This window comes from Streptomyces sp. NPDC048825, from assembly GCF_043198355.1.
Classification (GTDB): domain Bacteria; phylum Actinomycetota; class Actinomycetes; order Streptomycetales; family Streptomycetaceae; genus Streptomyces; species Streptomyces xiangluensis.
The window spans coordinates 454,880-507,271 of record NZ_JBICUR010000005.1; the positions used below are offsets into that span (position 1 = coordinate 454,880).

General features: G+C 70.4%; 52 protein-coding genes and 1 riboswitch (1 of these 53 running past the window's edge). Of the genes, 32 read left to right on the forward strand and 20 right to left on the reverse strand.

The window, feature by feature from the left end; all coding sequences use genetic code 11:
* The 4 genes from ACGFNK_RS16040 to ACGFNK_RS16055 all read left to right on the forward strand — a co-directional run.
* Positions 1 to 1,234, forward strand: partial view of a hypothetical protein gene (locus ACGFNK_RS16040; RefSeq protein WP_393416162.1) — the 3' portion only. It extends 530 nt beyond the left edge of the window; 1,234 of the gene's 1,764 nt are visible here — the last part of the coding sequence; its start codon lies off the left edge, out of view; its stop codon occupies positions 1,232 to 1,234.
* Positions 1,231 to 1,620: a hypothetical protein gene (locus tag ACGFNK_RS16045; protein WP_388678833.1), complete on the forward strand. Its 390-nt coding sequence runs from the start codon at positions 1,231 to 1,233 to the stop codon at positions 1,618 to 1,620. The genes ACGFNK_RS16040 and ACGFNK_RS16045 overlap by 4 nt, the downstream gene beginning before the upstream one ends.
* A gap of 49 nt (positions 1,621 to 1,669) precedes the next feature.
* Positions 1,670 to 2,473: a hypothetical protein gene (locus ACGFNK_RS16050; protein ID WP_393416164.1), complete on the forward strand. Its 804-nt coding sequence runs from the start codon at positions 1,670 to 1,672 to the stop codon at positions 2,471 to 2,473.
* A 103-nt stretch (positions 2,474 to 2,576) separates the two neighbouring features.
* Positions 2,577 to 2,912, forward strand: a complete 336-nt coding sequence (locus ACGFNK_RS16055; protein WP_393416166.1) for a hypothetical protein — start codon at positions 2,577 to 2,579, stop codon at positions 2,910 to 2,912.
* Between the two features lie 34 nt (positions 2,913 to 2,946).
* Here ACGFNK_RS16055 and ACGFNK_RS16060 read toward each other — a convergent pair whose 3' ends face one another.
* On the reverse strand, positions 2,947 to 3,840 hold the full coding sequence (locus ACGFNK_RS16060) for a GNAT family N-acetyltransferase (RefSeq protein ID WP_393416168.1): 894 nt from the start codon (positions 3,838 to 3,840) through the stop codon (positions 2,947 to 2,949).
* 102 nt (positions 3,841 to 3,942) lie between these two features.
* On the opposite strand from ACGFNK_RS16060, the gene ACGFNK_RS16065 reads away from it, so the two are divergent.
* From ACGFNK_RS16065 to ACGFNK_RS16090, 6 genes are all read left to right on the forward strand, one after another.
* A complete protein-coding gene (locus ACGFNK_RS16065) occupies positions 3,943 to 5,046 on the forward strand; it encodes a DUF5954 family protein (RefSeq protein ID WP_393416170.1) in 1,104 nt (367 codons plus the stop codon).
* A 185-nt stretch (positions 5,047 to 5,231) separates the two neighbouring features.
* Entirely contained in the window at positions 5,232 to 6,752 is a 1,521-nt protein-coding gene (locus ACGFNK_RS16070; protein WP_393416172.1) for an aldehyde dehydrogenase family protein, read from the forward strand.
* A 135-nt stretch (positions 6,753 to 6,887) separates the two neighbouring features.
* A complete protein-coding gene (locus ACGFNK_RS16075; RefSeq protein ID WP_393416174.1) occupies positions 6,888 to 8,429 on the forward strand; it encodes a GMC family oxidoreductase in 1,542 nt (513 codons plus the stop codon).
* Positions 8,429 to 9,523: a glycine betaine/L-proline ABC transporter ATP-binding protein gene (locus ACGFNK_RS16080; protein ID WP_393416176.1), complete on the forward strand. Its 1,095-nt coding sequence runs from the start codon at positions 8,429 to 8,431 to the stop codon at positions 9,521 to 9,523. Before ACGFNK_RS16075 ends, ACGFNK_RS16080 begins: the two co-directional genes overlap by 1 nt.
* Positions 9,523 to 11,475, forward strand: coding sequence for an ABC transporter permease (locus ACGFNK_RS16085; RefSeq protein ID WP_393416178.1), 1,953 nt, complete (start codon positions 9,523 to 9,525; stop codon positions 11,473 to 11,475). The genes ACGFNK_RS16080 and ACGFNK_RS16085 overlap by 1 nt, the downstream gene beginning before the upstream one ends.
* A 1-nt stretch (position 11,476) precedes the next feature.
* The gene (locus ACGFNK_RS16090; RefSeq protein WP_393416180.1) at positions 11,477 to 12,436 is read left to right on the forward strand and encodes an ABC transporter substrate-binding protein; all 960 of its coding nucleotides are present in this window, start codon (positions 11,477 to 11,479) and stop codon (positions 12,434 to 12,436) included.
* 3 nt (positions 12,437 to 12,439) lie between these two features.
* Here the strand turns inward: ACGFNK_RS16090 and ACGFNK_RS16095 are convergent, their stop codons facing one another.
* Genes ACGFNK_RS16095 through ACGFNK_RS16105 form a run of 3 tightly spaced genes read right to left on the reverse strand, consistent with a single transcriptional unit; the run spans position 12,440 to position 14,189 of the window.
* A complete protein-coding gene (locus tag ACGFNK_RS16095; RefSeq protein ID WP_393416182.1) occupies positions 12,440 to 13,234 on the reverse strand; it encodes an isocitrate lyase/phosphoenolpyruvate mutase family protein in 795 nt (264 codons plus the stop codon).
* Positions 13,228 to 13,674 (reverse strand): carboxymuconolactone decarboxylase family protein, encoded by a 447-nt coding sequence (locus ACGFNK_RS16100; RefSeq protein WP_393416184.1) that lies wholly within the window; start codon positions 13,672 to 13,674, stop codon positions 13,228 to 13,230. Before ACGFNK_RS16100 ends, ACGFNK_RS16095 begins: the two co-directional genes overlap by 7 nt.
* Positions 13,671 to 14,189 (reverse strand): carboxymuconolactone decarboxylase family protein, encoded by a 519-nt coding sequence (locus ACGFNK_RS16105; RefSeq protein ID WP_393416186.1) that lies wholly within the window; start codon positions 14,187 to 14,189, stop codon positions 13,671 to 13,673. The genes ACGFNK_RS16100 and ACGFNK_RS16105 overlap by 4 nt, the downstream gene beginning before the upstream one ends.
* Positions 14,190 to 14,236: 47 nt before the next feature.
* On the opposite strand from ACGFNK_RS16105, the gene ACGFNK_RS16110 reads away from it, so the two are divergent.
* The 3 genes from ACGFNK_RS16110 (at position 14,237) to ACGFNK_RS16120 (ending at position 17,469) form a co-directional block, all read left to right on the forward strand.
* On the forward strand, positions 14,237 to 15,640 hold the full coding sequence (locus ACGFNK_RS16110; protein WP_393416188.1) for a PLP-dependent aminotransferase family protein: 1,404 nt from the start codon (positions 14,237 to 14,239) through the stop codon (positions 15,638 to 15,640).
* 246 nt (positions 15,641 to 15,886) lie between these two features.
* A complete protein-coding gene (locus tag ACGFNK_RS16115; protein ID WP_393416189.1) occupies positions 15,887 to 16,252 on the forward strand; it encodes a hypothetical protein in 366 nt (121 codons plus the stop codon).
* Positions 16,253 to 16,284: 32 nt separating this feature from the next.
* Positions 16,285 to 17,469: a glutathionylspermidine synthase family protein gene (locus tag ACGFNK_RS16120; RefSeq protein ID WP_393416191.1), complete on the forward strand. Its 1,185-nt coding sequence runs from the start codon at positions 16,285 to 16,287 to the stop codon at positions 17,467 to 17,469.
* A gap of 24 nt (positions 17,470 to 17,493) precedes the next feature.
* Here ACGFNK_RS16120 and rocD read toward each other — a convergent pair whose 3' ends face one another.
* Positions 17,494 to 18,762: an ornithine--oxo-acid transaminase gene (gene rocD / locus ACGFNK_RS16125; protein WP_393416193.1), complete on the reverse strand. Its 1,269-nt coding sequence runs from the start codon at positions 18,760 to 18,762 to the stop codon at positions 17,494 to 17,496.
* A 79-nt stretch (positions 18,763 to 18,841) separates the two neighbouring features.
* Positions 18,842 to 18,930, forward strand: a riboswitch (ZMP/ZTP riboswitch).
* Positions 18,931 to 18,962: 32 nt separating this feature from the next.
* On the opposite strand from rocD, the gene ACGFNK_RS16130 reads away from it, so the two are divergent.
* The gene (locus ACGFNK_RS16130) at positions 18,963 to 20,417 is read left to right on the forward strand and encodes a glycine hydroxymethyltransferase (protein ID WP_393416195.1); all 1,455 of its coding nucleotides are present in this window, start codon (positions 18,963 to 18,965) and stop codon (positions 20,415 to 20,417) included.
* A 62-nt stretch (positions 20,418 to 20,479) separates the two neighbouring features.
* Here ACGFNK_RS16130 and ACGFNK_RS16135 read toward each other — a convergent pair whose 3' ends face one another.
* The 3 genes from ACGFNK_RS16135 to ACGFNK_RS16145 form a co-directional block, all read right to left on the reverse strand.
* Positions 20,480 to 21,226: a hypothetical protein gene (locus tag ACGFNK_RS16135; protein ID WP_393416197.1), complete on the reverse strand. Its 747-nt coding sequence runs from the start codon at positions 21,224 to 21,226 to the stop codon at positions 20,480 to 20,482.
* 164 nt (positions 21,227 to 21,390) lie between these two features.
* Positions 21,391 to 22,248, reverse strand: a complete 858-nt coding sequence (locus ACGFNK_RS16140; RefSeq protein WP_393416199.1) for a hypothetical protein — start codon at positions 22,246 to 22,248, stop codon at positions 21,391 to 21,393.
* Positions 22,241 to 22,843: an RNA polymerase sigma factor gene (locus ACGFNK_RS16145; protein ID WP_393416201.1), complete on the reverse strand. Its 603-nt coding sequence runs from the start codon at positions 22,841 to 22,843 to the stop codon at positions 22,241 to 22,243. The genes ACGFNK_RS16140 and ACGFNK_RS16145 overlap by 8 nt, the downstream gene beginning before the upstream one ends.
* Before the next feature lie 145 nt (positions 22,844 to 22,988).
* Here ACGFNK_RS16145 and trpS point away from each other — a divergent pair, with 145 nt between their 5' ends.
* Together trpS and ACGFNK_RS16155 are read left to right on the forward strand one after the other, a co-directional pair.
* A complete protein-coding gene (trpS, locus tag ACGFNK_RS16150; RefSeq protein WP_386351201.1) occupies positions 22,989 to 23,999 on the forward strand; it encodes a tryptophan--tRNA ligase in 1,011 nt (336 codons plus the stop codon).
* A 194-nt stretch (positions 24,000 to 24,193) separates the two neighbouring features.
* Positions 24,194 to 24,778, forward strand: coding sequence for a 2'-5' RNA ligase family protein (locus ACGFNK_RS16155; RefSeq protein ID WP_393416203.1), 585 nt, complete (start codon positions 24,194 to 24,196; stop codon positions 24,776 to 24,778).
* A 33-nt stretch (positions 24,779 to 24,811) separates the two neighbouring features.
* Here the strand turns inward: ACGFNK_RS16155 and ACGFNK_RS16160 are convergent, their stop codons facing one another.
* Both ACGFNK_RS16160 and ACGFNK_RS16165 read right to left on the reverse strand, forming a co-directional pair.
* Entirely contained in the window at positions 24,812 to 25,567 is a 756-nt protein-coding gene (locus ACGFNK_RS16160) for a decaprenylphospho-beta-D-erythro-pentofuranosid-2-ulose 2-reductase (RefSeq protein ID WP_393416205.1), read from the reverse strand.
* 52 nt (positions 25,568 to 25,619) lie between these two features.
* Entirely contained in the window at positions 25,620 to 26,999 is a 1,380-nt protein-coding gene (locus ACGFNK_RS16165; protein ID WP_393416207.1) for an FAD-binding protein, read from the reverse strand.
* A 142-nt stretch (positions 27,000 to 27,141) separates the two neighbouring features.
* Between ACGFNK_RS16165 and ACGFNK_RS16170 the strand changes: the two genes are divergently transcribed.
* The 3 genes from ACGFNK_RS16170 (at position 27,142) to ACGFNK_RS16180 (ending at position 29,757) form a co-directional block, all read left to right on the forward strand.
* Positions 27,142 to 27,672, forward strand: coding sequence for a phosphatase PAP2 family protein (locus ACGFNK_RS16170; RefSeq protein WP_393416209.1), 531 nt, complete (start codon positions 27,142 to 27,144; stop codon positions 27,670 to 27,672).
* Positions 27,669 to 28,607, forward strand: a complete 939-nt coding sequence (locus tag ACGFNK_RS16175) for a decaprenyl-phosphate phosphoribosyltransferase (RefSeq protein ID WP_393416211.1) — start codon at positions 27,669 to 27,671, stop codon at positions 28,605 to 28,607. Before ACGFNK_RS16170 ends, ACGFNK_RS16175 begins: the two co-directional genes overlap by 4 nt.
* 145 nt (positions 28,608 to 28,752) lie before the next feature.
* Positions 28,753 to 29,757 carry a YihY/virulence factor BrkB family protein gene (locus ACGFNK_RS16180; RefSeq protein WP_393416213.1) on the forward strand — a complete coding sequence of 335 codons (1,005 nt, stop codon included), beginning with the start codon at positions 28,753 to 28,755 and terminating at the stop codon, positions 29,755 to 29,757.
* Here ACGFNK_RS16180 and ACGFNK_RS16185 read toward each other — a convergent pair.
* Positions 29,705 to 31,024 (reverse strand): D-alanyl-D-alanine carboxypeptidase family protein, encoded by a 1,320-nt coding sequence (locus ACGFNK_RS16185; RefSeq protein WP_393416215.1) that lies wholly within the window; start codon positions 31,022 to 31,024, stop codon positions 29,705 to 29,707. The genes ACGFNK_RS16180 and ACGFNK_RS16185 overlap by 53 nt on opposite strands.
* 136 nt (positions 31,025 to 31,160) lie before the next feature.
* On the opposite strand from ACGFNK_RS16185, the gene ACGFNK_RS16190 reads away from it, so the two are divergent.
* The gene (locus tag ACGFNK_RS16190) at positions 31,161 to 31,403 is read left to right on the forward strand and encodes an SCO4848 family membrane protein (RefSeq protein WP_033325322.1); all 243 of its coding nucleotides are present in this window, start codon (positions 31,161 to 31,163) and stop codon (positions 31,401 to 31,403) included.
* Positions 31,404 to 31,416: 13 nt separating this feature from the next.
* Positions 31,417 to 32,772, forward strand: a complete 1,356-nt coding sequence (locus ACGFNK_RS16195; RefSeq protein WP_393416217.1) for a metallophosphoesterase — start codon at positions 31,417 to 31,419, stop codon at positions 32,770 to 32,772.
* A 57-nt stretch (positions 32,773 to 32,829) separates the two neighbouring features.
* On the opposite strand, the gene ACGFNK_RS16200 is transcribed toward ACGFNK_RS16195, so the two are convergent.
* Complete coding sequence (locus tag ACGFNK_RS16200; RefSeq protein WP_393416219.1) at positions 32,830 to 34,290, reverse strand: ATP-binding protein; 1,461 nt, start codon at positions 34,288 to 34,290, stop codon at positions 32,830 to 32,832.
* On the reverse strand, positions 34,287 to 34,976 hold the full coding sequence (locus ACGFNK_RS16205) for a response regulator transcription factor (protein ID WP_344388392.1): 690 nt from the start codon (positions 34,974 to 34,976) through the stop codon (positions 34,287 to 34,289). The genes ACGFNK_RS16200 and ACGFNK_RS16205 overlap by 4 nt, the downstream gene beginning before the upstream one ends.
* A gap of 206 nt (positions 34,977 to 35,182) precedes the next feature.
* Between ACGFNK_RS16205 and ACGFNK_RS16210 the strand changes: the two genes are divergently transcribed.
* Positions 35,183 to 37,633 carry an MMPL family transporter gene (locus tag ACGFNK_RS16210; protein ID WP_393416298.1) on the forward strand — a complete coding sequence of 817 codons (2,451 nt, stop codon included), beginning with the start codon at positions 35,183 to 35,185 and terminating at the stop codon, positions 37,631 to 37,633.
* Positions 37,634 to 37,681: 48 nt separating this feature from the next.
* On the opposite strand, the gene ACGFNK_RS16215 is transcribed toward ACGFNK_RS16210, so the two are convergent.
* Both ACGFNK_RS16215 and ACGFNK_RS16220 read right to left on the reverse strand, forming a co-directional pair.
* Positions 37,682 to 38,467: a TetR/AcrR family transcriptional regulator gene (locus ACGFNK_RS16215; RefSeq protein ID WP_393416300.1), complete on the reverse strand. Its 786-nt coding sequence runs from the start codon at positions 38,465 to 38,467 to the stop codon at positions 37,682 to 37,684.
* Between the two features lie 96 nt (positions 38,468 to 38,563).
* A complete protein-coding gene (locus ACGFNK_RS16220; RefSeq protein ID WP_393416221.1) occupies positions 38,564 to 39,352 on the reverse strand; it encodes a hypothetical protein in 789 nt (262 codons plus the stop codon).
* Positions 39,353 to 39,581: 229 nt separating this feature from the next.
* Here ACGFNK_RS16220 and ACGFNK_RS16225 point away from each other — a divergent pair, with 229 nt between their 5' ends.
* From ACGFNK_RS16225 to ACGFNK_RS16235, 3 genes are all read left to right on the forward strand, one after another.
* The gene (locus tag ACGFNK_RS16225; RefSeq protein ID WP_393416223.1) at positions 39,582 to 40,043 is read left to right on the forward strand and encodes a TM2 domain-containing protein; all 462 of its coding nucleotides are present in this window, start codon (positions 39,582 to 39,584) and stop codon (positions 40,041 to 40,043) included.
* A complete protein-coding gene (locus ACGFNK_RS16230) occupies positions 40,033 to 40,443 on the forward strand; it encodes a DUF2752 domain-containing protein (protein ID WP_393416225.1) in 411 nt (136 codons plus the stop codon). Before ACGFNK_RS16225 ends, ACGFNK_RS16230 begins: the two co-directional genes overlap by 11 nt.
* Positions 40,444 to 40,768: 325 nt before the next feature.
* On the forward strand, positions 40,769 to 41,038 hold the full coding sequence (locus ACGFNK_RS16235) for a TM2 domain-containing protein (protein WP_386351167.1): 270 nt from the start codon (positions 40,769 to 40,771) through the stop codon (positions 41,036 to 41,038).
* 94 nt (positions 41,039 to 41,132) lie between these two features.
* Here ACGFNK_RS16235 and ACGFNK_RS16240 read toward each other — a convergent pair whose 3' ends face one another.
* From ACGFNK_RS16240 to ACGFNK_RS16260, 5 genes are all read right to left on the reverse strand, one after another.
* Positions 41,133 to 41,906, reverse strand: a complete 774-nt coding sequence (locus tag ACGFNK_RS16240) for a succinate dehydrogenase iron-sulfur subunit (protein WP_393416227.1) — start codon at positions 41,904 to 41,906, stop codon at positions 41,133 to 41,135.
* A complete protein-coding gene (sdhA, locus tag ACGFNK_RS16245; RefSeq protein WP_393416229.1) occupies positions 41,906 to 43,660 on the reverse strand; it encodes a succinate dehydrogenase flavoprotein subunit in 1,755 nt (584 codons plus the stop codon). The genes ACGFNK_RS16240 and sdhA overlap by 1 nt, the downstream gene beginning before the upstream one ends.
* Positions 43,661 to 43,679: 19 nt before the next feature.
* Entirely contained in the window at positions 43,680 to 44,171 is a 492-nt protein-coding gene (locus tag ACGFNK_RS16250; RefSeq protein ID WP_386351161.1) for a succinate dehydrogenase hydrophobic membrane anchor subunit, read from the reverse strand.
* Positions 44,172 to 44,176: 5 nt separating this feature from the next.
* A complete protein-coding gene (gene sdhC, locus ACGFNK_RS16255; RefSeq protein ID WP_393416231.1) occupies positions 44,177 to 44,557 on the reverse strand; it encodes a succinate dehydrogenase, cytochrome b556 subunit in 381 nt (126 codons plus the stop codon).
* A 273-nt stretch (positions 44,558 to 44,830) separates the two neighbouring features.
* Positions 44,831 to 45,439, reverse strand: coding sequence for a 2-oxo-4-hydroxy-4-carboxy-5-ureidoimidazoline decarboxylase (locus tag ACGFNK_RS16260; protein ID WP_393416302.1), 609 nt, complete (start codon positions 45,437 to 45,439; stop codon positions 44,831 to 44,833).
* Between the two features lie 241 nt (positions 45,440 to 45,680).
* On the opposite strand from ACGFNK_RS16260, the gene ACGFNK_RS16265 reads away from it, so the two are divergent.
* From ACGFNK_RS16265 to ACGFNK_RS16295, 7 genes are all read left to right on the forward strand, one after another.
* Positions 45,681 to 47,237 (forward strand): glycoside hydrolase family 20 protein, encoded by a 1,557-nt coding sequence (locus ACGFNK_RS16265; protein WP_393416233.1) that lies wholly within the window; start codon positions 45,681 to 45,683, stop codon positions 47,235 to 47,237.
* Positions 47,238 to 47,344: 107 nt separating this feature from the next.
* The gene (locus ACGFNK_RS16270; protein WP_393416235.1) at positions 47,345 to 47,854 is read left to right on the forward strand and encodes a hypothetical protein; all 510 of its coding nucleotides are present in this window, start codon (positions 47,345 to 47,347) and stop codon (positions 47,852 to 47,854) included.
* 110 nt (positions 47,855 to 47,964) lie between these two features.
* Positions 47,965 to 48,540, forward strand: coding sequence for a hypothetical protein (locus tag ACGFNK_RS16275; protein WP_393416237.1), 576 nt, complete (start codon positions 47,965 to 47,967; stop codon positions 48,538 to 48,540).
* A gap of 147 nt (positions 48,541 to 48,687) precedes the next feature.
* On the forward strand, positions 48,688 to 49,305 hold the full coding sequence (locus ACGFNK_RS16280; RefSeq protein ID WP_393416239.1) for an RNA polymerase sigma factor: 618 nt from the start codon (positions 48,688 to 48,690) through the stop codon (positions 49,303 to 49,305).
* Positions 49,306 to 49,341: 36 nt separating this feature from the next.
* Positions 49,342 to 49,923 carry a hypothetical protein gene (locus ACGFNK_RS16285; protein ID WP_393416241.1) on the forward strand — a complete coding sequence of 194 codons (582 nt, stop codon included), beginning with the start codon at positions 49,342 to 49,344 and terminating at the stop codon, positions 49,921 to 49,923.
* 404 nt (positions 49,924 to 50,327) lie between these two features.
* On the forward strand, positions 50,328 to 50,990 hold the full coding sequence (locus ACGFNK_RS16290; RefSeq protein ID WP_393416243.1) for an RNA polymerase sigma factor: 663 nt from the start codon (positions 50,328 to 50,330) through the stop codon (positions 50,988 to 50,990).
* A complete protein-coding gene (locus ACGFNK_RS16295; protein ID WP_393416245.1) occupies positions 50,990 to 52,069 on the forward strand; it encodes a hypothetical protein in 1,080 nt (359 codons plus the stop codon). Before ACGFNK_RS16290 ends, ACGFNK_RS16295 begins: the two co-directional genes overlap by 1 nt.
* Positions 52,070 to 52,392 lie beyond the last annotated feature (323 nt).

The following is a 52,392-nucleotide window of genomic DNA, read 5'->3' on the forward strand; positions in this document are numbered from 1 at the left end:
CCTCGGCCTGCTGGTGACCATGAGCGCCTGGCTGATCTGCCTCGGGTACTGGGTACGGGCCTGGGTCGGGATCGAGGACAACTGGTACCCCGTGATCTTCCCGCTGCTGCTCGGCCTCGTCGTCTGGCGCCACCAGTGGCTGCGTAAGCAGACGCTGCGTATGGCGCTGGCCCGGCAGACGTTCGCCGAGACACCCGACCCCGGCCTGCCCGGCCGCTACGAGGCCCTCGCCGAGCGCATCCGCCGGGAGCAGGACGCCTCGCTCACCCTCTACGACGTCAACCGGCCCTTCGTCGGCGCCGGAGTGACCCGTAAGCCCTGGTCGGTCGTACTGGAACTGCGGCGCAGGGAGGCGGGGGAGAGCGGCAACGGCGTACCGGCACCCCGGTCGGATGCCGCGCAGCTCACCGCGCGCGAGATCATCGACATGATCACCCCCCGGCTGCGGGCGCTGAAGACGCCGGCCGGGGACGGGAGCCGGGACCGGCTGCGGGAGCTGGAGATCGAGGAGTTCGTCTACCTTCCGTCCGGTGTGGGCCGCGACGAGCCGCTCGTCATCGGCCCGGACGACACCCGTACCGCGAGCGTGTACGAGTCCGCGCAGGTCAACCGGCACTTGGCCGAGTCCGTGGGGGAGGGCGGGGAGGCCCGGCGGCACTTCCTGCGGATCAGGGTGGGGGCCTGGAACGAGCAGGTCGTCGTCTCGCTGCTGGTCCGGGTGCACACCCAGGGCGGCATGCTCGTGCTGGAGGTGGTGCCGCATGTGCTGGGGCCGATCGTGCCGGAGTTCCGGCAGATCGACGCCATCGTCGGGCGCCCGCCGGAAGGTCCGCTGCGGGACGCCGTCCGCGCCCTCATCGACGCACCCTCGGTCGGCCTGGCGACGGGGATCGCGGCCCTGCGCACCCTGAGCTCCGCACTGCGGCAGTCGTCGGCCCGTCCCGAACAGGCCGCGCCCGACGCCCCCTTGGTCTCGCTGCGCGAGCTGGCCTGCACCGACGAGCTGTCCCTCTTCCAGGAGATGGACGTCGCCCGCTACATCAGGACCCTCCAGGACCGGATCGGCGAAGGGGTACGGGACGCCCTGCAGGCCCACGGCTACCGCACCGACCGCCTGGAGCAGAACATCACCAACATCCACAACAGCGGGCTCTACATCAACGAGATGTCCGGCGGCGCCCTCGCCACGGGTTCGCACGGCCAGGCCACGCACACGGAGAGGAGCACGGTATGAGCACCGACGGGGGAGCGAGCGGGGGGACGGGCGGCGGGCCGCAGATCCACATCGGTTCGATCAGCGGTGGCTCCCAGGCCTTCGGCGACCACGGCAAGGCCGAGTCCGTCAACTACACGGCTGTATCTGCCGAGCCGGGGTACGGGGAACTGCTCACCGCTGTACGGGCGCTGCGCACCGAACTCGGACAGCAGGAACGTACGGCCGAGAGTGAGGCCCTCGGCGCCGAACTGGCCGAAGTGGAGGGCGAGATCGCCCGCACCGGGCGCAGCGCGCCAGGACCGCTCACCCGGCTCCGTGACCGTCTCGCGGCCTACGGTCCCGCCGCGGCGACCGCCGCGTCCGTGACCGCCGTCACCCAGGCCATCACCCAGCTGCTCGGCTGAGCCGGAGGGACAACGATGGCGCAGGGACAACGATGGTGAGGGTCCAACGATGGTGAGGGTCTTCGACGCCGACCGCCAGGACTGGGCGGGGCCCGAAGAGGAACAGCAGATCGTCGTGGACCAACGGCGCGACGGAGTACGCCAGCGCCAGGCGCTGCGCGGCGCCGTCGTGGTCCTCGCGGTCTGCGGAGTGGCCTTCGGCACGTGGGCGCTGGGCTGGAAGGACGAGCCGGGACCGCGGGGGTACTTCACGGTCCGCGAGACCCCGGCGCCCGGACAGAGCGGGGAAACGAACGGCGACCCGGGCGGGGGTACGGGCACCGAGGACCCGGCGTCCCCGAGCCCGTCGGCCACACTGCCTCTCGGATTCGAGTCCGTGCAGGACGAGGAGGGCTTTCGCGTGGCCGTCCAGGAGGACTGGGTCGAGAACCGGCAGACGGTCGACTCCATCCACGGCTTCGACGTCGTCAACTACCGCAGTGCGGACGGTTCGCGCCGCCTTCAGATCTACGAGGTGCTGGAAGCCAGCCCGGAGGAATCGCTCCAGGAGTTCGTGTCCGCCGACACCCCCAAGCCCGACGGCTTCGAACAGCTCTCCCTGGAGAATCCCGAGGACAGCGGACTCCCCGCCGCCCGCCTCGAATACCTCGCCGACTCCCTCAAGGGCGAGGAGGAGATCGGCACCTGGCACGTCGTCGACCACCGCTTCGAATCCGTGGACGGCAAGCTGTACGCGATCACCTCCTACGGCCCGGAGTCGGACGGCTTCGACGACGAACGGAACGTCCTGGAAACGGCGTTGGCCTGGTTCTGCCCACCGGCCACGGTGTGCCCGGAACCGGTCACGGAATGACGCCCGTGCGCGGACCGGCGGCCGCGTCCTCGAGCGCCGCGCCGGCTCAGAAGCTGCTCAACCACCTTGATCGGCCTGGTGTCTCACATCGACTATGGGCTCCATGTTCGGACACTCCAATCAGCCAGACCTGCACGTCCTCGTCCTGCGGGACGCCGACGTCATTGCCGCGCAAGTGCGCTGGGCGCTCGAGGAGGCCTCGCCCGAGGAGCGGCCGGGCCTGGAGCGGGCTGCCGCGATCGTCGAGGAGGCGGCGGCTGCCTCCGACGCCGAGCTGCGGACCCGGTGGGTACGGGAGCGAGCGGCGGCGGCCGGGATCGACGGCTCGTACGACTCCGTGCATGTGATCAAGGCCCTGCGCGAGGCTGCGCCCGGGCTCTCGCTCCTCCAGGCCGTGCAGTTGGCGAAGGAGGCGGAGGCGGCCCGCTCAGCGGGTTAGGGGTGGCTGCTTCGGGGAGGAAGGGGCGGCTGCTTCAACGGCTTTTCTTCAGGGACTTCTCGAACCAGTACGCCCCGTACACGTCGTCGTTGTAGCGGGGGATCTCGGTGTACCCGCACGCCCGGTACATCGCCTGTGCCTCGCTGAGCGAGGCGTGCGTGTCGAGACGTACGACTCCGTAGCCGCGCTCCACGGCCTGCCGCTCCAGCTCGGCGAGCAGCCGGCGGGCGAGGCCGAGGCGGCGGGCGTCCGGGTGCACCCATACGTGCCGGATCTCGCCGACGCCCGGTTCGAGCCGCCGCAGGGCCGCGCATCCCACGGGCCGGCCTTCCTCGTACGCGACGAGGAAGGCGCCCGTGTCCCCCGACGCCTCGTGCGGCTGGACGAGGGCCGCCCGGTCGTAGCCCTCGGGGAAGCGGGCGTCGATGTCGGCGGCGTAGGCGTAGAGGCAGGCGCGGGCGTCCGGGGCTGCTCCGTCGACGAGCTCGACCGTGATCGCGGCGAGCCTGAGCAGCCGCTGGGCGGTGTCGAGGGACTCGGTCAACTGCTCACGCTGGTCCGGCGTCAGCCCGTTGAGCAGGCCTCCGGCGAGGTGATTGGCCCGCCGGTTCTGCTCCTTCACCTCGACCCGTCCGGCCGGGGTCAGCTCCGCGAGCCGCAGCCGGGTGTCCTGCGGATGCACGGTGATCCGCACCAGGCCCTGCGCCTCCAGGGTCTTCGTCATTCGGCTCAAGTACCCGGCGTCCAGGCCGAGTCGACTGCGCAGCTCGCGCAGCGAGGCCCCGTCCCCGATCTCGTACAGCAGCCGGGCCTCGCCGAGTGGCCGGTCCTGGCCCAGGTAGTGGTCGTCGAGTGCGCCGATACGCCGGGTGAAGTAGCGGTTGAAGCGGCGCAGGGCGGTCACATGCTCTGTGGACACTGGCTCCATATTTCTTTGACTTTAGTCAAAGGTGCCGGGAGAGGTAAGGGGAGCCCGTGAATTGTCCGAAGTAGGTGGCAGGGGTACGGCTCGACCGGACACAGTCCGTACATGAGCGGTTACGCAGACGACGCGCCCGGCTATCTGACGTTCCGGGTGACCCCGCAGGAGGGACCGATCGCAGCCTTCGCCGAGCAGGAGGCATGGCAGGCACGGGAGCGGTACCCGCAGCTGCTGGGGGTGGGGATTCCCGAGTTCTTCCATGCCCGGGAGCGCGAAGAGGGCGGCTGGCAGCTGTCCGACTACAGCAGCGATACGCCGCAGGGTGCGCGGGACATGCTGGGTTCGCACTTCCGGCGCAGCGCCAAGGATGCCGAGGATGCCGCCGGGGACGAGAGCGCACAGGGCAAGTGGATGTCTGCGGCCAGACGTATGGACCGCGAGGTCGTCGACGAGGTGACCGTGCTGGGCGGCCGGTTCAGGGTCGTGCGCGCCTCGCGGTTCATCCGGATGGGCGGCAACGGCCCCGAACCGCCCCGCCCTTCCGACCCCGATCCTCTCGACGCCGATCATGTACGTCCCCGGGGCCAGGTGATCGACCCGTACACCGGTACGGGGCTGGCCGACGGCATCCTCAAGCTGGACCTGGTGCGGTTCGTCGGCGTCGTGCCGGGCGCGCCGGCGGACGTCGCCGACGACGCGCGCCGGGCTCTGGCGACTCATCCGGGCGGCGTCCTCCTCCCCGCCGTGTTCATGATCTCCGAGCGTGTGGACGGCAGCTGGAAGCCGCACAACCCTGGGGCGTCCCACCCCTCGCCGCAGGCCGCGCGTGACGTCCTGGCGTCGTATCTGCGCGTCATGGGCCCTTTCGAACTCCGCCTCAACGACGCCGCCCGTGAGGAGTACGCCCGTGCCGCCGACCGCCTCGACGAGAGACGCAGCAACGTGGCGAGTGTCGCGGGCCGCCGCTTTCGCGTCACCCGCGTCGAACGTCTGGTCCGCCTCGGGCCCGACGGCCCCGAGGCCCCCCGGCCTTCGGACTTCGACCCCGAGCCTCCGGTCGAGGTCCATGTCCGCCGGCTCAAGGAGCAGGGGCTCTGGAAGGAGGAGGACGAGTCCATCGAGCTCGATGAACGCACGCAGGAGCTGAAGCGTCTGTGGGAGGCGGAGGAGGAGCGGCGGCGGGCGGCGCAGAAGAAGCGCAAGGGGGTCTGACCAGTGTTCGGGTGGGGGCTGGGAGCCTGCAACCCCAAGGCCCTCCCCCCTGCGCAGTGACTCAGCGCACTTTCGGCCACGGATTGTGCATGTATCGCCCAGGCCGGGGCAGGGGCATCCAGCTCCCTGGCAGCGGCACAGGCGTGCCACAGGAGCGTGGAACAGGAACGAAAGGCGCACCGATCATGGCGGGACCAGCGGAACGACAGGCGCAGCACACGATTCACGTGGCTGGGGAGTGGCGAGAAGCCGTCTCCGGGGACACCCGCGAGGTGCTCGACCCGGCGGACGCCAAGCCGTTCGCCGTGGTTGCGGAGGGTGACGGACGGGATGCGGACGCGGCCATCGACGCCGCGCGCCGCGCGTTCGACGAAGGGCCATGGCCCCGCACCTCTGTCGTCGAACGCGCCGCCCTGCTTCGTCGCGTCGCCGATTTCCTCGTGCGCGACCGGGAGCGGCTCGGGCTGCTGGAGAGCCGGGACGCGGGCAAGACGCTCGAGGAGGGGCGCGTCGACATCGACTGTGTCGCCGACGCCTTCCGGTACTTCGCCGATCTCGTCGTGGGTGAGGGCGGCGGCCGGGTCGTCGACGCCGGTTCCGACGACATCCACAGCGTCGTCGTGCACGAACCCATCGGCGTGTGCTCCATGATCACGCCCTGGAACTATCCGCTGCTTCAGGCGAGTTGGAAGGTCGCGCCCGCGCTCGCCGCCGGGAACACCTTCGTCATCAAGCCCAGCGAGATCACGCCGCTGACCACGATCGCCCTCGTGGAACTGCTCGAAGAGGCCGGGCTGCCCGAGGGGGTCGCGAACATCGTCACCGGCCCCGGGCACACCGTGGGCGCCCGCCTCGCCGAGCACCCAGCTGTCGACCTCGTCTCCTTCACCGGAGGTCTCCTCAGCGGGATCAAGGTCGCGCAGGCCGCCGCCGTCACCGTGAAGAAGGTCGCCCTCGAACTCGGCGGCAAGAACCCCAACGTCGTCTTCGCCGACGCCTGCGCCACTGAGGAAGGCTTCGACACCGCCGTCGACCAGGCCCTGAACGCCGCGTTCATCCACAGCGGCCAGGTCTGCTCCGCCGGCGGACGCCTCATCATCGAGGAGTCCGTACGCGAACGCTTCGTCGCCGAACTCGCCCGCCGGGCCGGCAGGATCCGGCTCGGCCGCGGCACCGAGGAGGGCGTCGAGTGCGGGCCGCTGGTGTCCGAGCAGCAGCGGGAGAAGACCGAGGCGTACGTCGCCTCCGCCCTGACCGAGGGCGCTGTGCTGCGGGCCGGCGGCAAGCGGCCCGAACCGTCGGCAGGGCGGCCCGCCACCGGGTACTTCTACGAGCCCACCGTCCTCGACCAGTGCCACCGCGAGATGAAGGTGGTACGCGAGGAGGTCTTCGGGCCCGTACTGACCGTCGAGACGTTCCGTACGGAGGACGAGGCCGTCGCGCTCGCCAACGACACCGAGTACGGGCTCGCGGGAGGCGTCTGGACCGCCGATGCGGGCCGCGCCCGGCGCGTCGCCGGACGGCTGCGGCACGGCACCGTCTGGATCAACGACTTCCACCCCTACCTCCCGCAGGCGGAGTGGGGCGGCTTCGGCAAGAGCGGCGTCGGGCGGGAGCTCGGGCCCGCCGGTCTCGCCGAGTACCGCGAGACCAAGCACGTGTACCAGAACCTCGCACCGCAGCCGGTGCGGTGGTTCGCGGGCTGACGCCCGGGCTCCCGGGTCCCCGGCGGCCGCCCCCGTTCGCGAGCCACTGGGACAGGCCCATGTCCCGGCTCCCGTCCTGCCCTCGTCCCCGCGCCTGAGCGCAGCACCTTGTACGACCCCGAGGAGTAATCCCCCATGCCTGAACAAGCCACGCCCGTCCACGAGCACACGTACGACTACGTCGTCATCGGCGGCGGTACCGCCGGCTCCGTCATCGCCTCCCGGCTGACCGAGGACCCGGACGTCACCGTCGCCGTCATCGAGGGCGGCCCCAGCGACGTCGGCCGCGACGACGTCCTCACCCTGCGCCGCTGGATGGGGCTGCTCGGCGGGGAACTGGACTACGACTACCCGACGACCCGGCAGCCGCGCGGCAACTCGTTCATCCGGCACAGCCGCGCCCGGGTGCTCGGCGGCTGCTCCTCGCACAACACGCTGATCGCGTTCAAGCCGCTGCCGTCCGACTGGGACGAGTGGGAGGCGGCCGGTGCCAAGGGCTGGGGCGCGGTGCCGATGGAGGCGTACTACGCCCGGCTGCGCAACAACATCGTCGCCGTCGACGAGGAGGACCGGAACGCCATCGCCCGCGACTTCGTCGACGCCGCCCAGGCCACGCTGGGCGTGCCGCGCGTCGAGGGCTTCAACAAGAAGCCGTTCAGCGAGGGCGTCGGCTTCTTCGACCTCGCGTACCACCCGGAGAACAACAAGCGCTCGAGCGCGTCGGTCGCCTACCTCCACCCCTTTCTGGACCGCCCGAACCTGACGATCCTGCTGGAGACCTGGGCGTACAAGCTGGAGCTCGACGGGACGCGGGCGCGCGGCGTGCACGTACGGACCAAGGACGGCGAGGAGATCCTCGTACGCGCGAAGAGCGAAGTCCTGCTGTGCGCGGGTGCCGTGGACTCGCCCCGGCTGCTCCTGCACTCCGGCATCGGGCCCGCCCGCGACCTGGAGGCGCTCGGCATTCCCGTCGTGCATGACCTGTCCGGCGTCGGCGAGAACCTGCTCGACCACCCGGAGTCGGTGATCGTCTGGGAGACGAACGGACCGATTCCCGAGAACTCCGCGATGGACTCCGACGCGGGCCTGTTCGTGCGACGGGATCCCGAACAGCCGGGCCCCGACCTGATGTTCCACTTCTACCAGATTCCGTTCACGGACAACCCGGAACGGCTGGGGTACGAACGGCCTGCCCACGGCGTCTCCATGACTCCGAACATCCCCAAGCCGCGCAGCCGCGGCAGGCTTTACCTGACCAGTGCCGACCCGGCCGAGAAGCCCGCCCTCGACTTCCGTTACTTCACGGACGAGGACGACTACGACGGCCGCACCCTCGTCGACGGGATCAGGATCGCCCGCGAGATCGCCAAGTCCGAGCCGCTGGCGGGCTGGCTGAAGCGCGAGGTGGCTCCCGGTCCCGACGTCACGGGAGACGAGGAGCTCAGCGTGTACGCGCGGTCGGTGGCCCACACGGTGTACCACCCGGCGGGCACCTGCCGGATGGGCGCCCTCGATGACCAACTCGCCGTCGTCGACCCACAGTTGAGAATCCGCGGTCTGGACGGCATTCGGATCGCCGACGCCTCCGTCTTCCCGACGATGCCCGCGGTGAACCCGATGATCGGGGTGCTCATGGTCGGGGAGAAGTGTGCCGACCTGGTCGGGGGTGGCGAGTGATGACCACGTCGACTGCCGGCAAGGCCACCACCGTCGAACCCGTCTTCTCCGTCGAGGGCCTGTGGAAGGTCTTCGGGCCGAAGGCCGAGCGCATACCCGGCGACCCGGAACTCGGCGCGCTGAACGCCGCCGAGCTGCGCGCCCGTACCGGCTGTACCGCCGCCGTCCGCGATGTGAGCTTCGAGGTCGGCAAGGGCGAGGTCTTCGTCGTGATGGGCCTGTCCGGCTCGGGCAAGTCCACGCTCGTACGCTGCCTCACGCGCCTCATCGAGCCGACCGCCGGGACGCTCGCGATCGACGGCGAGGACGTCCGCGCCATGGACAGGACGCGCCTGCGCGAACTGCGCCGCCACCGCGCCTCGATGGTCTTCCAGCACTTCGGGCTGCTGCCGCACCGCTCCGTGCTCGACAACGTCGCGTACGGCCTGGAGATCCAGGGCATCGGGAAGGGCGAGCGCCGGAAGAAGGCGCAGGAAGTCGTCGCCAAGGTCGGCCTCGAGGGCATGGAGCAGCGGCGGCCGGGGCAGTTGTCGGGCGGCCAGCAGCAGCGGGTCGGGCTTGCGCGGGCGCTCGCCGTGGACCCCGAAGTGCTGCTGTTCGACGAGCCGTTCAGCGCGCTCGACCCGCTGATCCGGCGCGATATGCAGGAGGAGGTCATCCGGCTGCACCGTGAGGAGGGCCGCACGATGGTCTTCATCACCCACGACCTGAACGAGGCCCTGCGCCTGGGCGACCGCATCGCCCTGATGCGCGACGGCCGCATCGTCCAGCTCGGCACGCCGGAGGAGATCGTCGGCTCGCCCGCCGACGACTACGTACGCGAATTCGTCCGGGACGTGCCGCGCGAGCAGGTGATGACGGTCCGTACGGCCATGCGGCCCGCCGGCGTCGACGAGGCCGGGCAGGGTCCGGCTCTCGTGCCGGAGGCGACCGTGTCCGAGGCCATCGAGGCCGTCGCCCGCAGCGGTTTCCCCGCGCGAGTCATGGACGACGGCCGCTGCGTCGGCGTGGTCGACCACGAGCGGCTGCTCGGGGTCGTGGCCGGGACGCAGTCCACGGCCGCGGCAGAGACGGGCTCCAAGGAGGCGGTCTGATGGCCACCGCCACCGCACCCGTCCCCCAGGCCGGTGTCACCGGGCTCCTGAGGAACCGTGTCGTCGGCAAGCTGCTCCTGCTGGCCCTCGTGGCGGCGGTCCTCGTGCCGCTCGCCGACGCCCGCTGGGCGAGCGGCGCCTGGCCCGACGCCCTGACCGTCGACTTCTCCGAACAGCTGGGCAAGGCGAGCGACTGGGTCATCGACAACCGCGACAGCCACCCGCTGTTCCTCTACTTCTTCGGGCACATCTCCAACGCGGTCGTCATCTCCGTCCGCGGCGTCTACCTCGTCCTGCTCGCCGCGGGCTGGGCGGGCGTCACGGCCGCGGCGGCGCTCATCGCATGGCGCGTGGCCGGGGTGCGGCTGGCGGTCGGCACGGGTGTCGCCTTCCTGGCCTGCGGGCTGCTCGGCATGTGGGTCCCCACCATGCAGACGCTCGCGCTCATGGTGGTCGCGGTCCTCGCGTCCGTCGTGCTCGGCGTGCTGCTCGGCCTCGCGGCCGGGCTCTCCGACCGCACGTACCGCGCGCTGCGCCCCGTACTCGACACCATGCAGGTGTTCCCGGCCTACGCGTACCTCCTGCCGGTCGTCCTCGTCTTCGGCATGGGCGTCCCGGCCGCGGTCCTCGCCACCGTCGTGTACGCGGCCCCGCCCATGGCCCGGCTCACCGCGCTCGGCCTGCGCGGCGCCGACGCCGGCGTGATGGAGGCCGTCGAATCCATGGGTACCACCGCGCGGCAGCGACTGCTGACCGCCCGTCTGCCGCTCGCCCGCAAGGAACTTCTCCTCGGCCTCAACCAGACGATCATGATGGCCCTGTCGATGGCAGTCATCGCGTCCGTCATCGGCGCGGCCGGCCTCGGTGACCGCGTCTACCAGGCGCTCGGCTCGGTCGACGTCGGCGCCGCGCTCGCCGCCGGCATCCCCATCGTGCTGCTCGCGGTCGTCCTGGACCGCGTGACGGCAGCGGCCGGGGAACAAGCCGGGGACGCCCAGCCCTCCGAGTCCGGTCCGAAGCTGTGGTTTTCCGCGGCTGCCGGTGCCGTGGCCGTGGCCCTCGCCGGACGCTTCACGGACCGCCTCGACTGGCCCGAGACCTGGATCGTGAACATCGCCGAGCCGGTCAACCGAGCCGTCGACTGGATGACCGACCACCTCTATTCCGGCGTCCCCTACGTGGGCGGCACCGCCGACTGGGCGGGGCACTTCACCACCTCGGTCCTGAACCCGGTGCGGGACGGCCTGCAGGGGCTGCCCTGGTGGTCGGTCCTGCTGATCGTCGCCACGCTCGCATGGCTCATCGGCACGTGGCAGACGGCTCTCACCGCCGTCCTCGCGATGGCCGCGATCGGTGTGCTCGGCGTGTGGAACCAGTCGCTCGACACGCTCTCGCAGGTGCTCGCGGCCGTGGCGGTGACGCTGGTCGTGGGCTTCGCGATCGGCATCGCGGCCGCGCGCAGCGAGCGCGTCGAACGGCTGCTGCGCCCCGTACTGGACGTGTTCCAGACCATGCCGCAGTTTGTGTATCTGATCCCGGTGGTGGCCCTCTTCGGAGTGGGCCGCGCACCCGCCGTGGCCGCTGCGGTCGTCTACGCCCTGCCCGCCGTCGTCCGCATCACCACGCAGGGCCTGCGCCAGGTGAACCCGGCCGCGATGGAGTCATCACGCTCGCTGGGCGCGACGAGCTGGCAGCAACTGCGCCAAGTGCAGCTGCCGTTGGCCCGCCCGGCACTGCTCCTCGCCGTCAACCAGGGCGTCGTCCTGGTCCTCGCCGTCGTCATCATCGGCGGCCTGGTCGGCGGTGGCGCGCTCGGCTACGACGTCGTGTTCGGGCTCGCACAGGGCGACCTGGCGACCGGGCTGGTGGCCGGTGCGGCGATCGTCTGCCTCGGCCTGATGCTCGACCGGGTGACCCAGCCGACGGAACGCCGTACGAGGAAGGGGGCCTGAGATGCGTACGAGGATGCTCTCGGCCGTTGCCGGTGTGTCCGCCCTGCTGGTGCTGACCGGCTGCGGAGCCGCCGACATGACCAAGCAGGCCTCGCCCTTCGCTGCTGTCGAGGGCGCGAAGACGGTCACCCTGTCCGTGCAGTCCTGGGTGGGCGCGCAGGCCAACGTGGCGGTCGCGCAGTACCTGCTGGAGCACGAGCTCGGCTATCGCGTCGACACCGTGCAGGTCGACGAGGTCCCCGCTTGGGACGCGCTCAGCCAGGGGCGGATCGACGCCATCCTGGAGGACTGGGGGCATCCCGAGGAGGAGCAGCGGTACGTCAAGGACAAGAAGACGATCGCGCGCGGCGGTGACCTCGGGGTCACCGGGCACATCGGCTGGTTCGTCCCGACGTACTTCGCCAAGCAGCACCCCGACGTCACGAACTGGAAGAACCTCAACAAGTACGCCGACCAGCTGCGCACCGCGGAGAGCGGGAGCAAGGGGCAGCTGCTGGACGGTTCGCCCTCGTACGTGACGAACGACAAGGCGCTGGTGCAGAACCTGGACCTGGACTACCAGGTGGTCTTCGCCGGTTCGGAGGCGGCCCAGATCACGCAGATCAGGCAGTTCGCCAAGGAGAAGAAGCCCTTCCTGACGTACTGGTACACCCCGCAGTGGCTCTTCGAGAAGGTCCCGATGACCGAGGTGAAGCTGCCCGCGTACAAGGAGGGCTGCGACGCCGACCCGAAGAAGGTCGCCTGCGCCTACCCGCACACCCCGCTGCAGAAGTACCTCAACGCGGACTTCGCCCGTGGCGGCGGCAAGGCGGCGGCCTTCCTGAAGAAGTTCAAGTGGACGACGGAGGACCAGAACGAGGTCTCCCTGATGATCGCCGAGGAGAAGCTGACTCCTGAGGAGGCGGCCAAGAAGTGGGTGGGCCGCCACGAGTCGACTTGGCGGTCGTGGCTGCCCAAGTGAGGCTCACGAGGCGTTCGGCTCCGCCGAGAGGTCCTCGTCGGCCAGGTGCTGCGCCGCCGCGCGCGCCTGGCCGAGCCAGTCCTCGCGCAGGGCTCGGGCGATGCCGGCCAGCGCCTCGGCTGTCCGCCGCTGCAGCCCGGGTCCGAACGTGATCCGGGTGGCCCCGAGTCGGCCGAGCTCCGCCGGTGCGGGACCGTCCAGCGGAGCGGACGCGTTGATCGGGCCCTGGATCCCCGCCCGCAGCAGCGGGAGTACGCCCGCGGGGGCGCCGATCGGGTAGACGCAGTCGGCGCCCGCCGCCACGTACAACGCGGCTCGCTCGATGGCCCGTTCGGGATCGGCGACCCCGCTCGAGAACGTGTCGACGCGCGCGTTCACGAAGAGCCGGTCGCCCGCGACGGCCCGTACCCGGGCCAGCCAGTCGGCGTGCCGCGCCGGGTCCTTGAGGACGCCCTCGTGCGAGTCCTCGAGGTTGCAGCCGACGGCACCCGTCTCAAGGATCCGGTCCACCAACTCCTTGGGCGCGAGCCCGTATCCACCCTCGACGTCCGCCGACACGGGCACGTCCACGGCCCGCACGATGCGGGCGACCGCCGCGAACATCTCGTCGGCGGGCGTCGCCCCGTCCTCGTACCCGAGCGAGGCGGCGACCCCGGCGCTGGGTGTCGCGAGCGCCGGGAACCCGGCGTCCTCGAAGACCCGCGCGCTGGCCGCGTCCCATGGCCCGGGCAGGACCAGGGGATCGTCCGGTGCGCGGCCCTGATGCAGCGCGCGGAACGTCTCGACCTTGCTCACCATGCGGGGCCCCCTGGCGGGATGCGTCGGCTGACCATCAGCCGGTTCCACCCGTTGATAACGGTGATCAGACCGATGAGATGCGCGAGTCGGGCGTCGTCGAAGTGCCGCGCCGCCCGCTCGTACACGTCGTCCGGCACGAAGCCTTCCGTGAGGACCGTGACCGCCTCGGTCAGCGCGAGCGCGGCCCGCTCGCGCTCGCTGTAGAGGTCCTCCGCCTCCTCCCAGGCGTTCAGAAGGTCGAGCTGTTTCTCGCTCACGCCGTGCTTGCGGGCCAGTTCGAGGTGCATGTCGAGGCAGAACGCGCAGTGGTTGAGCTGTGAGGCGCGGATCTGCACCAGCTCGGCGAGCCCGGAGTCGCCCAGGCCCTTCTTCGCGGCGGCGCTCAGCGCGGACATGGCCTTGCCGACCTCGGGATCGAGGACCTGCGTGCGAGTCGTCACTTGTGCTCGCCCGCCTGGTAGTGCCCCGCGACCATACGGCAGGTCACGCCGAACCGGTTCCACGCGTTGATCACCGTGATCGCGGCGATCAGCTGCGCCAGCTCGGCCTCGTCGAACTGCTTGGCGGCGGCGTCGTACACCTCGTCCGGCACGAAGCCGTCCGTGAGGACCGTGACCGCCTCGGTCAGCGCAAGCGCCGCGACTTCCTTCGCCGTGTAGAAGTGCTGAGACTCCTCCCACGCGCTGAGCTGGATGATGCGCTCGACACTCTCGCCGGCCGCGAGCGCGTCCTTGGAGTGCATGTCGACGCACAAGGCGCAGTGGTTGATCTGCGACGCGCGGATCTTCACCAGCTCCAGGAGCACGGGGTCGACGCCCTGCCGGGCCGCCGTGTCGAGCCTGATCATGGCCTTGTAGACGTCGGGCGCGAGTTTGGCCCACGCGAGCCGGGGGGTGTGTTCGGGGACGTACGAGGTGGTGGTGGTCGTGTTGAAGGTTGTCTCGTTCGTCGTCATGACTGTGACCCTACGGTTCGAGTAGCCCAGGAGTATGGTCCATTTCCATGCAAGAATCCTGGGCCACTTTGGGTGTTGATCTGCATCTCGAGCTGGGCGGCTCCCGTCTGCGCCGAGGACTCACGGACGCCTTGCGCGAGGCGGTGCGCAGCGGGCGGCTCGCAGCGGGGACGCGGCTGCCGTCGTCGCGGTCGCTCGCCGCCGACCTCGGTATCGCGCGCAACACCGTCGCCGACGCGTACGCCGATCTCGTCGCCGAGGGCTGGCTCACCGCGCGCCAGGGTTCGGGCACGCGGGTCGCGGAACGGGCCGTGGCGGCGCCGGACTCGGCAACGGCGCCCCGGCCTCGCTCGCCCCGCGGTCCCACGCACAGCCTCGAACCCGGCAACCCCGACCTCGCCTCCTTCCCTCGCGCCGAGTGGCTCAAGTCGGCCCGCCGCGCGCTGTCCGCAGCACCTCACGACGCCCTCGGCTACGGCGACCCACGGGGCCGCGTCGAACTCCGCACCGCCCTCGCCGCCTACCTTGCCCGCGCCCGCGGCGTACGTACCGACCCCGAGCGCATCGTCATCTGCTCCGGCTTCGTACACGGCTTGCGGCTGCTCGCCGCTGTACTGCGGCAACGAGGGCTGCGCTCGCTCGCCGTGGAGTCGTACGGGCTCGACGTGCACTGGGGAGTGGCGGAGGCGGCGGGGCTGCGGACGGTGCCGCTGCCGTTCGATGAACTGGGGACGTGTACCGGCGGCTTGGCGGGAACGGGGGCGGGGGCGGTCCTGCTCACCCCCTCGCACCAGTTCCCGATGGGCGTGCCGCTGCGGCCCGACCGGCGGGCCGCCGTCGTGGACTGGGCGCGGCGGACCGGCGGGCTGATCCTGGAGGACGACTACGACGGGGAGTTCCGTTACGACAGGCAGCCGGTGGGCGTGCTCCAGGGCCTCGACCCGGACCGCGTCGTGTACGTGGGCACCGCGAGCAAGTCCCTGGCACCGGGGCTGCGGCTCGGCTGGCTGGTCCTGCCGCCGTCGCTGGCGTCGGAGGTCGTGTCGGCGAAGGGCGGCACGGACTGGTCGTGCGGGGTCCTGGACCAGCTGACCCTGGCGGAGTTCATCACCTCGGGCGCGTACGACCGTCACGTCCGAGCGTCCCGTCTGCGCTATCGCCGTCGCCGCGACCAACTCGTAGAGGCGCTCGCGGCCCATGCTCCGTCGGTGCGGGCCACCGGTATCGCCGCCGGCCTCCACGCAGTCCTCCAACTCCCGCCCGGCACCGAGCAGTCGGTGATCCGGGCGGCGGCCTGGCAGGGCCTGTTGCTCCACGGCCTGAACCGCTACCGCCACGAGGACGCTGCCGCTGCGGCTGAACCGTACGACGCCCTTGTCGTGGGCTACGGCACACCTCCGGACCACGCGTGGTCGGGCACGCTGGACGCCCTGTGCAGGGTTCTCCCCTAGGCCCTGTCTCCCCGATCTTCGCGGGCGCACGACGCCTGGCACGGCCACTCGCCGCACGGCCGCATCACCCAAGTACGTCCAGTACGAGGGCGATGCGGCCGCACGCCGATGCACCGCACCAGATGCCGCGCGCTGATCCGCGAAGATCGGAGAGACAGGACCTAGGCCCCGAGTGCGGCGGCCGGGACCCATGATCTATAAGCTGATGTCCGAGAAGTCGATGGTGATCGGTCACGGGGGAGCGACATGGCGGGCTCACGACAGCAACTGCGTTCGGGGACGGTCGTACTCGGCGGCATGGGACTACTGGCGGCGGCGCTCACCGCATGCTCCTCGGCCCCCGACAAGCGCTGTGTCGACCGCGACAGCTACAACGCGGCCAAGGGCTACAAGGCCGTCTCCGACAAGAACTGCAAGTCGACCGGCTCCGGCAGCCGCAAGAGCCGCAGGATCTCCTCCGACGACGCCTGGTATTACGGCGGCGAGGAGAAGAAGGGCTGGGTGGACGGTGGTTCCTTCACCAAGTCCTCCGACGGTTCGGGCGGTTCGAGCAGTGGTGGCGTGGACCGCGGCGGCTTCGGCAGCGGCGACGGCGGCAGCTCCGGCGGCTGAGCTGCCAGGACCCGAGGCCAAGGACAACCGCTATGGAACGCCGCACCCTCACGCCCCGCCCCGGCTGGCAGCAGACGGTCGAGGAGCAGGGGCTGATCTATCCCCTCACCCGCTACCCCGACGACACCCTGCGCCCGTACTGGGACGAGAGCGCGTACTACGTCTTCTCGCTCCCCGAGGTCGAGGCCCTGGAGGAGGTCGTCGAGGAACTCCATCGCATGTGCCTGGCCGCCGCCGCGCACATCGTCGAGCGAGACCGCTTCGGCGACCTCGGCATCACCGATCCCCGGGTGGCCGAATTGGTCGCCGAGGCCTGGCAACGGCGGTCCGAACTCCCCTCCCTCTATGGCCGGTTCGACCTCCGCTACGACGGCACCGGCCCCGCGAAACTCCTCGAGTACAACGCCGATACGCCGACCTCGCTGGTCGAGGCCGCCAGCCCCCAGTGGTTCTGGATGGAAGAACGCTTCCCCGGCGCCGATCAGTGGAACTCCCTCCACGAACGCCTCGTCGACGCCTGGAAGAAACAGTCCGCCCTCCTTCCGCCAGGCAGCCCGCTCTACTTCGCGCACTCCGCCGCCGACGAACTCGGCGAGGACCTGATGACCGTCGCGTATCTGAAGGAGACCGCGGAACAGGCCGGCCTGGAGACCGACTGGATCGCCATGGAGGAGATCGGCTGGGACCGCCTCTCCGGCCGTTTCGTCGACAAGCAACTCCGTTTCATCCGCAGCTGCTTCAAGCTCTACCCCTGGGAGTGGCTGACCACCGACCGCTTCGGCGTGCACGTCCTTGACACCCTCGACAACGGCGGCGGCACGGGCTCGACGATGTGGATCGAACCTGCCTGGAAGATGCTCCTGTCCAACAAGGCACTCCTCGCCATCCTCTGGGAGCTCTACCCGCACCACCCGAACCTCCTCCCCGCCCATCTCGACGGGCCTCGCGAACTCGCCACCACCGCTGGCTACGTCGCCAAGCCCCTCCTCGGCCGCGAGGGCGCCGGCGTCACGGTCCACGAACCCGGAAATGCCCCCGTGATCCGTGAAGAGCCTTGCTGCTACCAGGAATTGGCCCCCCTTCCCTCCTTCGACGGCAACCGTGTCGTCCTCGGCGCGTGGGTCGTCGAGCACGCGTCGGCGGGGCTCGGCATCCGCGAGTCGTCGGGGCTGGTGACGGACGAGTACGCGCGTTTTCTGCCGCATGTGATTCTGTGACCCTCTCCCGCGCGACTCGTTGCGCTACGCCCTCAGGACCGCCCGGAGCTGGGCGAGTCCCCAGTCCAGGTCCTCCTTGCTGATCACCAGCGGCGGCGCGATCCGGATGGTGGAACCGTGGGTGTCCTTGACCAGCACACCCCGGTCCATCAGCTTCTCGGAGACCTCCCGGCCCGTGCCGTACGCCGGCGCGATGTCGATCCCCGCCCACAGCCCGCGCCCCCGGACCTGCGTCACCCCGCCCATATCGCGCAACACCGCCAGCTCACGATGCAGATGCTCCCCCAGCTCCCCGGACCGCACCTGGAACTCCCCGGACCGCAGCATCGCGATGACCTCGATCGCCACCGCACAGGCCAGCGGATTCCCGCCGAACGTCGAACCGTGCTCCCCTGGCCGGAACACCCCGAGCACCTCGGCGCTCGACACCACCGCCGACACCGGCACGATCCCGCCACCGAGCGCCTTGCCCAGCACATACATGTCCGGCACCACACCCTCGTGCTCACACGCGAAGGTCCTGCCCGTCCGCCCCAGTCCCGACTGGATCTCATCCGCGATGAACAGGACATTCCGCTCCCGCGTCAACTCCCGTACGCCTGCGAGATAACCGGTCGGCGGCACCAGCACCCCCGCCTCGCCCTGGATCGGCTCCAACAGCACGGCGACCGTGTTCTCCGTGACCGCCTCGCGCATCGCGGTCAGATCGCCGTACGGCACGATCTCGAAGCCCGGCGTGTACGGACCGAAGTCTGCCCGCGCCTCCGCGTCCGTGGAGAAGCTGATGATCGTCGTCGTACGCCCGTGGAAGTTGTCGCCCGCCACGACGATCTTCGCCATCTGGTCGGGCACGCCCTTGACCCGGTACCCCCACTTTCGCGCGGTCTTCACGGCCGACTCCACCGCCTCCGCGCCCGTGTTCATCGGAAGCACCATCTCCATGCCGCACAGCTCCGCCAGCCGCGTGCAGAACTCGGCGAACCGGTCATGATGAAACGCCCGCGACGTCAACGTCACCCGCTCCAGCTGTGCTCTGGCCGCATCGATCAGCCGTCTGTTGCGGTGCCCGAAATTGAGCGCGGAGTATCCCGCCAGCAGGTCGAGATAACGGCGCCCCTCGACATCCGTCATCCACGCCCCGTCCGCCGTGGCCACGACGACCGGCAGCGGGTGGTAGTTGTGCGCGCTGTGCCCTTCGGCCGAGGCGATCAGCGCCTCCGTACGGGTCACGGGATCTCCCCTCCTCACGGCACGCTTTCTCAGGGATCCGGGCGGTCTGTGGTCCCATCCCATCGTCGCTCGTATCGTCCCTCACGACGTCGCTCGCATGGTGGACTCGGTGATCTGTGATCGGAGAGGCCCGGTAGGCTGATCGGCGGGCCGTGACTGGCGCGCTGGGATGGGACCGACCATCGGGGAGCGGCCCGTGACGAACAAGTGCCGTGCGCCTGGGCCGAACCGTGAACGCTGAATGCCACGTCCGGAGGTCCCTGATGTCTGACAACTCTGCGCCCCTCTCCACCGAGTCCACCGCCTTCCGCAGCGCCCTCGAAGTGATCCGCGCCGTCGAGCCCCGGATCGCCGACGCCATCGGCCAGGAGGTCGCCGACCAGCGCGAGATGCTCAAGCTGATCGCCTCCGAGAACTACGCCTCCCCGGCCACCCTGCTGGCCATGGGCAACTGGTTCAGCGACAAGTACGCCGAGGGCACCGTCGGCCGCCGCTTCTACGCCGGCTGCCGCAACGTCGACACCGTCGAAGCCCTCGCCGCCGAGCACGCCCGCGAACTCTTCGGCGCCGCGCACGCCTACGCCCAGCCGCACTCCGGCATCGACGCCAACCTCGTCGCCTTCTGGTCCGTCCTCGCCGACCGCGTGGAAGCCCCGGCGCTCGCGAAGGCCGGTGTCCGCAACGTCAATGACCTCTCCGAGGCCGACTGGGCCGAGCTCCGCCAGGCCTTCGGCAACCAGCGCATGCTCGGTATGTCCCTGGACGCCGGCGGCCACCTCACCCACGGCTTCCGCCCGAACATCTCCGGCAAGATGTTCGATCAGCGCTCCTACGGCACCGATCCCGCCACCGGCCTCATCGACTACGAGGCCCTGCGCACCTCCGCTCGTGATTTCAAGCCCCTGATCATCGTGGCCGGCTACTCCGCCTACCCCCGTCTCGTGAACTTCCGCATCATGCGTGAGATCGCCGATGAGGTCGGTGCGACGCTGATGGTCGACATGGCGCACTTCGCGGGCCTCGTCGCCGGCAAGGTCCTCACGGGCGACTTCGACCCCGTCCCGCACGCCCAGATCGTCACGACCACCACCCACAAGTCGCTGCGCGGCCCCCGCGGCGGCATGGTCCTGTGCGACGACTCGCTCAAGGACCAGGTCGACCGCGGCTGCCCGATGGTGCTCGGCGGCCCCCTTCCTCATGTCATGGCCGCCAAGGCCGTCGCGCTCGCCGAGGCCCGCCGCCCCGAGTTCCGCGACTACGCCCAGGCCGTCGTCGACAACTCCCGCGCCCTTGCCGAGGGCCTGATGCGCCGGGGCGCCACCCTCGTCACGGGCGGCACCGACAACCACCTCAACCTGATCGATGTCGCCACCTCCTACGGCCTCACCGGCCGCCAGGCAGAGTCCGCCCTGCTCGACTCGGGCATCGTCACCAACCGCAATTCCATCCCCGCCGACCCCAATGGCGCGTGGTACACCTCCGGCATCCGCATCGGCACCCCCGCCCTCACCACGCGTGGCCTGGGAACCGCCGAGATGGACGAGGTCGCCGGCCTGATCGACCGGGTCCTCACGACCACGGAGCCCGGCACGACCGCCAAGGGCGCCCCCTCCAAGGCCCAGCACGTGCTCGACCCGAAGGTCGCGGACGAGATCTCCCGCCGGGCCACCGATCTCGTGGCCGGCTTCCCGCTGTACCCGGAGATCGACCTGGGCTGAGACGGCGGGGTCGGCTGAGGGGTTTGCCTCTCACCCTGGGCCTCGGCTTGAAGCTGCGCCGGTCAGACGTCCCGCAGCTCCTGCCGAGGCCCGACATCGCGTCCTCGCTCCCGGCCCCGAGGCAGTGCCCCCGGCAACCGCGCCGCGAACGGCCGTAGCAGCAGCGCCAGAACGGCTCCGGCTGCCAGCCCCGGTATCGCCCACCACCAGTCGGTTCCGTCATCTGACCCTGTGGTGGCCGTGGCCTTAGTCGCAGGGGTCTTCCCGGCGTTGGGCGGCACCGCTGCCGATATGTCGTCCGACGCGTCCTTCGGCCCCGAATCCGGGTTCGTGCCCTCTGGGCGTTCGCTCATGACGCCGAGACCGGTGAGCAAGGACCGGAGCTCGTCGGGCTTCTCCGCCCGGTGCCAGACCTCCTTCGGCGGCTGCGACGCCTCAGGCCCCAATGTGAGCTGCGTGAGGATCCACACGCTCCGGGAGCCGGTCACGTCAGGGTGCACCATGTCCACCCGCCAGGGAGTGACGTCATGGATCATCCATGTGATGTTGATCCGACGGCCTATGGAATCGCGGTCCGGCGGCTTCTCCTGCAACCTCTTGAGGTCGCCGCCCTCCTGGGGAAACAGGTCGCGCAGGCGCGTGTATTTCTCGTCGCTGTTGTACAGCGACGCCGTCTCCCCGCTGTCGGGCGATACGAGCAGCACACTCGTCGGCCCACCCGCCACCGCGGTCGGCGCCACTGTCAGCACCAGAGCGAGCGCCACCGTCAACGCCCCGGCTGCCGCCGCCAGTTCACGAACCCTGCGCATCGGACGCATCGGACCCCCAGTCGATCCCGGATGCGGCCCGTCCGCACCCCGTCACTTCTGGTACACCGCCCGCCCCGCCGAGGTTCCCACTCGGCCCGCACGACTTCCGACCACTTCACGGCGCCTGCCCCATGACCGGCTCCATGGTCCCTACTCCACGGCTCCTACTCCAAGGACTCCGCAACAGCCACCGCCCGCTCCCGCGACTCCACGCCCTCGAGCCGCAGCGTCCGCTGTTCCCCCGGGTCCTGCCACAGCAGCGTCGGCCCCGCCGTGCGGACGGTCCGGGCGTACTCCTGGCCCTGCTCGTCGACCAAGGCGAGCTCGAGGCGGTGGGGCTCGGCGAACCACAGGCCCGAGTCGCCGTTCACCGTGGCCGGTTTGTACGGCACCGTCGTCGACTTCCAGAACAGCGGAGAGAGCGTCGCCCGGAACTGATCGAGCCGTATCACCTCGCCGTCCCCGGTATGCCAGCACAGCGACAGGACCCGGCGGTCGGCCGACACCTGCGCGGCCGACGGGCGACCCAACTCCCTTGGCAGCAACGGCTCGAACCCCGCCCGTCGCGCCGCCCCGGCCACGGTCAGTCCCTGCTCGCAGCCCGGCACCGGAGAAGGAGAAGCGTGCGTCCCCGGCTTGTACCGCACATCGACACCGCCGAAGTCGAACCAGCCGACGACCGCCGCCCGCACCGGAGGCGTGAGCACCAGCACCGTCAGCAGTCCACACAGCGCGGCGGTCAGCGAACGCCAGCGCTGCCGCGCCCACCGCCGAGCCGACCGGATCCGCGTCGTCGGTCCCGACGGCTCGGCCACCGGGACCGGCACCTGCTCGGCCAGTATCTGCTCCAGAACCCGCTCGACCATCGACTCGGTCCGGCTCGCGCCCGGCGGATCCAGCGACCGTCCGAGCGCGCGCAGCTCCTCGGGCAGCCGATCCGAACTCCCGCGCGCACGCCCCGGCTCCCCGGGGGCACGACCGCCCGAGGACTCCGCGCCCCCGCGCTCGTACGACTCACTCATGCTCATCACCTCCTTCCCGGGGCTGAAAATCCGGCAGCAGCCGCTTCAGCTTGCGCAAGGCGCGATTGAGCCGGGACTTGACCGTCCCGCGCGGCCAGCCCAGGGCCTGGGCCGTCTCCGGCTCGTCCATCTCCAGCAGATAGCGGTAGGTCACGACCAGCCGGTGCTCCTCGCTCAGCCGGTCCAGGGCGGCCAGCAGCGCCGCCCTGCGCTCGACCTCCAGCGCCGCGACCGCCGGGTCCGCCGACTCCGGTATCACCGGCTCCGCCTCCACCAGCGCGGCCTCCCGGCCTGCCAGGGTCCGCTGACGCACCGCCGTCCGGACTGTGTTCCTCGTCTCATTGGCGACGATCGAGAGCAGCCACGGCCTGAATGCCGCGCCGTCCCGAAAGCGCCCCAAGGTGCAGTACGCCTTGAAGAAGGCCTGCTGCACCACGTCCTCCGCGTCCGCACCCGCGCCCAGTGCCGCGGCCGCTCTGAGTGCGATGCCCGTGTGGGCACGCACCAGCTCCGCATACGCCTCCGGCTCTCCGGCGCGTACGCGTGCGATCACCGCGGCCTCATCGACGATGCGGCCCCCCTCCCGCGTCCTCACACTCTTGTTACACCGCTGGAGACGGATCGGTTCCCACCTGTTTCCGGCCAGTTCCGGAGCGACCCCAGACACCTGAGAGAATGAGCCCATGGCCTCTGACCGCCCGCCCGTCTCCCACCACCACCCTCAGGGGAATGGCTCCGCCATGCAGCGTCCTCTCCGTGTGCTTTCCGGAATCCAGCCCACCGCAGGCTCGTTCCACCTCGGCAATTACCTCGGCGCCGTCCGTCAGTGGGTGGCCCTGCAGGAGACCCACGACGCGTTCTACACGGTCGTCGACCTGCATGCGATCACCCTTCCGCAGGACCCCGCCGAGCTGCGCTCCAACACCCGGCTCGCCGCCGCCCAGCTGCTGGCCGCCGGGCTCGACCCGGAGCGGTGCACGCTCTTCGTCCAGAGCCATGTCCCCGAGCACGCGCAGCTCGCGTGGGTCATGAATTGCCTCACAGGGTTCGGTGAGGCGTCCCGTATGACCCAGTTCAAGGACAAGTCCTCCAGGCAGGGCGCAGACCGGGCCTCCGTGGGCCTGTTCACGTACCCGATCCTCCAGGTCGCCGACATCCTGCTGTACCAGGCCAACGAGGTGCCGGTCGGCGAGGACCAGCGGCAGCACATCGAGCTCACGCGCGATCTCGCCGAGCGCTTCAACGGCCGCTTCGGGCAGACGTTCACGGTCCCGGCGCCGCACATCCTCAAGGAGACGGCGAAGATCTACGACCTCCAGGACCCGTCGATCAAGATGAGCAAGTCGGCGTCGACTCCGAAGGGCCTCATCAATCTCCTCGAAGAGCCCAAGGCGACCGCCAAGAAGGTCAAGAGCGCGGTCACCGACACCGGCACGGAGATCCGCTACGACGCCGAGAACAAACCGGGCATCAGCAACCTGCTGAGCATCTACTCCACCCTCACCGGAGCCGGTATCGCGGAACTGGAGCAGAAGTACGCGGGCAAGGGCTACGGTGCGCTCAAGACGGACCTGGCCGAGGTCATGATCGACTTCGTGACGCCGTTCCGGGAGCGTACGCAGCAGTATCTGGACGACCCGGAGACGCTCGACTCGATCCTGGCCAAGGGTGCGGAGAAGGCGCGTGCCGTCGCCGCGGAGACGCTCTCCCAGGCGTACGAGAAGGTGGGCTTCCTGCCCGCCAAGCACTGACCGAGGCACTGACACCCGGGATCGGGCCCGACGGCCGTACAGTCGTAAGCCGTACGGAAACAGGGGACACACAGGACCAGCGGCCATTCCTGCCCGCCAGAAGCGTCCGGAGCACACGGAGCGCCATGGCAAGCACCATCACAACGGCAAGCACAACAGCAAGCACAACAGCAAGCACAACGACAGGAGACGACGTGGGGACCGTAACGATCGGCGTGTCGATCGCGGTCCCGGAGCCACACGGCAGCCTGCTCCAGGAGCGGCGCGCGGGCTTCGGCGACGCCGCCGCTTCCGGCATCCCGACCCATGTCACGCTGCTGCCGCCGACGGAGGTCGACGACTCGGCGCTGCCCGCGATCGAGGCGCATCTCGTCGAGGTCGCGGCGGCCGGGCGCCCCTTCCCGATGAGGCTGAGCGGCACAGGAACCTTCCGCCCGCTGTCGCCGGTCGTTTACGTCCAGGTCGTCGAGGGCGCCGAGGCCTGTACGTGGCTCCAGAAGCAGGTCCGGGACGCGTCCGGGCCCGTGGCACGCGAACTGCAGTTCCCGTACCACCCCCATGTGACGGTGGCGCACAGCATCGACGACGAGGCGATGGACCGGGCGTACGAGGAGCTGTCCGAGTACGAGGCCGAGTGGCCCTGCACCGGCTTCTCGCTCTACGAGCAGGGCGCCGACGGGGTGTGGCGCAGGCTCCGCGACTTCGTCTTCGGGGGAGCGGTGGTGCCTCCGCAGGCGAGCGCGCCCACCCAGAGCGACACCACGCTGCCCACGCGCTGAAGCCAACCGCGCGTCTGGTCCCACCGGCGGCGACTACACCGGCAGGCGCCTGACCACCGCCCTCGGCGCATGCCGTAGCGCCGACATCACCAGGCGCAGCGACCCCGGCACCCACACCGTCTCGGAGCGGCGGCGCAGGCCCACCTCGATCGCGGTCGCCACCGCCTCCGGGGTCGTCGCGAGGGGGGCCTCCGGGAGGCCGGCCGTCATGCGGGAGCGTACGAATCCGGGGCGTACGACCATGACGTGGACGCCCGTCCCGTGCAACGCGTCGCCCAGGCCCTGGGTGAAGGCGTCGAGGCCCGCCTTGCTGGAGCCGTAGATGAAGTTGGCGCGGCGGGCGCGTTCGCCGGCGACCGAGGAGAGCACCACCAGGGAGCCGTGCCCTTGGGCCTGGAGGGCTTTGGCGCAGATCAGGCCGGCCGACACCGCGCCGGTGTAGTTGGTCTGGGCGACGCGCACCGCCGCACCGGGCTCGTTCTCGTCACGCGCCTGGTCGCCCAGCACGCCGAACGCGAGCAGCACCATGTCGATGTCGCCCTCGGCGAAGACCGGGGCGAGCGCGGACTCGTGGGAGCCGGAGTCGAGCGCGTCGAAGGCGACGGTGCGAACGTCGGCGCCGAGTTCGCGCAGCCCTGAGGCGGCCGTCTCCAGGGCGGACGAGGGGCGGCCCGCGAGCCACACGGTGCGGGTGCGGCGGGCGGTCAGACGGCGTGCCGTGGCGAGCGCGATCTCGGATGTGCCGCCGAGGATGAGCAGGGACTGGGGGGATCCGAAGGCGTCCTTCATGGAAATCGAGCTCCTGTAGAAGTGGGTTGGAAAACCGGACTCCCTGCACGGCTCACAGTCCGAGGCGCCGCGACAGATCCGACGTGAACACCCCGGCCGGGTCCAACTCCGCCCGCAGCGCCCGGAATTCGTCGAGCCGTGGATACATCGCGGCGAGCAGCTCGGGCCGCAACCGGGCGTCCTTCGCGAGGTAGACGCGTCCGCCGGCCGCCGCGACCTCCTCGTCCAGCTCGTCCAGGAAGGCGCCGAGACCCGGCAGGTTCGCGGGGAGGTCCAGGGCGAGCGTCCAGCCGGGCATCGGGAAGGACAGCCAGCCCGGATCGCCTTCCCCGAAGCGCTTCAGCACGGCCAGGAACGACGGGCAGCGGCGCCGCGAGATCCGGCTCACGATCCGCCGCAGGGCGCCCTCCTGGCCGTATCCGACGACGAACTGGTACTGCACGAAACCGCCCCTCCCGTAGAGGCGGTTCCAGTGCGGCACACCGTCGAGGGGGTGGAAGAAGGCGGAGAGCGTCTGCAGCTCACCGGCACGAGCGCGGGGCGCCTTCCGGTACCAGAGCTCATTGAAGAGACCGACCGTCGTGCGGCCGAGCAAGCCCTCGGGGACGAAGGAGGGGGCGGCGGGGAAGCGAACAGGACGGTACGCGAGTGGGTCTCTACGCGCGCGTGTGGGCAGCGCGTCGACAGGAGCGTGGTCCCCGCGTGTCAGTACCGAGCGCCCCAGTGACGTACCGCGTGCGAGCAGATCGATCCAGGCGACCGAGTAGCGGCAGCGGTGGTCGGTGGCCGTGAGGCGGGCCATCAAGTCGTCCAGGTCCTTGGCGCGTTCCGTGTCGACCGACATCAGCGAGGTCTCCACGGGCTGGAGGCGCACCGTCGCCGCAAGGACGACGCCCGTCAGGCCCATGCCGCCCGCGGTGGCGTCGAAGAGAGGGGTGCCACGGCTCACCGTGCGGATCTCGCCGTCGGCGGTGAGGAGCTCCAGGGCGAGCACATGGCGGGTGAACGACCCGGACACATGGTGGTTCTTCCCGTGGATGTCGGCGCCGATCGCCCCACCGACCGTCACATGGCGGGTCCCGGGAGTCACCGGCACGAACCAGCCCAGCGCCAGCAGGGCCTGCATCAGCCGGTGCAGACTGACTCCGGCGTCGCACAGGACTGTCCCGCCGTCCGCGTCGATCGCGTGGACCCGGTCAAGGCCCGTCATGTCGAGCACGGCCCCGCCCGCGTTCTGTGCCGCGTCCCCATACGCCCGTCCCAGCCCCCGCGCGATGCCCCCACGGGCCCCGCACGCCCGGACGGCCGCCGCGGCTTCCTCGTACGTACGGGGGCGGATCAGGCGGGCGGCCGTGGGGGAGGTGCGGCCCCAGCCCGTGACGGGCACGGGAGGGGCATCGGAAGCGGCGGTGGACGTGGAGTCGGCGGGCATACCGGCGACCGTATCGCCCCTATATGTGCCACTTACCAAAGAACAACCGAAGTGTCACTTCTCTCGCCGAAACGGGTGATTAATGGGATGTCGGCAAATATTGCCGGAGCTCCCGGGTGGTCGCCGTGAACAGTGGATCGGCATGGACAACCTCGACGACATGGACCGTCGGCTCCTGTCCGCCCTCCACGGCTGCGGTACGGACCCCCGCGTCGCGGCCGCCGCCCGCACCCTCTCCCGGGCGGGAGAGCACGGAGGCCTGTGGCTCGCGGCCGGGCTCGCGGGTGCCGCCATGGACCGTGACCGGCGCGGTGCCTGGCTGCGCGGCACGGCCCTGACCGCGGTCGCGCACCTCGTCGGCATGGGCGTGAAGCGACTTGTGCGCCGCCCACGCCCACGGCACGTCGAGCCTCTGGTCCGTACCGTCGGCCAGCACTCCTTCCCCAGCGTCCACGCCACGTCGGCAGTGGCGGCGGCCTTCGCCTATGGAGCACTGGGCGCGCGTACGGTGCCGCCGCTGGCCGCCGCGATGTGCGTCTCGCGGCTGGTCGCCGGCGTGCACTACCCGTCGGATGTGGCGGCGGGCGCGGCCCTCGGCGCACTCACCGCCCGGCTCGGATCCCGCTGGATGCTGACGCCCCGTCTCGCGAACAACAGGAGGCCGCGGCCATGACGGAATCGGCCCTCCTGGAGGGCACGCCACAGCCGCAGCCCGACCCGCAGAAAATCGGCCTCCTGAGAGGCCTGTTCTGGGCCGCCCGTCCCAGACAGTGGGTCAAGAACATCCTTGTAGTCGCCGCACCGGCCGCTGCGGGCGAGCTCTTCTCACATCACGCGCTCACCCAGGTCGCGCTCTGCTTCGTGCTGTTCACCGCCTGCGCCATCGCCGTGTACCTGATCAACGATGCACGGGACGCGGACGCCGACCGAGCCCACCCGGTCAAGCGCCATCGCCCGATCGCTGCAGGACAGGTGCCCGTTCCGGTCGCGTACGTCGTCGGGGCCGCACTCGCCGTCATCGCCCCGGCCGCCGCCGCGGTCCTGTGCTCGCCGCCCACCTCGGCGCTGCTGATGGCCTACCTGGGCATGCAACTGGCGTACTGCGTCAGCCTCAAGCACGTCCTCGTCGTCGATCTCGTCGTGGTGACCACCGGGTTCCTGATGCGCGCGATGATCGGCGGGGTCGCGCTCGGGATCCCGCTGTCGCGCTGGTTCCTGATCACCACGGGCTTCGGCGCGCTGTTCATGGTCGCCGCCAAGCGGTACTCCGAAGCCGTCCAGATGGCCGGAAAAACGGGCGCCACGCGCGCGTTGCTCACCGAATACACCACCGGCTACCTCCGGTTCGTCTGGCAGCTCGCGGCCGGCGTCGCCGTCCTCGGCTACTGCCTGTGGGCCCTGGAGGAGGGCGGCCTGCCGCCCACCGGCGTGCTGCCCTGGCGGCAGCTGTCGATGGTCGCCTTCATCCTCGCCGTCCTCCGGTACGCCGTCTTCGCCGACCGCGGCACCGCGGGCGAGCCCGAGGAGGTCGTCCTGCGCGACCGCCCGCTTGCCCTGATCGGCGGGGCGTGGCTCGGGATGTACGCCCTGGAGGTGGCCGACTGGTGAGCCGCGAGCACCGGGCATACGAGGACGCGCGGCCAGGAGGCGCGCGGCCGTACGGGACCGTCACGGTCCTCGCCACTGGGCCGCTCTTTCTGCGGTTCTGGGGTACCCGGACATTGGGCGGCGGCAAAGGGGGCAGGTTCGGATCATGGACTGGCTGAAAAAGCTCCCCGGCATTGGGCCGGTCGTCACGCGTCTGATGGCCACGCACGCGTGGCGCTCGTACGAACGCCTGGACCGTGTGAAGTGGACGCGGCTCGCCGCCGCGATGACCTTCATCAGCTTCGTCTCGCTCTTCCCGCTGATCACCGTCGCCGCCGCGGTGGCCGCCGCGACCCTCGACGAGAAGGGGCAGCGAGAGCTCGAGGACAAGATCGCCGAGCAGATCCCGGGCATCTCCGACCAGTTGGACATCGGCGGCCTGGTGAACAACGCCGGCACCGTCGGCGTCATCGCGGGCGCCCTGCTGCTCTTCATAGGCATCGGCTGGGTCGGTTCCATGCGCGAGTGCCTGCGGGCGGTGTGGGAGCTGCCCGAGCCCGACGAGAACCCCGTACTGCGCAAGGCCCAGGACGCCGGGGTCCTCGTCGGCCTTGGCGGCGCAGTGCTCGTCACGATCGCCACGTCCGCCGTCGCGGCGACGACGGTCGGCTGGACCGCCCGGCAGCTCGGCATCGACGAGGCAGGCTGGGGTGGCGCGCTGCTGCAGACCGCCGCGTTCGCCATCGCCGTCCTGGCCGACTTCCTGCTCCTGCTGTACGTCCTGACGCTGCTGCCCGGCGTCGAGCCGCCCCGCCGCCGGCTGTTCACGGCCGCGCTGATCGGCGCCGTCGGGTTCGAGCTGCTGAAGCTGCTGCTCAGCGGCTATATCAGCGGCGTCGCCTCGAAGAGCATGTACGGCGCCTTCGGGGTGCCCGTCGCACTGCTGCTGTGGATCAATTTCACCGCGAAACTGGTGCTCTTCTGCGCCGCCTGGACGGCGGCGGAGAAGGACGAGTCCCCGGATTCCGAGGAAACCTCGGAGGAAGCCGGCGCGGATGCCGACGAGGCCGCTGAAGACGCCGCGCACACCGGCAAGCCCGACGTCGGCAAGACGGACGTCAGCGGCGCGGCCGGCGGCGCACCAGATCGGGCAGCGGCCAGCGGCGGTTGACGAGGAACGCCCCGCCGGCGAGGAGCACGAGCACACCCCCGGTGATTCCCAGCGCGACACCGACGCCGCTCGACCCCGTCCCCTGCGCCGAGGCGGCGACCGGGCTGCCGTCACCGGAGCCGCCCGCCTCACCGGAGGCCTCCGCGTCCGGCTGCGTACCCGTACCCGTGTCCGCGCTCTTCGGCGGCACCAGCTCACCCACCGGCTCGACCTTGTCCGCAGCCTGGAAACCCCAGTCCAGAAGGCGAGCGGTCTCCTTGTAGACCTCGTAGCTCTCGTCCTTCTCCGGGTTCATGACCGTGACGAGCAGCACCTTGCCGTCGCGTTCGGCGACCCCGGTGAAGGTGGAGCCCGCGTTCGTCGTGTTGCCGTTCTTCACGCCCGCGATGCCCCTGTAGACGCCGAGGCCGTTGGCGCCCGTCAGCAATCGGTTGGTGTTCTGGATCTCGAAGGACTTGCGGGTCGTCTTGCCCTTCTTGTTCTTCTTCGTCTCGCCCGGGAACTTGGCGCGCACGGTCGAGGCGTACTCCCGGAAGTCCTTCTTCTGCAGGCCGGAGCGGGCGATGAGAGTCAGGTCGTACGCCGATGACACCTGCCCCACCTCGTCGTAGCCGTCCGGGCTGACCACGTGCGTATCGAGGGCCTGGAGCTCCTCGGCGTGCGCGTTCATGTCCTGGACCGTCTGGTCGACGCCCCCGTTCATCGCGGACAGGACGCGTACCGCGTCGTTGCCGGAGGCGAGGAAGACGCCGAGCCAGAGATCCTTGACCGTGTACGTCTCGTTCTCCTTGATGCCGACCACGCTGGAGCCCGGACCGATGCCCGCCAGATCGGAGGGCACCACCTTGTGCTTCTCCTCCCTCTGGCTGAACTTCGGCAGCAGCGTGTCCGCGAACAGCATCTTCAGGGTGCTCGCCGGGGCCAGCCGCCAGTGCGCGTTGTGCGCGGCCAGCACATCGCCGGACTCGGCGTCCGCGACGACCCAGGAGCGCGCGCTCAGGTCCTTCGGGAGCACCGGGGCGCCGCTGCCGAGGTTCACCTGGGTGCCCGCCTTGCCGAGCTGGGGGCCGCCCACGGTCGACATGTCCGCCGGAGGTGTGGCGCTCGGCGATGTGCTGGCCTTGGAGGTCGCTTTCTGACTCGGTGTCGGCGTCCCGTCCGCGACAGCGGGCCCGGCGGCGATCACGGTCGTGGTGAGCGACAAGGTCAACAGCGTGGCGGAGGTGACCAGCAAGGAGGACTTGGCGGTCTTTTTCATGGCGGACACGGACGAGAACGTACCTGGCCCCGGACGGGAAGTCGCACCGCCCTCCCCGCTGCCGCCGTCTCCACTGTGGCCCACTCCGCCGTGGGTCTCCTCACCCCGGACGCGGGCACCACTCGACGGCAGCGATACTGAACGTATGAAGCTCAGCCGTCCCGTCTCCTGGTTCCTGCTCGCCTTCGGGGTGTGGAGCTGGGTCATCTGGATCACTTTCGTCAAGAATCTTTGGGCGGACGGGAGTGGGCTCGCCTTCGACGACGCGGGCGATCCGACCGGGTACTTCTGGGTGCATTTGACGCTCGCCGTTGTCTCCTTTGTCCTTGGGACGGTCGTCGGGTTCATCGGGTTGCGCGGAGTTCGCGCCATTCACCGCACGTCATAACTGGAGCCTCCGCGTGGTCATCGTCTTTGTGCTCATCATCCTGCTGGTTCTGGCCCTCTTCGGCGCGGTCCACTGGTACATGTGGCGTCGCCTGGTGCGCGACACGACGACCGGTCCTGGGCTCGCCCGGCGCGTGGGCGCGGCGGTGTTCATCGCCGGGCCGCTGCTCTTCGTCGCGGCGATGACCGCCGAGCGGGGCGGGGCGCCGTTCTGGCTCCAACAGGTGCTGGCATGGCCGGGGTTCCTGTGGCTGGCGCTCGTGCTCTATCTTCTGCTCGCGTTGCTCGTCGGAGAGGTCGTACGGCCCCTCGTACGGCGGGTAGTCGAGCGGCGTTCAGCGCCTGAGGCACCCGCAGTACCCGAGGCGGTGGGCGAGCGCGAGCCGGTGGCGGTTGCCGCGCCCGATGCCGTCGTGGGGGCGGGGGCTGGGCAAGCCGGGGCCGGCGCGATGGAGCCCGTTTCCGAGGGCGAGGGCGCCGAAGGCGACGGCACTTCTGACGACGGTTCGGAGGCCGCGGCCACGTCCGGTTCCGCCGCCAGTGGGCCCTCCCGGCGTCTCTTCGTCTCCCGTGTGGTCGGTGGTGCCGCTGCCGCCGCCGCGCTGGGGACGGTCGGATACGGGACGTACGGCGTGCTGCGCGGGCCGAAGGTGAAGCGGGTGACCGTGCCGCTGGCCAAACTGCCTCGGAGCGCGCACGGGTTCCGGATCGCTGTGGTCAGCGATATCCACCTGAGCCCCGTGCTCGGGCGTGGGTTCGCTCAGACGGTCGTCGACACCATCAACTCGACCCAGCCCGACCTGATCGCGGTCGTGGGCGATCTCGTCGACGGCTCCGTGAAGGACCTCGGGCCCGCAGCCGCGCCGCTCGCCCGGCTGAAGGCGCGGCACGGCTCGTACTTCGTCACCGGCAATCACGAGTACATCTCCGGTGTCGAGCAGTGGGTCGAGCACGTACGCGAACTGGGGATCACCCCCATGGAGAACGTGCGCACGGAGCTGCCCGACTTCGATCTCGCCGGTGTCAACGACGTGGCGGGTGAGGACGAGGGGCAGGGGCCCGACTTCGAGAAGGCGCTCGGCGACCGAGACCGGGCACGCGCGTGCGTGCTGCTCGCCCATCAGCCGGTGCAGATCCACGACGCTGTGGACCACGGCGTGGACCTTCAGCTCTCCGGCCACTCGCACGGCGGCCAGCTCTGGCCCGGCAACTTCGTCGCGGCCCTCGCCAACCCGACCGTCGCGGGCCTGGAGCGCTACGGCGACACGCAGTTGTACGTCTCCAGGGGCGCCGGCGCGTGGGGGCCGCCCACACGGGTGGGCGCACCGTCCGACATCACGGTCGTGGAACTGGCCTCCAGGCAGGCCTGATTGTTCCGGGTTCGGGCTCCGGCAGGCTGGGCTGTCCCGGATCCGGGCTTCCCGCCTTCAGCCGCCCGTCCGGCCCGGCAGTGTCACCGTCACCGCCAGCCCCCTGCCCGGAGCCGTCCGGACCGCGACCTCGCCCCCGTGCGCGGTCACCACGCCCTGCACGATCGCCATTCCCAGGCCGCTGCCCGCGCCGCCGCCCGCCCGGAAGAACCGGTCGAAGATCCGCGCCGCGTCTTCCTCCGCGAGCCCCGGCCCTTCGTCCGCGACGCACAGCCGTACGACCCCGTCCTGGCGCTTGAGAGCGAGAGTGGCCGGTACGTCGGCGGGCGTGTGCGTGCGTATGTTGCCGACGAGGTTGCCGAGGACCTGCCGCAGCCCCGACTCGTCGGCCTGGACCAGCAGGGCACCGTCGGCGTCCACGTTGACCGGCCGGTCGGGCTGCTGGGCCCGTAGGTCCTCGGCGGCGTCGCGCACAAGACGGCTCAAGTCGACGTTCCTGAAGCGCAGTTCGGGCTGCTGGTCGAGGCGTGCCAGGGTGAGCAGCTCGTCGACGAGGCGGCCCATGCGGTCGGCCTCGCAGTTCATCCGGTCCCAGGCCCGCTTGCGCTGGATCGGATCGCGCAGCATCCCCTTGTCGTACAGCTGGAGATAGCCGCGGATCGCCGACAGCGGCGTACGCAGCTCGTGCGAGGCGTCCGCGACGAAACGGCGCAGCTGGGCCGCGCTGCGCTCGCGCGTGCGGTACGCCGACTCGACCTGGTGCAGCATCGAGTTGAGGGCGAGCCGCAACTGCTCGACCTCCTCGGTGGGATGCCGGCTGGAGGGCACCCGGCGGGTCAGATCCCCCTCGGCTATCGCCGACGAGGTCTCCACCATGTCCTCCAGGGGGCGCATCCGGCGCCGCACGCTGAGCATCGTCAGTATGCCGAGCAGCGCGAGCAGCAGGGCGCCGACGGTGAAGTCGAGCACGGCCGCCTTGCGGATCACCTCGTGCACGGACCCGGTCGACCTGGCCATCAGCACCGTCGTGCCGTCGGCCAGGGGCGCGGCGGAGACCCGGTAGGGGGTGCCGTCCAGTCTGAGGTCGTGCGGTTCCTCGTCGCCGGTGAGGGCGGCCGGATCGTCCACCGCCGCGGCGAGCGCGCGCTGGGTTTTGGTGGGCGCGAAGGGGCCGATGGCCGCGGGACGCCCCTGATCGTCCACCGCCACGAAGATGCCGTCCTGCACCCACGAGTCGGCGTCCGCCTCCTTGTCGGAGGGAGTGGGCGAGACCCGGGCGCGTATGGCGGCCAGGGCGCTCAGCGAGTCGACCTGCTCGAGGGTGAGCTTGGAGTTCCCGATCGAGTCGCGGGACGCCATCAGTTGGGTGTCGACGCTGTCCAGCAGGTAGGTCCGCATACCCATCAGGCTCACCGCGGTCGCCACGACGATGCCCAGCGCCAGCATCGCCACGTTCGCCAGCGTCAGCCGGCCGCGCAGCGAATGGCTGCCTTTGCGGCAAAGGCCCCTGATGGTCATGCGAGCCCGTAACCCACGCCTCGGCGGGTCGTGATCACGGGCGCGCCGAGGGCGTCGAGCTTGCGCCGCAGATAGCTGATGTAGGTCTCCACGACGGTCGACTCGGCCGAGTGCTCGTACTGCCAGACGTGGCGCAGGAGTTGCTCCTTGGGCACGATCCGCCCCTCGTTGCGCACCAGGAAGCGCAGCAGCGCGTACTCCGTCGGTGTGAGCTCCACCGAGCGGCCCGCGCGGTGCACGGAGTACGTCGTCTCGTCCAGCTCCAGGTCGCCGTAGCGCAAGGGCGGGCGTTGGGGGAGGACGTCGGCGGGGCGGGTGCGGCGCAGGACCGCGGTGATCCGGGCGACGACCTCGTCGATGTTGAACGGCTTGGTGATGTAGTCGTCGCCGAAGCCGAGCGCGCCGACGATCTCCGCGGGGGCGTCCCGTGCGGTCAGGAACACCAGCGCCAGGTCCGGCTGGCGCTCGCGCAGTTCGCGGCCCAGCGCCCTGCCGTCGCCGTCCGGCAGCATCACGTCGAGCAGCGCGGCGTCGGGGCGCGTGCGCTCGGCGAGGGTGAGCGCGCCCCGGACGGTGCCCGCCGTCATCACCTCGAAGCGGTGGTAGCGCAGGGCGATGGCCAGGACGTCGGCGATGCTCGGCTCGTCCTCGACGACCAGGACGGTGGCCCCCTCATGCACGCCCATGTCCCCCGCCTCCCCCTCGTGCCCCATGTGAGCGGTCATGTCCCCAGTATCGACCGGGGCACTGACATCGGGGCCGCCGCGCTCTTTGGAGTTCCTTGAGAGTCATGGTCCTGCCGTGTCCACGCCCGCGCCGGCCGTCGATGCTGAGCCGCAGGACCTGGGGGACCAACCGACCGACAACTAAGGAGCGTTGAGGCGTGGCGACATTGGCACGCTGGTGCTATCGGCACCGGCTGGTGGTCCTGCTGCTGTGGGTGGGGGCACTGTTCGGCGTGGGCTTCGCGGGTTCCGCCGCGGGCACGGACTACGCGAACAGCTTCTCCCTCCCGAACACGGACTCCACACGCGCGTACGACCTGATGGAGAAGGCCTTCCCGCAGAGCTCGGGCGACACCGACACGGTGGTGTGGAAGGTCGACGACGGAACGGTACGGGACGAGTCCGTACGCTCCCGGATCGAGCCCGCGCTCGAAGAGATCGGGCGGATGGAGGGCGTCGGCGAGGTCAGCAGCCCCTACGCCGCCCAGGGAGCCGCACAGATCAGTGAGAACGGGCGGATCGCCTACGCCCAGGTGACCTTCACCGAGCAGGCGAACGGTGTGCCCAAGGAGCTGGTGGAGGACGTCGTCGACACGGCGCAGGACGCCGAACGCGCCGGTCTGCAGGTGGAGCTGGGCGGTCAGGCGATCACCCGTGTCCAGGAGCCGCCCGCCGGCATCGCCGAGATGGTCGGCATCGTGGCCGCGGCCGTCGTCCTCTTCATCGCCTTCGGCTCGCTCTTCGCGATGCTGCTGCCGCTCGTCGTCGCGATCGCGGCGCTCGGCACGGGCCTCATGGCGACCTCGCTGCTCAGCCATGTCACCGACGTACCCGAAGTCGCCCCGCTGCTCGGCTCGTTGATCGGCCTCGGTGTCGGTATCGATTACGCGCTGTTCATCGTGACGCGGCACCGGAAGGGCATCCTGCGCGGGATGAAACCCGAGGAGGCGGCCGTCACGGCCCTCAACACCTCGGGCAGGGCGGTGCTGTTCGCGGGTGGCACGGTGTGCATCGCGCTCGCCGGAATGCTGGTGATGAACATGCGCTTCCTGGACGGCGTGGTCATCGCGACCTCGCTGACGGTCGTCCTGAGCGTCCTGGCCGCGACGACCCTGCTGCCCGCGCTCCTGGGCCTGCTCGGCATGCGCGTCCTCAGCCGCAGGCAGCGGCGCCGGCTCGCCGCCGCGGGACCGGAGTCCGAGGAGGCGAGCGGCCTGGCGGCACGCTGGTCAGCGTTCGTCGAGAGGCGCCCGCGCTCGGTCGCCGTCACGGCACTGGTCGCGATGGTGATCCTGGCGCTGCCCGTCCTGTCGCTCCGGCTCGGCGCCACCGATCAAGGCAACCACCAGGAGTCGACGACCACACGGCAGGCGTACGACCTGCTCGCCGAGGGCTTCGGGCCCGGTTTCAACGGCCCGCTCCAGGTCGTCGCGGAACGCGGCGACACGGAAGCGCTCGTCTCGGCCATTCGCTCGACCGAGGGTGTCGCGCAGGTCGCCGCCGCGCCGCCTGCCAAGGGCATCACGGTGATCCAGGTCGTGCCGACCACGTCACCGCAGTCCGAGCAGACGGACCAGCTGATCGACCGGCTGCGGGAGGACGTGATCCCGCAGTCCGGGACCGAGGCCCATGTGGGCGGAGTGACCGCCATCTTCAAGGACTTCGCGTCCGTGACCGGCGACCAGCTGCCGTACTTCGTCGCGGCGATCATCACGCTCGGTTTCCTGCTCCTCCTGGTGGCCTTCCGCTCCCTGGTGGTGCCGCTGACGGCCGCCCTGATGAACCTGATCGCGGCCGCCGCGTCGTTCGGTGTGCTGGTGGCGATCTTCCAGTGGGGCTGGGGTGCGGAACTCCTCGGCCTCGGCAAGGAAGGCCCGATCACCGCCTTCCTGCCGGTCATCATGCTGTCGCTGCTCTTCGGGCTGTCGATGGACTACCAGGTGTTCCTGGTGAGCCGAATGCACGAGGAGTGGGTGCACACCAAGGACAACGCTCGGGCGGTCCGGGTGGGCCTCGCCGAGACCAGCAGGGTCATCAACTGCGCTGCCCTGATCATGATCTGCGTCTTCTCGGCCTTCGTGCTCAGCGGTGACATGGAGGGCGCGATGGCGGGCATCGGGCTGGCCGCGGCGGTCGCGCTCGACGCGTTCATCCTGCGTACGGCACTGGTGCCGGCCGCGATGCACCTCCTGGGGAACTCCAACTGGTGGCTGCCGGAGGGGCTGGAGAAGCGGCTGCCGCATCTCGCGGTGGAACCGCGGGAGGAGGCCGCCGAAGTCGGCGGGGCCGCCGGGTCTGCCGAAAACGTGCCCCACGCGCGCGTGCCCGACGACAAGGGGCACTCGACGGTGGTCCACGGCTTCGTGCGCGGTGCGGACGGGGGGCCGGTCGAGGGGGCCGTACTGACACTGCACTCCCAGGGCGGTGGCCTCCGGCTCGACACGGTGACCTCCCTGGCCGACGGCTCGTACATCGTCTCGGTGCCCGCGCCGGGCGCCTACCTCCTGTCGGCCACGGCTCCCGGGCATGCCGCCGGGGCCCGCCATGTGACGGTCGGAGAGGGGCCGCTGGTGTACGACGTGGAGCTCGCGGAGGACGAGATGGACGCGGTGAACTGACGCGCGACCGATGAGTCCGATGACTTCGACGGAGAAGCCCAAGGTCCCTCAGGCCTTGGGCTTCTTCGTGGGATCGGGGAGTGCTTTCGTCATTCCCGGCAGGAAGTCCGTGCACAGTTCGTGCACCTCGCGGACGAGGGGGCGCAGCGTGCGGAAGCGGGCCAGGGAGATGCCCAGGGCGGTGAGGCGGGCGCCGCGTTCGGCGAGACGGTAGCTGCGTTCGCGGCGTTCGGTGCGGTCGAAGACCCAGTACAGGACGAGCCCCATCTGGGAGAGCCAGAGCAACTCGGGGAGGATGTTCCGCAGTTCGGCAGGAACCTTGGCCTTGGAGCCGACGAGTACCTCTCGGCAGACGCCGATCGCCTCCACGCGCGCGTGCTCCGACTCCGGGGAGAAGGGACTGAGCGGGCTGTCGGGGTCGGCGGCGTTCTTGAAGAACTGCACCGCGAACTCGTGGTAGGGCTCGGCAACGTCCAGCCACGCCTTGAGGATCCCGGCGAACCGGGCCTCCAGATCCGTCTCGACCTCCAGCACGGCCCGGACCGCCACCTGGTGTTCGGCGGCGATCCGGTCGTAGAAGCCCTGGATCAGATGCTCCTTGCCGGCGAAGTAGTAGTACGCGTTCCCGACGGAGACCCCGGCCTCCTTGGCGATGGCCCGCATCGTCGTCTTGTCGTAACCCCGCTCCTGGAACAGCCGCATGGCCGTCTCCAGAATCAGGGCCCGCGTCTGCTCACTCTTCGCGGGCGTACGGGGTGGGCGCGGTCCCTGTGAGCCCGCGGACCCATCCGCACTCGTACTGTCTTTCGCTGCCGGCACGGCACCAGAGCCTATGCGCTCCGCTGGGGGCGCGGTTCTGAGCTGAGGGTCCGTTCGTGGCTGGTCGCTCAGAGTGCTCCGGGGGCCGGGCGACCCCGAGCCGATGCCGGGTTACGCCCCGCAGCCGCCCACGCGCCGGGTGCTGACGGCGATGTCGTCCAGGCGGACGTCGTACGAAGACGGCGTGGGGTCGGCCTGGTAGAGCTGCCAGCCCAGCTTCAGCTTGTCGAAGGTCGGGAAGACGAAGTCGTCCTCGGTGCCGCCGTGGCTGTTGGTGGAGACCGTCAGGTCGGGTTGTTCGACGCCGTCCAAGTAGACCGTGACGCGATTGTCCGTGGCGTCCAGGTGGAACTCGACGCACTGCCACTTTCCGGCCGTCGCGGGGGAGGAGGTCTTCCATGCGGTCCAGTCGCCGGTGGCGCCCAGGTCCGAGCCGACGCCAAAGAAGTTGGCCTTCTCGGTGGGGACGTACTGCCCGCCGAGCGGGCGGACCAGGGTGGGGGAGTCGGAGCCGGAGGCCTCCGCGAGGGTCCAGTGGGCCCAGTCGGGGGCCGTGGGGTAGTCGGCCACGCGCAGGCGCATGCGGGCCCAGGCGCTGTTGCCGGGCAGGGTGAGGTCGTCGAGGACCAGGAAGGCGCGGCCGTTGCCTTCGGTGCGGATACGGAGTTCGCGGCCGTGCCCGGTGGTGCTGGGCGTGACGGTGAGCGTGCCCCCTTCCGCGTCGGTGGTCCAGCCGCGGCCCGCGGTGACCGGGCCGAGGGGGAGGCGGTCGAAGTTCTCCCGTACGAGCGTGCCGTGCGTGTTGTGCGGGGCGGGGCCTGCTGAGGCCGTGGGGGGTATCGCGAACAGCACCGCGGCGGCGGCTGCCAGCGCGGCGGCGGTCTTCCTCAGGGATGCCATGGGCCCAGTCTGTAACAACAGTCCCGTCAGTCACAGCAACTCGACATGTGCGCACGGAAGTTGAGAGACCGACGCAGCCACCCGTACAGGCAGGACGTAGCCATTTGTACGGGCAAGTCGCAACCCAGGCTGGCACTTGCCCGGTCCGGCCTGACAACATGACGAGCGGTCGTGTCTATTTTCTCGCGTACCGGGTCAACCGGAGCACCGGAACACAGGAGTCGTCGCCTTGAGTGAGCAGCCCCAGCAGCCCCCGAACCAGCCGCCGGGGTACGGGTATCCGAACGCCAACCCCAATGGTGGTCAGGGGCAGAACCCTTATGCCGGCGGGCAGCAGCAGGGCCCGTACCAGCAGCAGCCCGGCTACGGGTACCCGCAGGGCGGCGGTTACCCGCCGCCCGGTGCCATGCCGCCCCAGCCCGGCATGTACACGGGTGACCCGAACGCCCCGTACGGCTACGACCCGATGGGGCGGCCGTACTCCGACAAGTCGAAGATCGTCGCCGGAGTGCTCCAGCTGACGCTGGGCACGCTGGGCATCGGCCGGTTCTACATCGGCAGCGTGGGCATCGGTATCGCCCAGCTCCTCACCTGCGGCGGCCTCGGCATCTGGGCGCTGATCGACGGCATCATGCTGCTGACCGGCAGCAACAACACGGACTCCCAAGGGCGGGTCCTGCGTGGCGGCTGAGTACGGATCCGCACCCGAATCCGTACTGCGACACCCGGCGACGGCACCGCTTGCCGTGTTCGTCGCCGGGGCCGCCGGTGCCGGCTATCTCTACGGCACCGATCCGCACGAGCCGGGGCATCTGCTGCCCCAGTGCCCCTTCCGTCTCGTCACCGGGCTGCTCTGCCCGGCCTGCGGCGGCACTCGCATGGTGTACGACCTGATGCACGGCCACTTCAGCGCCGCGTGGCACGATAACCGGCTCTTGCTGCTGGCCTCCCCCTTCGCCCTCGCCCTGCTGGCTCGATGGGGCTTCGAGGGTCTGCGCGGCCGGCGTTGGCGGCCCGAACTCCGCCGCTCCGCACAGGCGCTGGTGCTGGTCGTGGCGGTTGCGTGGACTGTGGTCCGCAACCTTCACTGAGCGCTCCGCTGACTGTCGGTTCCAAGCTGCGGGCCCCGCCGTGGCTGGTCGCGCCCACGCGGCGGAGCCGCACAATGTCACGGCCCCGCGCACCTGAAGGGGCGCTTGGCGCACCGGACTTCGGCAAGTGTCAAGTTGGCTTTCGGCCAACGGGTCACGGAATCAATACGATCACCTGACCTCTCTCGTCCCACCTCCTTCCGCCCTCTAGGCTTCATGATCCGCAGGGGGGACGAGCGCATGCGTGCAGCTTGTCGCGGGTTTCCTCCGGCGACCGCTCGGAACATTCCGTTCCTCAATCCTCTGTACGCCAGGAGCAACTCGCATGTCTGTCCCCGTCCCCACCCCTGACGCCCCGTTCGGCTACGACCCGCAGGGCCGCCCGTACTCCGACAAGTCCAAGGTCGTCGCGGGCGTCCTCCAGCTCTTCCTGGGCGGGCTGGGCATCGGCCGCTTCTACGTCGGTTCCGTCGGCGTGGGCGTCGCCCAGCTCCTCACCTGCGGTGGCCTCGGCATCTGGGCCCTGATCGACGCGATCCTGTTCTTCACGAGCAACGACCGCACCGACAAGCAGGGCCGCGTGCTGCGAGGCTGACCCCGCTCACAGCCCGCAGTACGCCGAGGGCCCCGTCTCCCAGTGGGAGACGGGGCCCTCGTGCGAGTGCCCGAGCAGGCGAACTCGGCAGAACTCAGTAGCGGCGCGTGATCAGCGCCCGCTTCACTTCCTGGATCGCCTTGGTGACCTCGATACCGCGCGGACAGGCGTCCGTGCAGTTGAACGTCGTGCGGCAACGCCACACGCCGTCCTTGTCGTTGAGGATCTCCAGCCGCTGCTCACCGGCCTCGTCACGCGAGTCGAAGATGAAGCGGTGGGCGTTGACGATGGCGGCCGGGCCGAAGTACTGGCCGTCGTTCCAGAACACCGGGCACGAGGACGTGCAGGCGGCGCACAGGATGCACTTCGTCGTGTCGTCGAAGCGCTCACGGTCCTCGGCGGACTGCAGACGCTCGCGCGTCGGCTCGTTCGTGTCCTTCGTGATCAGGAAGGGCATCACGTCGCGGTACGCCTGGAAGAACGGGTCCATGTCCACGACCAGGTCCTTCAGGACCGTCAGGCCCTTTATGGCCTCGACCGTGATGGGCTTCTCCGGGTTGATGTCCTTGATCAGCGTCTTGCAGGCGAGACGGTTCTTGCCGTTGATCCGCATGGCGTCCGAGCCGCAGATGCCGTGCGCGCAGGAACGGCGGAACGTCAGCGTCCCGTCGATGTCCCACTTGATCTTGTGCAGCGCGTCGAGGACGCGCTCCTTCGGGTCGATCTCGACCTGGAAGTCCTCCCAGGCCGCCTCCGCGGAGACCTCCGAGTTGAAGCGGCGGATCCGGAAGGTGACCGTGATGTACGGGGAGTCGGCGAAGCCCGGCTCGGGCTTGGCGTCTTCCTTGTCGAGGGTCGGGGTTGCCATCAGTACTTACGCTCCATCGGCTGGTAGCGGGTCTGGACGACCGGCTTGTAGTCGAGACGGACGGTCTCGGTGCCGTCGTCGCCCACCTCGCGGTACGCCATGGTGTGGCGCATGAAGTTGACGTCGTCGCGGTTCGGGTAGTCCTCGCGGTAGTGACCGCCGCGCGACTCCTTGCGGGCCAGCGCGGAGACGGCCATGACCTCGGCGAGGTCGAGCAGGTTGCCCAGCTCGATGGCCTCCAGGAGGTCGGTGTTGAACCGCTTGCCCTTGTCCTGGACCGAGACGTTCAGGTAGCGCTCCCGCAGCTCGGCGATCTTCTCGACCGCCGTCTTGATCGTCTGCTCGGTGCGGAACACCATCACGTTGGCGTCCATGCAGTCCTGCAGCTCGCGGCGGATGTCCGAGACCCGCTCGTTGCCCGTGGCGTCGCGCAGCATCTCGACCCGCTCCTGCACGAACGCCGCCGGGTCCTCGGGAAGCTCGACGTAGTCGTTCTTCGCGGAGTACTCGGCGGCGGCGATGCCGGCCCGCTTGCCGAAGACGTTGATGTCGAGCAGCGAGTTGGTGCCGAGCCGGTTGGCGCCGTGCACGGACACGCAGGCGACCTCGCCGGCCGCGTACAGGCCGGGTACGACCGTGGTGTTGTCGGCCAGCACCTCGCCCTGGACGTTCGTCGGGATGCCGCCCATCGCGTAGTGCGCGGTGGGCTGGATCGGGATCGGGTCCGTGTACGGCTCGATGCCGAGGTACGTACGGGCGAACTCGGTGATGTCCGGGAGCTTGGCGTCGAGCTGCTCCGGCGGCAGGTGGGTCAGGTCCAGGTAGACGTGGTCGCCCTCGGGGCCGCAGCCGCGGCCCTCCCGGATCTCGGTGTAGATGGACCGGGAGACGACGTCACGCGAGGCGAGGTCCTTCATGACGGGCGCGTACTTCTCCATGAAGCGCTCGCCGTCCTTGTTGCGCAGGATGCCGCCCTCACCGCGGGCGCCCTCCGTCAGGAGGATGCCCATGCGCCAGATGCCGGTCGGGTGGAACTGGAAGAACTCCATGTCCTCCAGCGGCAGTCCGCGCCGGTAGCAGGCCGCCTGGCCGTCACCGGTGAGGGTGTGCGCGTTCGACGTCACCTTGAAGAACTTGCCGGTGCCGCCGGAGGCGTAGATCACGGCCTTCGCCTGGAAGACGTGGATCTCGCCGGTGGCCAGCTCGTACGCGACCACGCCCGCCGACCGCTTGATGCCGTCGACCTCGGTGATCAGCTGGTCCAGGACGTAGAACTCGTTGAAGAACTCCACCCCCTCCTTCACGCAGTTCTGGTACAGCGTCTGGAGGATCATGTGGCCGGTGCGGTCCGCCGCGTAGCAGGACCGGCGGACCGGGGCCTCGCCGTGGTTGCGGGAGTGGCCGCCGAAGCGGCGCTGGTCGATGGTGCCGCCCGGGGTCCGGTTGAACGGCAGGCCCATCTTCTCCAGGTCGAGGACGGCGTCGATGGCCTCCTTCGCCAGGATCTCGGCGGCGTCCTGGTCGACCAGGTAGTCACCGCCCTTGACCGTGTCGAAGGTGTGCCACTCCCAGTTGTCCTCCTCCACGTTCGCCAGCGCGGCGGCCATACCGCCCTGCGCGGCGCCCGTGTGGGAGCGGGTCGGGTAGAGCTTGGTCAGCACCGCGGTCCGGCTGCGCTTCGTCGACTCGATGGCGGCGCGCATGCCGGCGCCACCCGCGCCGACGATGACGGTGTCGTACTTGTGGATCTTCATGAGTCTCGTAGCCCCGGATCTAGCGGATGTTCGGGTCGAAGGTGAAGATCACCAGCGTGCCCAGCAGGATGGTGAACACCGTGGCGGTGTAGAGCAGGCCCTTGAGCCACAGCCGGGTGTTCGGCCGCTCCGCGTAGTCGTTGATGATCGTGCGCAGGCCGTTGGCGCCGTGCAGCATCGCCAGCCACAGCATGGCGAGGTCCCAGGTCTGCCACCAGGGGGAGGCCCAGCGGCCGGCCACGAAGGCGAAGCCGATCTTGGAGACGCCGCCGTCGAGGACGAGCTGGATCAGCAGGTGGCCGATGACCAGGACGACCAGGACGATGCCGGACAGCCGCATGAACAGCCATGCGGCCATCTCGAAGTTGCCACGGGTCGACTTCGGGGTCTTCTTGGTGCGTTGCCGCGGCGCCTCGATGTAGGGCGCCGGGTTGTCGACGCTGTACGCCAGCTCGCCCGCGCCCTCGATGGGGCCGATGCCGGAGGCGGCGGACTTCTCAGTAGTGGACATCAGGCTCAGCTCCCGAAGACTTCGCGGACGGCGTGGCCGAGAACCGGGTACAGCGCCCCGATCATCAGCACGACCCAGATACCCACGACCGTCCAGAGCATCTGCTTCTGGTAGCGCGGGCCCTTGGACCAGAAGTCGACGGCGATGACCCGCAGACCGTTGAGCGCGTGAAAGAGGATCGCGGCGACGAGGCCGTACTCCAGCAGCGCGACGATCGGCGTCTTGTAGGTGGCTACGACGTTGTCGTAGTCCTCGGGGGAGACACGTACGAGAGCGGTGTCCAGCACGTGTACGAACAGGAAGAAGAAGATGAGGACGCCGGTGACTCGATGAGCCACCCAGGACCACATTCCTTCCCGGCCGCGGTACAGCGTTCCAGCCGGCACGGAAGTTCCTCCGGGAGCGGGGATTGGGGCCGCGCCGGCTTGTGCTGTCGGTCGGGCCCGGCCGGGTACGGTCCACCGGCCCTGGCCATCGTAGCGACGTGCTGTCGGGATGCTTACAGCGGGCCTACCCGATGTGATCAAAAAGGCAGCGGACGGCTACCCGCCGGGGGAGGGTGGCTTACGGGGCGGGGCGACTGGTTCGTTGCCGGGTGCGGGTTGGTTGTGGGCTGCTCGCGCCCGCGGCGGAGCCGCTGATGTCACTGCCCCGCGCCCCTAAAGGGGCGCTCCTGTGCGGGCCATACGTGTCAAGCGGCCCTTTGCCAGACGGCGGAGCTCATCCGCCGTGAGGCAACGTTCCTCCTCGGGATCGTTTGCCAAACGTGACCGGATGGCGTCGAGTGCCTGGTCGAGGGTCTCCTCGGGAGGCATGTCGTCCAGGCAGATGACGAACAGGTGGCCGAAGCGGGCCTCGTACGCGGCGTGGGCTGCCCTCAGGGCTGTGTGGGCCGCGGAGTGGGCGTCGGCGGGGATGTGGGGGAGGGGCTCGCGGGCCAGGGCCTCGGAGAGGTCGGCCGGGGTCAGGTCGTACGCCGCCTCGTCGGCCGCGGCGAGCAGGGAGGCCAGGTCCGGGTAGGGGCGGTGGGCGGCGAGGCGGCGGGCCCAGCGGTGGCTGCCGCAGCAGGCGATCAGGGCCCGTTCGGCCGTGTCCGCGGGTGCGGCGTTGAACCGCTCCAGGCCTGTGGGGCTCGGTCTGGAGCGGGTCTGCCCGGGCAGGGCGACGACCTGCCCCGGGTGGCGAGAAGGACGGTGCGCAGGCAGCGTGGGTTCCTCGGCGGTTCGGTGAAGCTCCCGTGGGGGCGTCACGCTGATTCGGGAGTGGATCAAGTGTGAGATGTGACATTCACGCTATCGAGGTGCGACCGAAGCTGTCCGAGGGATGCCCGAATTTCACCCGGACGGCAGAGTTTCGGATCGTGTGGTGGACGGTGGCGTGATGAGCTGAGGGCCTAGGTTCGCGGGGGGACAGGCAGGGCAATTGATTGGGTGATCTGTGGTGAACGGGCGTGGGCGCCGGGCGACGAGGGGCCGGAGGCCCCAGCTGGTCAGGAGCCGGAGGCCGCTGATGGTCGTGACCGGAGTGGCCGTGGCGGGAGCCACGGCCCTGACGGTCTCCCTGTGGCCGAGCGGGGGCAACGGCGCGCCGATGACACAGCAGCCCACCGACCCGCCCGCGGCCTCGCCATCGCCCAGTCGTACGTATCCGATGTCGACGACGCCTCGTACGATCCCGGCCGTACGCGAGCACACCCCCGCCCGCGGACCCGGCTGGCGTCCGGCCGACACGGGCCGCGTGGTCGTGAACGACGCCGGCCTCGCGGACGAGGGGCGGCTGCTCGCCGGGGAGCTGAAGCTCACGTACGCGGGGACGGGCGACGCCCGCGCCGGGGATGTACAGCTGGCCCTCACCGACGAGGACGCCGGAGCCGAGTCGTACACGATGGCCGTCAACGACGGGCGGGTGCGGGTCAGCGGGCCGGCGGAAGCGGGCGTGTTCTACGGGACGCGCACCCTGAAGCAGGCGGTGCGTGCGGACGGTGCCGCGCCCGAGGGGGTCGTACGCGACAGTCCGGCCAAGCCGCAGCGCGGGTTCATGCTGGACATCGCGCGCAAGCACTTCACGGCCGGGTGGATCGAGGACCGGATCCGTGAGCTGGGGGATCTGAAGTACAACCAGCTCGGGCTGCACTTCTCCGACGACCAGGGCTTCCGGATCGAGTCCGACAAGCACCCCGAGGTCGTGTCGGAGCAGCATCTGACCAAGGCCGAGGTGCGCCGCATCCTCGATCTCGCCGAGAGCCGGCACATCACCGTCGTCCCCGAGATCGACTCGCCGGGCCACCTCGGCGCGGTGCTCGACGCGCACCCCGATCTCCAGCTGCGCAACGTGAACGGCGTGGCCACGCAGGGAGCCGTCGACATCTCCAAGCCCGCGGCGGCGGACCTCGTGGACGAGCTGCTGAACGAGTACGCGGAGTTGTTCCCCGGGCGTTACTGGCACCTCGGCGCCGACGAGTACCGGGCGCTGATGGTCTCGAACCCCGAGGCGACGTATCCGCAGCTGGCCGCGGCCGCGCAGAAGAAGTACGGGGCGAACGCGGGCGTCGCGGACCTGGCGACCGGATGGCTCAACGACCGCGCCGGGCTGATGCGCGGGCACGACCGGACGACGCGGGCCTGGAACGACGGCTTCTTCCCCGGGGGTGCCGTCCAGGCCGCCGACGACATCCAGGTCGCGTACTGGACGGGCAAGGAGATCGGCGCCCGCCAGCCCACCGAGTACCTGCGGGCGGGCCGCGAGGTGATCAACTACAACGACGAGTTCCTCTACTACGTCCTCGGTCAGCCCAACCAGTTCGTCTACCCCACCGGGCAGCGCATCTACGAGCAGTGGACGCCCCTCGTCCTGCGCGGCACGACTCCGGTCTCCCAGGAGTACGACGACCAGATCCTCGGTGGCTCCTTCGCGGTCTGGTGCGATCTGGCGAACTCCCAGACCCAGGACCAGGTGGCCGCGGGGATCCGTATGCCGCTGCTGGCGCTGGGACAGAAGCTGTGGGATCCGCGGAAGCCGGGGGCGTCGTGGGGCGAGTTCACCGGACTGGCGCAGAAGCTGGGCTGACGTCGAGTCGGTGCGGTTGGGATGAGTTGACCGTTTCGGTAGCGAACGGCCGTACGACTGTGATGACGTTGGGGCCGAGTTGAACTGCAACGCCGGGGGGAGCCGGAATGGGTTACTGGGGGTACTACGTCGTCGGCAGGAGCGAGTCGCCGCTCGCCGAGCTGGACGCGTTGTCGGAGGCCAAGGGCCTGACGCTGCACGAGAGGGTCGACGACGGCTGGCAGGTGTGGGAGTACCCGATCGAGGACGGCACCGGTGATGTCGGGAACATGAGCCACCTCGCCGAGGAGACGGGCGCGCCCGCGCTCTTCGGGTACGTCATGGACAGCCAGTGTGTGGTCGTCGAGGCCGCCGCTCCGGAAAGCGGGGCGTGGACGAGTTGCCTGGCGCGGGACGCCATGGCCGGGTATCTGGGGGGCGCCGAGAACGGGCTGACGGTCGAGGACTACTTCCTGGAGCCGCGCGACGCCGCGGAGCGGGCCGTGGCCTGGGCCGCCGAGTCGGGCCGTACGGCGGAGGAGGAGCAGCTTCTCGAGGTGTTCACCGCGGACGCGGAACCGTCCGCCGAGATGCTCTTCTTCCAGTTCCTGGACCGGCTCGGGGTGATGCGCAGCTGAGACCCGGCGAGATTCGGCCACTCCGCACTGTGACGTTCCGGCCACGGAGGACGCAGTAAGGGGAAGTGCGGGCTCCGCAACAAGAGGCGCCCCACCGTAGGGAGGCGTGGATGAGCCTGGTGGAACTGATCGCTCAGGCCGACGAGCGCGGTCTTGCCGCCAGCGGTCTGGCATGTCTGGACCGCTGCATACCCTTGCTGGGTGGTGACGACGAGGTGCTGCGCCCGTTGTGGGCGAGCCTCGCCGAGGGCGCGGAGGCCGAGGACTGGGGCGAGCGCGTGGCGCGGGCCCGGGCGGAGCTGGAAGCCTCCCAGACTCCTGAGGGCGACGTCTCCGCCGAGGGCGAAGCCGCCACGCTCGCCCGTCGCATGCTCGACGCCGCGCCCGTGGAGCGTTCCGCCGAAAACCTGCGCGCATGGGCCGACGCCTGCTCCGTAGCCGCCCTCCAGGTCCACCGCCTGCTGGACGCGGCGGACGACGGCGCGTCCTCGGTGTCGGCCCGCCGCGAGGGCCGTACGCAGCACATGTCGCCCCTCGTCGCCGCCGAACTGCGCCGCCAGGTCGCCATCCTGGAACTGCTGTCGGGCGGCGGCGCCGCGAATCTGCGGCAGGCTCTGGACCTGTCGACGGAGGGGCGGCGCGTCTTGCGCGCGGTCGTGTCGCGGCGGGCCCGCGGGCGGGTCTGAGAGGGGACCGAGAGGCTGCCTCACGTTCGTGCCGCTGTGACATTTCTGGACGTCCCGGCGCTGATCGCCTTGGAGGGCACGCCCTCGAGGCGATCCATGGCGCGTGGCGCGGATCTCGGTGCGAACTCGGTGCGAACGAGGACAGTGTTGGGCCAGGGAGGCAAACCCCGCCGCGGGCAGGCGGCCGACGGGGAACTGGGCATGGCCGTCGCGCGGGCGCAGGAGGGGGACGAGGATGCCTTCTCGGTCGCGTACCGGCTGGTGCAGCCCGGACTGCTCGGCTATCTGCGCGGCATTGTCGGCGACGACGCGGAAGACGTGGCCTCGGACGCCTGGCTGGAGATCGCCCGGGATCTGGGGCGGTTCCGCGGGGACGGGGCCGGATTCCGCGGCTGGACCGCGACCATCGCCCGGCACCGGGCGCTCGACCATCTGCGGCGGCAGAAGACCCGGCCGCGGCCATCCGTACTGGAACAGGACGTCCTGGAACTCCCGGGCGTACACAACACGCACGACCAGGCACTGGAGTCCATCTCCACGGAGTACGCCCTGGAGCTGGTGTCGCGACTGCCGCGCGACCAGGCAGAGGCCGTACTGCTGCGGGTCGTGGTGGGCCTGGACGGTCCCGCCGCGGCGCGCGTGCTGGGCAAACGCCCCGGAGCGGTACGTACCGCCTCATACCGGGGTTTGAAGACCCTCTCTCGTCAGTTGGGTGCAGAAGGTGTGACGGATGACGGCCCCAGGACGCTGGGGGAGTCGGGATGAACGGCATGCGATCTTTGGGTAAGGGTGGACTCGGACATGGGTGAACGACGCGACGCCCCCACCCTTGAGGACCTCCTCGCCGCCGCCGTACGCGCCGACTCGCTCGACCCGGGCGCCGAGGACCGCGCCCGCGCCGCCTACCGCACCGCACGCCAGACGGGAGCCCACGGTGCGCGCACCCGGCGGCGGGACGACTGGCGGCCACGGGCCCACCGGAGGCTCGGGCGTTCGCTGCGGGCGACGCTGGCCGCGCTGGTGACGAGCGTGACCCTCGGCGGGGTGGCCCTCGCGTCGATCGGCTCGGTCGGCACGTCGGACGACGACGGCGGCGTACCGCGGCCCTCGAGGAGCGCGCCGGACCGGACTGCGGAGGATCCCGCCGCCACGCCCGGCCAGCGGGACGGCTTCTCCGCCACACCCTCCGACCGTCCGCCGTCAGCCCGGGACGAAGAGACCGGGCCCTCCGGCCGGCCGGTCAAGAAGCCGGGCTCCCCGTACCCCCGTACGGGTGAAAGGCCGGCCGCTTCGAACAAGCCGGCCGAGCCGAGCAAGTCCGGCAAGGCGGCCATACCCCCGAAGAACCCCGGCGGCGGCCCCACCCAAGGCCCGAAGAACTGATCCGACACTGATCTGATGTGGCGATATGCCCGGCGAACTGCGGCGATGCGCCCAGAGATGCCCGGAGAACAACATGGCCCGGCGTCTGCGACGGCAACGTGACCATGGCCGATGGCAACGGCCGGGGCCGCCACCCCCCACAGGAGAGGCCCCGACCGTCGCGCGGCACGGGCCGCGCGGCGACCCGTACTCTCTACAGCGCCGAGGGTGCGTTTTCTGTCACACCTCGGCGCGGCAAGGCTTGCTAGTACGTTGTACGCGCATGGACGACAGACGCTTTCTGGCCGTACCGTGCATTTCGCGCCGGATGCGGGGCAGGACCGCATCCAACAACTTGAGGAACCACGACGGCGAGAACCCGGTCCGCGAGAGCGGCGCCGGCTTAGGCGCAAAAAGGGGCGCGCGTGCTGGGGGACGACGCGGAGCTGACCGCCGCGGTGCTTGCGGCACAGGACGGAGACGAGACCGCGTTCCGGACTGTGTACCGGGCCGTGCATCCACGGCTGCTGGGGTACGTACGGACGCTGGTCGGCGACCTGGACGCCGAGGACGTCACATCAGAGGCCTGGCTGCAGATCGCGCGCGACCTCGAACGCTTCAGCGGAGACGCGGACCGCTTCCGCGGCTGGGCGGCCCGGATCGCCCGCAACCGCGCCCTGGACCACATACGGATGCGCGGCCGGCGCCCCGCGATCGGCGGCGACGAGACCGAGCTCACCGGGCGGGCGGCCGAGTCCGACACCGCCGGTGAGGCCATCGAGGCGCTCGCCACCGGCAACACCCTGTCCCTCATAGCCCAGCTCCCGCAGGATCAGGCGGAGGCCGTCGTACTACGCGTTGTCGTAGGCCTCGACGCGAAGACCGCCGCCGAGACGCTGGGCAAGCGCCCGGGAGCCGTCCGCACGGCGGCGCACCGCGGTCTGAAGCGGCTCGCGGAGCTGCTCGGCGCGGATCCGGAATCCACCGGCGCACTGAGTGCCGTACCCCCACAAAGAGAGCCGCGCAGCGACGCGGTGTCGTCCGCAGGTGTGACGCATATGCGTTCGCGGACGCAGAAGGACATGTGATGGCCGACGAGCAGTACAAGTGGTTGGACCGCACTACCGCGGAACGACTCCTGCGCGGAGAGCCACTCGAAACCGTCGACGCCGACAAGCGCGACCAGGCCGACCGGCTCGTCCGCGCGCTGGGCGCGCTGACCGCCGAACCCCCGCTGAGCAGCGCGGAACTCCCGGGCGAGGCCAATGCCATGGCCGCCTTCCGCAAGGCGCAGGCCGCCCGGGACGGCGAACACGCGAGCCTCGGGCACCGCGGCCATTCGCACACGGCCACCTCCGCCGACGCGGGACTCGTCCGACTCGGCCGCGCCTCGGCGGGTCGTCGCGGTCCGTCCCGCGTGGCCCGTCCGGTGCGTTACGGGCTCGCCGCCACGCTGGCCGCCGGGATGCTCGGCGGGGCAGCGATGGTCGCCACGGCCGGAGTGCTGCCGTTCACCGACGACGATCCGGAACCCGGAGCGACGGTGACCGCGCCCGCTACCCCGAAGCGTCCGCTGATCACTCCGTCCCCCGGCGAGACGCGGGGCGGCGCCCCTGACGTCCCGGATCGGGACGGCGACACAGGCGGTTCAACCGGCGACGGCTCTCCCTCGGCTCCGGACACCGGCGGCGACGCACGCAAGGAAGCGCCGGGGAGCACGCCCTCGCGGCCCGGAGCGGGCGACGCCGGCAATGAGGCGCGCTCCGCGGAGTGGTGGCAGAAGATCACCGCCGCCTGTCGGGACGTCCGTGACGGCAAGAAACTCAGCCCCGACCGCAGGCGCAGCCTGGAGGAAGCGGCGAACGGGCCCGAGCGCGTACGGCAGTACTGCACGAACGTCCTCGCGCAGTCCCAGGACCGGGACAACGCGGCGCCCGAGGGGAACGGCCAGGGCAACGGCGACTCCGACGACGCCGACGACTCCGACGACGGGGCCCACAACGGCGGCGGGAAGAACGGCAAGAACGGGAAAAACGGGAAGGGAGGGAAGGGCGGCAAGCACGGGAAGGGCAAGGACGAAGAGCCGGGCGAAATAACCCAGGCCACCGACGCCCCGACCAGCGACGTCCAGCGCGCCGCCCCCGCCCTCACCACCACCTCCGCCTAGGGGACCACCCCCGGCGAGGAGACGTCGACCCTGGCCTCAGGGGACGGCGCGACTCCGCTGTGCTCGACTCCATCGCGGCTCTGACCTGCGTTTTCGTACGCCTTCAGAGGTCTGGCCCGCAGGGTGTGACACTTTCGGCCGCGGCAGCGCAGTATTAAGTGAGCCGACTGGTCATCGGCTGGCGCACGAGCCGGGGTTCCCCCCGTACCCATGGCTCAGTGCACACTGGCGCGGGGGGGGGCCCGGCCCCCCCCCCCCCCCCCCCCCCCCCCCCCCCCCCGCCGCCCCCCCCCCCCCCCCCCCCCCCCCGGCCCCCCCCCCAC

Bases quoted from the DNA above. Each gene is read 5' to 3' on its own strand.
- ACGFNK_RS16045 (WP_388678833.1), top strand. From the start codon at position 1,231: ATGAGCACCGACGGGGGAGCGAGCGGGGGGACGGGCGGCGGGCCGCAG.
- ACGFNK_RS16050 (WP_393416164.1), top strand. From the start codon at position 1,670: ATGGTGAGGGTCTTCGACGCCGACCGCCAGGACTGGGCGGGGCCCGAA.
- ACGFNK_RS16055 (WP_393416166.1), top strand. From the start codon at position 2,577: ATGTTCGGACACTCCAATCAGCCAGACCTGCACGTCCTCGTCCTGCGG.
- ACGFNK_RS16060 (WP_393416168.1), bottom strand. From the start codon at position 3,840: ATGGAGCCAGTGTCCACAGAGCATGTGACCGCCCTGCGCCGCTTCAAC.
- ACGFNK_RS16065 (WP_393416170.1), top strand. From the start codon at position 3,943: ATGAGCGGTTACGCAGACGACGCGCCCGGCTATCTGACGTTCCGGGTG.
- ACGFNK_RS16070 (WP_393416172.1), top strand. From the start codon at position 5,232: ATGGCGGGACCAGCGGAACGACAGGCGCAGCACACGATTCACGTGGCT.
- ACGFNK_RS16075 (WP_393416174.1), top strand. From the start codon at position 6,888: ATGCCTGAACAAGCCACGCCCGTCCACGAGCACACGTACGACTACGTC.
- ACGFNK_RS16080 (WP_393416176.1), top strand. From the start codon at position 8,429: ATGACCACGTCGACTGCCGGCAAGGCCACCACCGTCGAACCCGTCTTC.
- ACGFNK_RS16085 (WP_393416178.1), top strand. From the start codon at position 9,523: ATGGCCACCGCCACCGCACCCGTCCCCCAGGCCGGTGTCACCGGGCTC.
- ACGFNK_RS16090 (WP_393416180.1), top strand. From the start codon at position 11,477: ATGCGTACGAGGATGCTCTCGGCCGTTGCCGGTGTGTCCGCCCTGCTG.
- ACGFNK_RS16095 (WP_393416182.1), bottom strand. From the start codon at position 13,234: ATGGTGAGCAAGGTCGAGACGTTCCGCGCGCTGCATCAGGGCCGCGCA.
- ACGFNK_RS16105 (WP_393416186.1), bottom strand. From the start codon at position 14,189: ATGACGACGAACGAGACAACCTTCAACACGACCACCACCACCTCGTAC.
- ACGFNK_RS16110 (WP_393416188.1), top strand. From the start codon at position 14,237: ATGCAAGAATCCTGGGCCACTTTGGGTGTTGATCTGCATCTCGAGCTG.
- ACGFNK_RS16115 (WP_393416189.1), top strand. From the start codon at position 15,887: ATGGCGGGCTCACGACAGCAACTGCGTTCGGGGACGGTCGTACTCGGC.
- ACGFNK_RS16120 (WP_393416191.1), top strand. From the start codon at position 16,285: ATGGAACGCCGCACCCTCACGCCCCGCCCCGGCTGGCAGCAGACGGTC.
- rocD (WP_393416193.1), bottom strand. From the start codon at position 18,762: ATGGGATGGGACCACAGACCGCCCGGATCCCTGAGAAAGCGTGCCGTG.
- ACGFNK_RS16130 (WP_393416195.1), top strand. From the start codon at position 18,963: ATGTCTGACAACTCTGCGCCCCTCTCCACCGAGTCCACCGCCTTCCGC.
- ACGFNK_RS16135 (WP_393416197.1), bottom strand. From the start codon at position 21,226: ATGCGCAGGGTTCGTGAACTGGCGGCGGCAGCCGGGGCGTTGACGGTG.
- ACGFNK_RS16140 (WP_393416199.1), bottom strand. From the start codon at position 22,248: ATGAGTGAGTCGTACGAGCGCGGGGGCGCGGAGTCCTCGGGCGGTCGT.
- trpS (WP_386351201.1), top strand. From the start codon at position 22,989: ATGCAGCGTCCTCTCCGTGTGCTTTCCGGAATCCAGCCCACCGCAGGC.
- ACGFNK_RS16160 (WP_393416205.1), bottom strand. From the start codon at position 25,567: ATGAAGGACGCCTTCGGATCCCCCCAGTCCCTGCTCATCCTCGGCGGC.
- ACGFNK_RS16165 (WP_393416207.1), bottom strand. From the start codon at position 26,999: ATGCCCGCCGACTCCACGTCCACCGCCGCTTCCGATGCCCCTCCCGTG.
- ACGFNK_RS16170 (WP_393416209.1), top strand. From the start codon at position 27,142: ATGGACAACCTCGACGACATGGACCGTCGGCTCCTGTCCGCCCTCCAC.
- ACGFNK_RS16175 (WP_393416211.1), top strand. From the start codon at position 27,669: ATGACGGAATCGGCCCTCCTGGAGGGCACGCCACAGCCGCAGCCCGAC.
- ACGFNK_RS16180 (WP_393416213.1), top strand. From the start codon at position 28,753: ATGGACTGGCTGAAAAAGCTCCCCGGCATTGGGCCGGTCGTCACGCGT.
- ACGFNK_RS16190 (WP_033325322.1), top strand. From the start codon at position 31,161: ATGAAGCTCAGCCGTCCCGTCTCCTGGTTCCTGCTCGCCTTCGGGGTG.
- ACGFNK_RS16200 (WP_393416219.1), bottom strand. From the start codon at position 34,290: ATGACCATCAGGGGCCTTTGCCGCAAAGGCAGCCATTCGCTGCGCGGC.
- ACGFNK_RS16205 (WP_344388392.1), bottom strand. From the start codon at position 34,976: ATGGGCGTGCATGAGGGGGCCACCGTCCTGGTCGTCGAGGACGAGCCG.
- ACGFNK_RS16220 (WP_393416221.1), bottom strand. From the start codon at position 39,352: ATGGCATCCCTGAGGAAGACCGCCGCCGCGCTGGCAGCCGCCGCCGCG.
- ACGFNK_RS16235 (WP_386351167.1), top strand. From the start codon at position 40,769: ATGTCTGTCCCCGTCCCCACCCCTGACGCCCCGTTCGGCTACGACCCG.
- ACGFNK_RS16240 (WP_393416227.1), bottom strand. From the start codon at position 41,906: ATGGCAACCCCGACCCTCGACAAGGAAGACGCCAAGCCCGAGCCGGGC.
- sdhA (WP_393416229.1), bottom strand. From the start codon at position 43,660: ATGAAGATCCACAAGTACGACACCGTCATCGTCGGCGCGGGTGGCGCC.
- ACGFNK_RS16250 (WP_386351161.1), bottom strand. From the start codon at position 44,171: ATGTCCACTACTGAGAAGTCCGCCGCCTCCGGCATCGGCCCCATCGAG.
- ACGFNK_RS16265 (WP_393416233.1), top strand. From the start codon at position 45,681: ATGGTCGTGACCGGAGTGGCCGTGGCGGGAGCCACGGCCCTGACGGTC.
- ACGFNK_RS16270 (WP_393416235.1), top strand. From the start codon at position 47,345: ATGGGTTACTGGGGGTACTACGTCGTCGGCAGGAGCGAGTCGCCGCTC.
- ACGFNK_RS16275 (WP_393416237.1), top strand. From the start codon at position 47,965: ATGAGCCTGGTGGAACTGATCGCTCAGGCCGACGAGCGCGGTCTTGCC.
- ACGFNK_RS16285 (WP_393416241.1), top strand. From the start codon at position 49,342: ATGGGTGAACGACGCGACGCCCCCACCCTTGAGGACCTCCTCGCCGCC.
- ACGFNK_RS16295 (WP_393416245.1), top strand. From the start codon at position 50,990: ATGGCCGACGAGCAGTACAAGTGGTTGGACCGCACTACCGCGGAACGA.